A 56,559-nucleotide genomic window follows, 5' to 3' on the forward strand; every position below is an offset into this window, starting at 1 on the left:
CCGATCGGCCTGGACGAAGGCTATTCCCTCACGGAGGTACTCGGCGAGGCGCTGCCCGCGCTGCACCGGCTGCGCGATCAGGGGAAGTGCCGCTTCCTCGGCATCACCGCCCTCGGCTCCGAGCCCGCGCTTCGCCAGTTCATCGAGGCCGGGCTGATCGACACGGCGCAGATCCCCTTCAACGCCCTCAATCCCTCCTGGCTCGCCCCGCTTCCGGCCGGCCTGCCGGGGCAGGATTTCCGCCAGCTCGGCCGGCTCGCCGCGTCCCAGGGCGTCGGGCTGATCGGCATCCGCATCCTCGCCGCCGGCGCCCTCTCCGGCGAGGCCAACCGCCATCCCATTGCCATGCCCGAGGTCGCTCCCATCGCCTCGGCCGGCGAGTACGCGACCGACCTCGCCCATGCCCGCCGTTTCCGCCCGTTGGTGGAGGAGGGCCATGCCGCGTCGCTGGCCGAACTCGCCATCCGCTTCGCCATCACTCCGCCGGAGATGAGCCTCGCCCTGATCGGCACCGCCTCGCTCGACCAGCTCGACCAGGCCATCGCCGCCGCGGAGCAAGGCCCGCTGCCGCCCTTCGTCTTGGAGCGCGTCGCGGCCCTGATGGCGTGAATCCCCGCCTCGCCGGCTTCGGCTACCTCACCGTGACGGCCACGGCTTGGGGGATGAACTGGCCGGTCATGAAGCTGCTGATGCAGGACTGGCCACCCTTCACCTTCCGGGTGCTGGCCGCCGGCGGCTCCGTCCTGCTGCTCTCCGCCATCGCCATCCTGCAGCGCGACTCCCTGCTGCCCCGCCCCGACCAGTGGGGCAGGCTGGCGGTGGCGGCGCTGCTGAACGTCACCTCCTGGCTGTTCTTCGCTCCGCTGGCGATCCTATGGCTCGATGCCTCCGAGGCGGCGATCATCGCCTATACGATGCCGGTCTGGGCGACGATGCTCGCCTGGCCCTTCCTCGGCGAGCGCCCTGGCTGGCGCCGCCTCGCCGGCCTCGCCCTCGGCCTCTCGGGCGTGACGCTGCTGATGGCCGGCCGGCTCGACCTCGGCGCCGGGGCGATGACGGGCAAGCTGCCCGGCGTGCTGGCGATCCTCACGACGGCGCTGCTCTTCGCCTGCGGCACGATCTGGACAAAGCGCTTCCCGCTGGCGATGGCACCGGTGCCGCTCGTCGCCTGGCAGCTGGCGCTCGGCGTTCTGCCCGTCGCCGTGGTGGCGCTCGCGGTCGAGCAGGCGCATCCCGCCGCGGTGCGTCCGCTGGGCTGGGCCTGCCTCGCCTATGCCTCGGTGATCGGCCAGTGCCTCGCCTATCTCGCCTGGTTCCGCGCGCTGGAGCGGCTGCCCGCCGGCACCGCCGCCATCGGCTCGCTGCTGGTGCCGATCATCGGCGTGCTCGGCAGCGCGGCCCTGCTCAGCGAGCCGCTCGGCCTTCGCCAGATCGCGGCGCTGGCGTTCACGCTTGGCGGCGTCGCCCTCGCCTCCAGGGGATGAGATGTTGCCGTGACGCATGGCAACTTCACCCTCCGCCAGCCTTTCCCTCCGCAGTCACGCCACAGACGGAGAAAAAGCCATGAACAACGAAATCCGTGAGATGCTGGTCGCCTCGCTGAAGGACATCCACAGCGCCGAGAAGCAGGGCACCCGCAACATGCAGCGCGTCGTCCGCAAGGTCTCCGCGCCGGAGCTGCGCGAGGCGCTGACCCTGCATGTCGAGCAGACCCAGTCCCAGGTCGAGCGCGTCGAGCAGGCGCTCGAGGAGATGGGCGCCCGCCCCGGCCGCAAGGTCTGCGAGGCGATGCGCGGCCTGATCGAGGAGGCGCAGCACGAGGTGGAAGAGTACGAGAAGGGGCCGGTCCTCGACATCGTCATCGTCGCCGCGGTGCAGAAGATCGAGCATTACGAGATCGCCTCCTACGGCACCACGGCCTCCCTGGCGAAGGCGCTCGGCGAGGAGAAGGTCGGCCAGATCCTCGGCGAGATCCTCGAGGAGGAGAAGCAGACCGACCTGAAGCTGACGGAGCTCACCCAGTCCGTCCTCATGCCCCAGGTCATGGGCGGCGAGGCGGCGAACGACGCCAAGGGCGGCTCCAAGCGCAAGGCTTCCTGAGCCTGAAGGCCGGGGGGTAGCAACCCGCCAGGGGTGATGTTATCTCATAACATCATGCCCTGGCCCGACCCCCTCGACCTGTCTTCCGGCGCCGCCGCCCGCCTCGTGCTGGCGGCGGCCGTTGCGACCGGGCTCTGGCTCGGCGTCGCCTGGGCCATGGCCGCATGAGCCCAGCCGAGATCAGCATCGCCGACCTCACGGTCAGCCACCAGCGCCGCCCGGCGGTGCATCACCTCTCCGGCCGCTTCGCCCCCGGCAGCCTCACCGCCGTGGTCGGCCCGAACGGCGCCGGCAAGACGACCTTGCTGCGCGCCATCGCCGGCCTGCACCGCCCGGATGACGGCCGGATCGAGGGCGCCGCCGGCCAGGTCGCGCTGCTGCCGCAGCAATCGAGCCTCGACCGCGGCTTCCCGCTCACCTGCCTCGATGCCGTCCTCCTCGGCCTCTGGGGCGAGGTAGGCGCCTTCCGCGCGATCCCCCGCGCCGGCCGCGCCCGCGCCGGGGCCGCGCTTGCCGCAGTGGGCCTCGGGGGCTTCGAGAGCCGCCCCGTCGGCAGCCTCTCCGCCGGCCAGTTCCAGCGCGTGCTTTTCGCCCGGCTGCTGCTGCAGGACGCACCGGTGATCCTGCTCGACGAGCCCTTCAATGCCCTCGACGCCCGCACCTCGGCCGAGCTGCTGGCCATGGTGCATCGCTGGCATGGCGAGGGCCGCACGGTGATCGCCGTGCTGCATGACCTTGAGCTGGTCCGCCGTGAATTTCCCGAGACCCTGCTGCTCGCCCGCGATTGCCTCGGCTGGGGCCCGACCGGCGAGGTGCTGACGGCCGCCAACCGCCTCCGCGCCCGCATGATGGCCGAGGCCTGGGCCGAGCAGGCGGAGGCCTGCGCCGCCTGATCCTGCAGCCTTTCATCGAGTACGGCTTCCTCCGCCGCGCCCTGGTCGGCTGCCTCGCGCTCTCGGTCGCCGCCCCGCCGCTCGGCCTCTTCCTCATGCTGCGGCGGATGAGCCTCACCGCCGATGTGCTGGCGCATGGCATCCTGCCCGGCGTCGCTGCCGGCTTCCTGATCGCCGGCCTGTCCCTGCCGGCCATGGCGGCGGGCGGCCTCGTCGCCGGCCTGCTGGTGGCGATCGGCGCCGGTGCCCTCTCCCGCGCGACGGGCGGGCGCGAGGATGCCTCCCTCGCCGCGCTCTACCTGGTGGCGCTCGCCGCCGGCGTCGCCATGGTCTCGATGCGCGGCGGCGCCGTGGAGCTCACCACCCTGCTCTTCGGCAGCGTCCTCGGCGTCGATGACGGCGCGCTGCTGCTGATGGCCGGCGCCGCCACCCTCACCCTCGCCGCCCTGGCGCTGGCTTGGCGCCCGCTGGTTCTGGAATGCTTCGACCCTGGCTTCGCCCAGGCGGTCGGCGCCCGTGGCGCCCTCTGGCATCTCGGCTTCCTCGGCCTCGTCGTGCTGAACCTGCTGGCCGCCTTCCAGGCGCTGGGGACGCTGATGGCCGTCGGGCTGATGATGCTGCCCGCCATCGCCGCCCGGCACTGGTCACGCCGGCTGGGCGGCATGGCCTATGCCTCGGTCGGCATCGCCATGGCGGCGAGCCTCGCCGGGCTGCTGCTGTCCTTCCATGCCGATGTCCCGGCCGGCCCGGCGGTGGTGCTTTGCGCGGGTCTCGCCTGGGCGGTCTCGGTGCTGGCCGGGCCGGTCGATGGCCTCGCCGCCCGCCTCCTGCGCCGGCGGCATCTGGCGGGTTAGTCGGCGTTCAGGATTCGCGCGATCAGCCCGCGCTTGCGCAGCCGCCGCAGCCCCTGCTGCGCTGCCTGGGCCTCCTTCTCGGCCTTCTCCACACGCTTCACCGCCTCGGCCAGCCGCGCCTCAGCCGCGGCGAGCGCCGCCTCGCGCTCCGCCAGCCGCGTGCCCGCTTCCGTCAGCGAGGCTTCGGCCGCATCCGCCCGCTGCCGCTCGCGCAGCAGCTGCTCCTTCAGCAGGGTGAGGGCTTCGAGGAAGGCACCGATCGGGCTCGCCTCCGGTGCTGCCGCGGGCCGGATGGGAGCCGCCACCGCCCGCAATCCGCCGGCCTGCCGGACATGCGCCGTCAGCTTCGCCGCCCAACCGGTCTCGATGGCGGCCGGGGCCGGTGCCTCGGCCCGGAGCTGGAGTCGCCCAACCCAACCGCCGGGAGAAGAAACCAGCCGATTCGTTTCAGGCACCAGCGCCAGCAACTGCTTCCCGCCGTCCATCCCATCCCCCGGTCACAAGCGGTTGACAATTTCGTGACCGTCCTCGGAAAGCAAGCGGTTTATCGCGCAGCGAGCGTAATCGTCTCCGGCATTGCACGCTGGGAGGCGAGAAGCCGTGCGACCGCCGCCTGCACCTCGGCCAGGCTCAGCGCTCGCCCGGTCGCGCGTTCGAAGAAGACGCCCCGATTCGCTGCGATGCTGTCGGCGCCGACCGCCTCCGCCGCCGGCCGCGCCGGCGCCCGGTCCAGCTCGGCGAGGAAGCGCCGCGCCCCGGCCGGACCGAGCAGATGGGTGAGGTACAGCTCGGTCGCCCCCGCCTGCCGGCCGAGCAGCGTCTCCAGCGCCGCCCGCTTCGCCCCCAGCCGCTCCGCCGCCATCACGGCCGAGAGCCGCGGGTCGAAGCGCAGAGCCAGGATGTGGCGCAGGTCGCGCGGCCGCTTGGTGGTGATGGTCCCGGTCCGCGCATCGGTCGAGAGGGTTGCCGCCTCCCGTGCCAGCCCGTGCCGCGCGCCGAAATCCCGTACCACCTCGAGCCAGGTCGCCTCGGTGAACTGCATCAGCCCGCGCGCCGAGCTGAGCCGGTTGCCGGCGCGATGGCTGAACCGGCTCTCCTGCCAGGCGATGGCCCGCAGCAGCGCCGGGTCGGCGCCGGTGCTGCGTGTGGCCGCCGCCAGCGCCGCAGCAACCGCTGGGCTCGGCGCCCCGTCCTCGACCACGGTGACGGGCGGCACCATCGCCACGGTCCTGACCCGCGCCCGCACCTGGGTCGCGGCCTGCCGCCGCGGCGCCGGCCGCACCATGGCTCGCACTACTGGGACGGGCTTAGCCTGGGCGCGCGTCGCGCCAAGCCGTTGGCTGGGCCGCGCCTCGGCCGGCGCCGGCGCGGCGATGCTCGCGGCCAGAACACAGGCGAGGGCGGCAAGCGCCGGGCGCAGCCGGCGCGCAAGGAGAAGTTGCGTGCCGCGGGGGGCGGCACGAGGAGTGGTCTCGGTCACGGAGGAATCTCCCTCGGGGGTGGGAGCGATGGGTGTGTCAACTGCCCTTACGCTGCCGACGGCGTTTCGTTCCAAGCGTTTGCGGGCCGATGCTGCCTTTGGCTCGCAAGCCACTCCAGGAGGGAGTATCCATCGCACCGTCCTCGCCCTTATGGTTCATGCCTCGATGGCGGGAGGCAGGCATGGCGATCCGGCGCTTGGCGGAAGAAGGGCGGCTCTCCGGCGCCGTGGTGCATGGCGCGCTGGTCTACCTGGCCGGTCAGGTGGCCGATGACCCGACGCTCGACGCCGAGGGCCAGACCGCCGACATCCTCGCCCAGATCGACGCTCTGCTGGCTGGGGCAGGCACCGACAAGTCGAACCTGCTGACCGTCACCGTGGTGCTGGCCGATATCCAGGACGCCCCGGGGATGAACCGCGCCTGGGACCGCTGGCTGGACCCTGCGGCGAAGCCCGCCCGCATGACCATCGAGGCTCCGCTGGTCGACCGCCGCTGGCGCGTCGAGATCACCGGCATCGCCGCATTGCCGGATGCCTGACCGCGCCCGCCATCGCCGCCCCTTCCTCGGCGCCATCGGCCTGTCGCTCGGGCTGATGCTGCTGGTCGCAGGCGGGGTGGCGGACCGGGGTGGGACCTTCCCGCTGGTGCTGCTCGGAGCCTCGGCGCTGGCGATCGGGGCGCTCTACCGGCTCTTTCCGCATGGACCGCATTTCGCCCTCGGCACCACCAACGGCCTGGCGATGTATGCCTGCCTCTATGTGGTGATCGGCCGTGCCGGCTTTCCCGATGCGCCGGACTGGGCCCGCGCCGTCGGCTTCATCCTTCCCATCGCCGCCTTCGTGGCCGCCTGCTGGCTGCGCCGCCGCGACCTCAGCGCCTGGGCGGAGGAGGAGGCGGCGGCCGACCTCGCCCATCTGCCCCGCTTCGCCCGCTGGCTGGCGATGACCGGCCTGGTCGGGCTGGTCTCCCTCGGCTTCCCGGTGAACCGCCTGCCCGCCACCGGCCAGGGCATGGCGCTGATCCTCGCCATGGCCGCCATCGCCGCGGTCAGCACCGTCTCGGTCGGCGACGTGGTGCGGCTGCTGGTCGACATCGCCGTCATCTTCCGCGCGGTGACGCGGCGGCTCTCCCGCCTCGCCGTACCGATCGCCGCCTATTCCAGCCTCTGGGCGCTGCTGACGGTGGTGTTCGGCTGCCTCTACCGCATCGCCGACGGGCTCTCCGGCGGGCCGCTCTTCACCAGCACCCATGGCCCGATCCGGGTGGATTTCGCCGACGCGCTGCACTTCAGCGTGGTGACGCTCTCGACGGTGGGCTATGGCGACATCATCCCGGCCGATGACGGCATCCGGCTGCTGGCGAGCATCCAGATGCTGCTGGCCCAGCTGCTGCTGCTCTTCGGCTTCATCGAGATCATGCGCGGCAGCCGCGCCGGCCTGCCCGACGCGGCCCCTCGGGAAGAACCCACGCGCCGCGCCGTCGCCGGGGATTAGGCGCGGTTCCGCCGCAATCGGCGACGCAATTGGTGGTGTAGGACAAGGATCGAGGACCGATGACCGAGGCCGAACGGGCCGCTTTCTGGCGCGGCAAGCGTGTGCTGGTGACCGGCGGGGCCGGCTTCCTCGGCAGCGCCCTCTGCCATGCCCTCGCCGCGCTCGGCGCGCGGGTGACGGCGCTCGACGCCATGTTCCCCGATGGCGGCGCCAACATGGCCAACCTCGAGGGCGCCGGCGTGCTGCTGGTCCGCGGCGACATCCGCGACGTGGAATTGCACTCGCTCTGCCAGGACGTGGACGTGCTGTTCAACATGGCGGCGCAGACCAGCCATATGGGCGGCCAGAAGGACCCGGTGGCCGACATCGCCATCAACGCCGTCGCCCAGGTCCGGCTGATCCAGGTGATGCGCGAGGCGGCGCCCAAGGCGACCGTCGTCCACGCCTCGACCCGCCAGTTCTACGGCCGCCCGATGCAGCTCCCGGTCGACGAACTCCACCCCGTCAACCCGCCGGACGCCAACGGCGTCAGCAAGTGGGCCGGCGAGCAGTACTGGTTGCTGGAGCAGCGCGTGCTGCACCGCCCCGTCGTCTCCCTCCGCCTGACCAACTGCTACGGTCCCCGCCTGCGCATCCGCGACGCCCGCCAGACCTTCCTCGGCATCTGGATCAGGCAGGTGCTGAAGGGGGAGGGGTTCGAGGTCTGGGGCGGCGAGCAGCTCCGCGACCTCACCTATGTCGACGACGTGGTCCGCGCCTTCCTGCTCTCGGCCGAATACGCCCCGAAGCCGGATGTGGCCGGCCGGGTCTTCAACCTCGGCGGCTCGCCCCCCGCCAGCCTGATCGAGCTGGCCGACCGGCTGATCGCCGCGAATGGCGGGCGTGGTCACTACGCCGTGAAGTCCTTCCCCGCCGATCGCGCGCCCATCGACATCGGCAGCTACCACGCCGATGACCATGCCTTCCGCGCCGCCACCGGCTGGGCGCCCCTGGTCGGGCTGGATGAGGGGCTGGCGCGCTCGCTCGACTGGTATCGCAGCCGCATGGCCGACTATAGCTGAGGCTCCAAGGACGAACCGCCGATGAGCATGACCGTCATTCCCCAGGCCGATCCCGGTGCCGGCTACCGCGCCCAGCAGGCCGAGATCGATGCGGCCGTGGCGCGCGCCCTCGCCTCCGGCTGGTACATCCTCGGCCGCGAGGGCGAGGCCTTCGAGCAGGAATTCGCCGCTTGGCTCGGCAGCTCCCGCGCGGTCGGCTGCGCCAACGGCACGGATGCCCTGGCGCTAATCCTGCGCGGCATGGGCATCGGCGAGGGCTCGACCGTCGTCACCGTCTCGCACACCGCCGTCGCCACCGTGGCGGCGATCGAGATGGCCGGCGCGGTCCCGCTCCTCCTCGACATCGACCCCGACACCTACACCATGGACCCCGAGGAACTGACCGCCGTCCTTGAGGACCCGCCGCCAGGCCTGCCGCCGATCCGCGCCGTCATCGCCGTCCACCTCTACGGCCAAGCCTGCGACCTGGAGCCGATGCTCGCCGCCTGCCAAGCCGCCGGCGTCGCGCTGATCGAGGATTGCGCCCAGGCCCATGGCGCGACGCTCGGCGGCCGCAGGCTCGGCACGCTCGGCCAGGCCAGTGCCTTCTCGCTCTACCCCACGAAGAATCTCGGCGCCCTCGGCGATGGCGGCGTGCTGGCGACCGACGACTACGAGCTGGCCGAGCGCATCGCCGCCATCCGGCAATATGGCTGGAAGGAGCGCTACGTCTCCTCGATGGTGGGCGTGAACAGCCGCCTCGACGAGATCCAGGCCGCCATCCTCCGGGTGAAGCTGACCGCCCTCGACTGGGGCAACGAGCGCCGCCGCCAGATCGCCGCCGCCTATGACGCGGCGCTGGCCGGCGGCCCCTTCGCCCCGCCAGCCCGCCGGGCGGATGCCGAGCACGTCTTCCACCAGTACGTGCTCCGCGCCGGCGCCTGGGGCATGACCCGGGCCGATATCCAGGCCCGGCTGCGCCAGGACGGCGTCGGCACCGGCATCCATTACCCGGTGCCGGTCCACCTGCAATCGGCCTATTTCGGCCGCATCCCCCTCGGCCCCGCCGGCTGCGCCGAAACGGCACGCGCCGCGCTGGAGGTGTTCAGCCTGCCGATGTACCCGGAGCTGACCGACGAGCAGGTTGGCCACATCGGCTGGGCGCTGCGCAACCTCGCCGGCTGAAAACCCGGAGCCCCTGCCGCGTTGCCATCCCGCAACCGGCAGGGGGGAGGTTCATGCAGCAGCGCTGGCCAGAGCGGCTTTGGATCGTCCGCCACGGTGAAAGCCGCGGCAATGTCGCGCGCGATGCCGCCCAGGCCGCCCGCCTCCACCGCATCGAGACCCTTTCCCGCGACGTGGACGTTCCCCTCAGCGACCGCGGCGAGGAGCAGGCCCGTGCCCTCGGCCGCTGGTTTGCCGACCAGCCGCCCGGGGAGCGGCCCGATGTCGTCCTCGCCTCGCCCTATCTCCGTGCCCGCCAGACCGCCGAGCTGATGGGAACCCCGCCGGATGCCCTCACCTTCGACGAGCGGCTACGCGAGAAGGAGTTCGGCATCCTCGACCGCCTCACCCGCTACGGCATCGCCGCCGAGCACCCGGAGCAGGCCGAGCTGCGCCAGGCCTTGGGTAAATTCTACCACCGCCCGCCCGGCGGCGAGAGCTGGTGCGACGTCATCCTCCGCCTCCGCAGCGCGCTCGACACCATATGCCTGCACCATGCCGGCGAGCGGGTGATGATCGTCGCCCATCAGGTCGTGGTGCTCTGCCTCCGATACCTGATCGAGCGGATGACGGAGGAGCAGATCCTCGCCATCGACCGGGAGGGCGACGTGGCCAATTGCAGCATCACCGACTACGCCCATGAGCCCGGCTCCGGTCTCGTCCTGCGCCGCTACAATTTCCTCGCGCCATTGCTGGAGGAAGGCGCCCCCGTCACCGCCGAGCCGGACGCCCCGGCGACGGCCGCCCGATGAGCGCCCCCACCTCCCTCACGCCCGAACTGCTGCGCGGCATGCCCCTGCCGGACCACCAGCAAGGCGCCGACAAGAACAGCCGCGGCCGCGTCCTCATCATCGCCGGCAGCCGCGAAGTGCCGGGCGCGGCCCTGCTGACGGCATTGTCCGCGTTGCGGGCCGGCGCCGGCAAGGTGCAGATCGCCGCCCCGGCCGGCGCCGCGCCTCACCTCGCCATGGCAATGCCCGAGGCCCTCGTTGTCCCGCTCGCCGAGACCGAGGCCGGCGGCATCGACCCGGCCGAGGCCGGCCGGCTCGCGCGCCGCTGCGCCAGTGCCGATGCCGTGGTGCTCGGCCCCGGCATGATGGACCCGCCGGCGCTCGCCGCGCTCACCCATCGCCTGCTGGCGGAGGCCGAGGGCGAGGCCGCCTTCCTCCTCGATGCCGGTGCGCTGGCGGCGCTCGCCGACTGCCGTGAGGCCCTCCGCCGCCATGCCGGCCGCCTGATGCTGACGCCGCATATCGGCGAGATGTGCGGCCTGCTCGGCTGCCCCGCCGAGGAGGTCGCCGCCGACCCGCTCGCCGCCGCCCGCCGCGCCGCCGCCACCTATGGCGCGGTCGTCGACATGAAGGGCGGCCGCTCCTTCGTCGCCTCGCCCCAGGGCGAGGCCTGGTCCTGCGACCGCGGCAATGTCGGCCTCGCCACTTCCGGCTCGGGTGACACGCTGGCAGGCATCGTGGCCGCCCTCGCCGCCCGCGGCGCGCCGCCGCTGCATGCCACGCTCTGGGGCGTCTTCCTCCATGCCGAGGCGGGGGACCGGCTGGCCCGCCGCATCGGCCCGCTCGGCTACCTGGCGCGCGAGATTCCGGACGAGGTGCCCGGCATCATGGCCTCCCTCGCCGGCTGACCGAGCAGCGCCGGGACCAATTCCTGCACGACGAGGAAGTAAAGCGCCGCGCAGGCCCCGGCGATGCTCGCCCCCAGCAGCAGCGCGGCGCGAGGGAGCCGGTGGCCTGGGCGGGAAAACCCGTCACCGTCGGCGGCAGCGCCCCGCCGGCGTCAGCCGCCGCAATCCTGCATCGCGCCCAGCGAGGCCCTGCAGTTGGCCGCCGCCGAGGCCATGGCCCAGGCCATCGCGTTCGGCACATGGGAGAGGATCGTCGCTGCCGCGCCGGCCCGGTCAGCCCCTCCTGGTGGGGCCGGCATCGCCCTCGCTAAGGTGCTGCCGCTCCTCGCCCCCAACGCGGATGGAAAGGCTGGCCAGCATCGCCTTCGCAGGCGCAACATGACGCCATGCCGGACATCGCCCCCGACCCCCTCCAGGACCTCCTCGCCCGCCTGCGGGAGGCGAGGGCGGCGGCGGCGCATGACCCCTTCGGCGACCCGGTGCTGCTGATTGCGCTGGCCATCAGCCGGCGGCTGGACGATGGCGCCCTCGACCTCGACCTCGTCGCCGACATGGTGCAGCGCCTCGCCGATGCCGCGGCGGGCGAGCGGGCCCGGCGCATCGCCGCCTATGTCGGCCTGCCCGATGCGGTGCCGGACCTCGCCGCGCTCGCGGCGCGCCTGGTGAGGCCGGACCCGGATGACAGCCCGGTGCCCTTCGCCCAGTACCGCGCGCTCCTGGAGACGCCGCGCTTCGCCGCCGTCTTCACCGCGCACCCGACCTTCTCCCTGCCGCCCGAAACCGGCGCGGCGCTGGCCGAGGCGGCGAGCGGCGGCACCTTTCCCGTCGGCCTCCCCCACCGCCCCCCCGCGCCGACGCTCGCCGAGGAGTTCCGCCAGGCGGGCGCCGCCATCGCCCGCGGCCGCGACGCCATCGACGGGCTGACCGAGGCGCTGCTGGGCGCGGCGAAATCCATCTGGCCCGACCGCTGGGCGACGCTCGTCCCCCGCCCGATCCTGCTGGCGAGCTGGGTCGGCTACGACACCGACGGCCGTACCGATATCGGCTGGTGGGACACGCTTCGCCTCCGCCTGACGATGAAGTGCCTGCAGCTGGAGCGCCTCGCCGCCCAGTTCGCCGCGCTCGGGGACGCGGCCGCCCCGCTCGCCGCCCGCACTGCCGAGGCGCTGGAGGCGACCGAGGCGCAACTCGCCGCCGTGCCGGAGCGGCCGGAGCCGGAGGCGGTGCGCGCCATGGCGCATCGGCTGATCGAGCGGCGCGAGGCGGCGATGACCGAGATCGAGCCTCTGATGACGCTCTTTCCCGCCGCCATCGCCGCCGCGCCCGACGAGGCCTCGCGGCTCGGCCTTGCCGTGGCCCGCGCCGGCCTTGCCGCGCATGGGCTGGCGCTGGCCCATACCCATGTCCGGCTGAACGCCGCCCAGCTCCACAATGCCGTGCGCCAGCGCCTCGGCCTCGCTGCCGCGGCCGAGGACATGGCGCAGCGCCGCGGCCTGCTCGCCGCCATCAACGAGGCGCTGGCCGAGGTCGTGCCGCTGCCGGTCGATTTCGGCGCGCTGCTGGCGGAGCAGGCGAGCGCGGCACGGCTGATGCTGGTCTGTGCCCAGATCGCCAAGCATGTCGACGGCTCGGCCCCGATCCGCTTCCTCATCGCCGAGACGGAGACGGGCTACACGCTGCTCGCCGCGCTCTGGCTCGCCCGCCGCTTCGGCGCCGAGAGGGCCGTGGAGCTCTCGCCCCTGTTCGAGACGGCGGAGGCGCTGGACCGCGGCGAGCGGGTGCTGGAGGAGGCGCTGCGCAGCCCGCACTACCGCGACTACCTCCGCGCCCATGGCCGCATCTGCCTGCAATTCGGCTATTCCGACAGCGGCCGCTATGTCGGCCAGCTTGCCGGCAGCTACCTCGCCGAACGCCTCAAGCTCCGCCTCGTCGAGCTGCTGCGCCGCCACAAGCTCGACGGCATCGAGGTCGTGCTGTTCGACACCCATGGCGAGAGCGTCGGCCGCGGCGGCCATCCCGGCAGCCTTGCCGACCGCCTCGCCTATCTCTCCCCGCCCCAGGCGCGCATGGCGCTCGACCGCGCCGGGCTGCGGCTGCGTGAGGAGACGGCCTTCCAGGGCGGCGACGGCTACCTCTTCTTCGGCACGCCGGCGCTCGCCCGCGCCACCATCGCCGGCATCGCGCGCCACGCCTTCGCCCCGGCCTGGAAGGTGACGGACCCGGTCTATGCCGAGGCCGATTACGTCGCCGACTTCTTCGCGACCGTCCGGCGCGAGATGCAGGCGCTGGTCGCCGATCCCGGCTATGCCGCGCTCCTCGGCGCCTTCGGCCCGGGGCTGCTGGACCGCACCGGCTCCCGCCCCGCCGTGCGGCAGGCGGATGGCATGGGCGGGCCGATCCGCATCAGCCATCCCTCGCAACTCCGGGCCATCCCGAACAACGCCATCCTCCAGCAGCTCGGCTGGATGGCGAACACGCTGCACGGGCTCGGCGCCGCCGCCTCCGCCAATCCGGACGCCTTCACCGAGCTCCGTACCCACTCGCCCCGCTTCGCCCGGGCGCTGGCCATGGCCGCCCGCGCCGCCGCCTGCTCCGACATCGGCGTGCTGCGGGCCGTGGTCGACACGCTCGACCCCGGCCCCTGGCTCGACCGAGCCGGCTTCACCCGCCGCCCCGGCCGGCGCGAGGCGCTGCTCGGCGTCGCCGGCGCGGTCGAGGGGCTCGATCTCGACGCGCCGGTGCGCCGCCTCTTCCGCCGCCTCCAGGCCGACCACCTGGCGCTCCGCCATGCCTGGCCCGACCTGCCGGAAATGCCGGACCGGCTGGTGCTGCTGCACGCGCTGCGCCTGGCGCTGATCCACCGCATCTGGCTGCTGGCGGTCGATGTGCCCGACTTCTCGCCCCGCCACGGCGCGACGCGAGAGGCGCTCGTCGCCCGCATCCTCCAGCTCGATGTCGAGCCGGCCTTGAGGCTGCTGGAGGAGGTCTTCCCCGCCGCTCCCGGACCGGTCATCGGCCTCGAATTCGGCGAGCCCGCGCCGCCACGCGAGGGGCTGAGCTACGCTGCCGAGCATGCCAACCTGTTCCGGCCGATGGCGAAGCTCTTCGCCCTGGTCCGCGAATGCGGCGCCGCCATCACTCACGAGGTCGGGGCCTTCGGCTGACCCTGCCGGCGCCCCGAATGGCCGGGCCTGATCCGGCCATGCGGGCCCGATGCGTTTCTCAGCCCGGCCGCACCAGCGCCAGCACGCGCAGCAGCATGTCCGGATCGATCGGCTTCTGCAGGATGGCGAGCGGCCGCACCGCCTCGCAGCGGGCGCGGAAGGCAGGGTCGCCGGAGCCGGTGACGAAGAGGAAGGGCGGGCCGGAGCCGGCGCGCAGCCGCTCCGCCACATCGATGCCGGTCAGGGCGCCCGGCAGCTTCACGTCAAGGCTGACCACGTCGATCGCCCGGCCGCTGCTGAGGATCGCCAGCGCCTCCTCCGCCGTCGCCGCGGTGCCGGCGACGCTGTGGCCGGCATCCTCCAGCACCGCCACCAGGTAATCGGCGATGAGGAACTCGTCCTCCACGACCAGCACCTTCAGCCCGGCCTGGCCGGGTTCCGCACCGTGATCCGACATGACCTCCCGCCGCCTTCCCTGGGCCCGATATCAACCATGCCGCCGATCTGCTGGGCAAGCCGCTGCACCAGCCGGGCGCCGAGCCCCGTTCCGGCCTCCCGCGACTGCGGACCGGCACCGTTGTCGTCCACGTCCAGCATCTGCGCCCCGTCCGCCCCGGTACGGAAGCGGATGCTCACCGCCAGTGGCTCCGTCCCGGCCACCGCATGCTTCAGCGCATTGGTGAGCAATTCGTTGGCGATCAGCGCCAGCGGCACGGCGATGTCGACGGGCAGCATCACTGGCTGGAGGTCGAAGCGCGTGGCGATGCCGCGCCCGTCGAGCGCGGCGAGATCCTCCACGAGCTGGCGCAGGAAGGCGGCGAAATCGATCCGGCGGAAATCCCCGCCGCGATAGAGCCGCTCCTGCAACAGCGACAGCGACTGCACCCGCCGGCCGAGGTCGTCGAGCCGGCGCCGCGCCACCGGCTCCTCGATGCTGCGGGCGGTGAAGGCGATCAGCCCGACCACGAGCTGGAGGTTGTTGTGCAGCCGGTGATAGAGCTCCTGCGTCAGCAGGTCGCGGTTCTCCTCGAGGCCGCGGCGCGTCTCGGCGCGGGTGAGGGCAGCCCGCGCCGCCGCCGCCAGCCGGCGCAGCTGCTTCGGCGACTTCACCACATAGTCGTCGAAGCCGGCCTTGATGGCGCGCACCGCCACCTCCTCATCGCCGGTCCCGGTGAACATGATGGCGACGCAGCCCGGCCAGGCCGCGCGCACCTCCTCGAAGACGGCGAAGCCGTCGATCCAGTTGAGACTGAGATCGGAAATCAGCAGCTGCGGCCCCGGCGGCGTGGCGAGGGCGGCGTCGAGCCCGGCGCGGTCGCCGATCTCGGTGATGGTGCTCCCGTCGAACTCACGGCGCATGGCCCGGCTGGCCAGGCCGCGGAAGTCGGGGTCGTCATCGGCGATCAGGATGCGCATGGGTGTTCAACAGCAGCATGGCGTGGCGGATCGCTCCACCTCCATGACAAGGGGTGAATTCACCGGGAACCCGGCGCGGTGCCGGCCATTCCATGTCCTGTGCGGCAGGTGGATGGAATGCCTGAGGCAACAACGCAGCGGGGGCGGGGATGGCGCTCGCCGCGCGATCTCGGCGGCCTGGCCGGGGCCGCCGCAGCTGCCGCCTTCGTCCTTCTGGCGCTCGGCGGGCTGCTGCTGGTGCTCAACCTTGCCCGGCTGGCCGAGGCGCGCCGCTCGACCGAGGTCACGGTCGGGGTGCTCGACGCCACCCGCGCCGTGGTGGCCGACCTGCTCGACGCCGAGACGGGCCAGCGCGGCTTCCTCCTCATCGGCGAGGACAGCTATCTCGGCCCCTACCGCCAGGCGGTGGATCGCATCTGGGCCGATTTCGCCACCCTCGATGCATTGGTGATGCTGCCGGCGCAGCAGGCCCGGCTCGACGCCCTGCGTCCCCTGATCGAGGCCAAGCTCGCCGAGCTGTCAGAGACGGTCGCGCTTCGCCGGAACGCGGCCGAGGCGGCGCTCGCCGTGGTGCGGACCGACCGCGGGCGCGACCTGATGGACCGCATCCGCATCGGCTTCGGCACCTTCGAGGCCGAGGCGCGGCGCCTGCTGCGCGAGCGCACTGCGCTGCAGGACGAGCGCACGCGGATGACGACCTTCCTCGCCCTCGGCTGCGGCGCGCTGGCGCTGGCCTCGGCCGGGCTCAGCGCCCTTGGCATCCTCCGCCGGCGGGATGGGCGCCAGCTGGTCGAGCAGAACCAACGGCTGGAGCAGCAGGTGGAGGAGCGCACGGCGACGCTGGAGGAGGCGAATGACGAGCTGCGCTCCTTCGCGGCCACAATCTCGCACGACCTGCGCGCCCCGGCGCGGGCCATCGGCGGCTATGCCGCGGCGCTGGAGGAGGATGCCGGCCCCCGGCTCGACAAGGAGGAGCGCGACTACCTCGCCCGCATCGCCGGCGCCGCTGAGCGGATGGACGCGCTGATCGACGACATCCTCGGCTACAGCCGCCTGGCGCGGCAGGACATCACGCTGCGCCGGGTGCCGCTCGAGGAGGTGGTGGAGGCGGTGCTCGACCAATCCCGTGCCGAGCTGAAGGGCGCTCGCGTCGAAGTGCTGCGGCCGATGCCGGCGGTCAGCGGCCATGCCGGCGTGCTGGTTCAGGCGGTCGGCAACCTCCTCGGCAACGCGCTGAAATTCCGCCCCCCCGGCGAGCCGCCACAGGTGACGATCCGCTGCACGGAGGGGGAGGGCGGCCTCGTCCGCCTCTGGGTCGAGGACCGCGGCATCGGCATCGCGCCGGAGCACCAGGAGCGCATCTTCCGCCCCTTCGAGCGGCTGCACGGGCGGGAGGCCTTCGCCGGCACCGGCGTCGGCCTCGCCATCGTGCGGCGGGTGGCGGAGCGGCTGGGCGGACGCTGCGGCGTCGTCTCCGCCCCCGGCGAGGGCAGCCGCTTCTGGATCGACCTGCCGCGCTGGGCGGAGCCGGGCGAGGCCGCCGTCAGAGCAGCCCCTCCCGGCGGAAGCTGAGGTGCCGGCCGCGGCCGATGATGAGGTGGTCGTGCAGCGCGATGCCGAGCACGCCGACCGCCGCCTTCACCTCCGCCGTCATGGCGACATCCTCCCGCGAGGGCGTCGGGTCGCCCGAGGGGTGGTTGTGCACCAGGATCAGCGCCGTCGCATGCAGCTCCAGCGCGCGCTTCACCACCTCGCGCGGATAGACCGGCGTGTGGTTCACCGTGCCGCGCGCCTGCGCCTCGTCGGCGATCAGCCGGTTGCGGGTGTCGAGGAAGAGGATGCGGAACTGCTCGATCTTCTCCTCCGCCAGCACGGCGGTGAGGTAGCCGATCAGTCGTTCCCAGTTGTTCAGGATGGGCCGGTCCATCTCCTCGGCCCGCGCCAGGCGGAGGGAGGAGGCCTGCACCAGCTTCAGCGCCGCGACGCTGTGCGGGCCGAGGCCGCGCGTCGCCATCAGCTGGTCCTGCGGCGCGGCGAGCACGGCGCCGAAGCTGCCGAAGCGGTTGATGAGCGCCTTGGCCAGCGGCTTGGTGTCGCCCTTGGGCATGGCGAAGAAGAGCAGCATCTCCAGCAGCTCGTAATCGGCCAGCGCCTCCGCCCCGCGCTCCAGCAGCTTCTCCCGCATCCGCGCGCGGTGGCCATGCGGGCCGGTGCTGGGGAAGGCCAGCTCGGCCGGGATGCGGGTGGGGAAGGGCGCCTCCATCCGCTCGGGCGCCGGCGTCTCGGCGGCCGGCGCCCGGTCGAAGGCGACCGGCGCGACGCCCTCATGGAAACCGCGAGGCGACGGCGCCGCGTCATCGCCCCTGGTTTGCAGCCACTTCCTCAGCCACACCGCACCCCGCCTCCTGCCGGGTGGGGCGATCATGCCCATATCGATGCAAATGTAAAACGTTTATTCGGGACGATGAATGATGGTGCGGTAGCAAGTAGACGAGACATTCTAAAACGTGCATTCTAATTGGCATGGTCAGGACGGCGCGCTTCTCCGAGGACGACTTCATCGAGGCGACGATGGCGCAGGTCGCCGAGGGCGGCCCCCCCGCGGCCACGATGCAGGCCATCGCCCGACGGGTGGGAGCGCCCACGGGCTCGATCTACCATCGCTTCGAGTCGCGGGCAGCCATGCTTGGTGCCGCCTGGAACGCCGCCTACGCCTCCTTCACCGCGGCGCTGGCGCCGCTGCTGCGGGCGGGCCGTCCCCGCGACGCGGCGCTGGCCATCCTGCCCTGGGCCCGGGAGCACGAACGCCGCGCCCGCTTCCTGCTCCTGCACGAGCCCGTCGCCCTGTTCGAGGACACCCCGCCGCCGGCGCCGCTGCGGGCGGAGCTGGAGCGGCTGGAGGAGAGTTTCGACGACGCCTTCCGCGCCTGCGTCGCCACCCGCGGCGACGGCGCCCTCCGCGAGGAGGATCTGGCGCGGGCCAAATTCCTGATCTTCGACGCGCCGATCGCCATCCTCCGCCCCCATCTCATGCGCGGCGGCCCGTTGCCGCCCTTCGCGGAGCGGATGATCGCCGAGCTTCATGCCGGGATGCCCATCGGGTAAGGGCGCCCCCTTCCTTCCCCCAGGCCGACGGAGTGCCGATGGACGACCCCGCCCAGCGCCGCAGCATCAAGCTCCACGCCGCGGAGGATTTCGCCCCGATGCGGCGGGCGGGTCGGCTTGTCGCGGCCGCCCTCGACATGATCGCCGCCCACGTCCGGCCGGGCATCACCACGGCCGAGCTCGACCGCCTCTGCCATGAATTCGTGCTGGACCACGGGGCCAGGCCCGCCTCGCTGGGCTACAACGGCTATGCCCACGCGACCTGCATCTCGCTCAACCATGTCGTCTGCCACGGCATCCCCGGCGAGCGGCGGCTGGCGGAGGGCGACATCCTCAACATCGACCTGGCGGTGGTGCTCGACGGCTGGCATGGCGACAGCAGCCGCATGTACGGCGTCGGCAAGGTCGGCACCCGCGCCGCCCGCCTCATGGAGGTGGCGCGGGAGGCGATGATGTGCGGCATCGCGGCGATCCGCCCGGGTGCCACGGTCGGGGATATCGGCCATGCCATCCAGCGCCATGTGGAGGCGGAGCGCTTCAGCGTCGTCCGCGACTTTTGCGGCCACGGCCTGGGTCGCGTCTACCACGACGCGCCGAACATCCTGAACTACGGCCGCCGGGGCGAGGGGGCCCGGTTGCGCCCCGGCATGTTCCTGACCGTCGAGCCGATGGTGAATGCGGGACGGCCGGAGGTGAAGGTCCTGAGCGACGGCTGGACGGCCGTGACGCGGGACCGGAGCCTCTCCGCGCAATTCGAGCACAGCGTCGGCGTGACCGAGGCGGGATGCGAGATCTTCACCCTGTCGGAGGGCTGAAAGGCAATCTCCGCTCCGGCGCCTCCTCCGCCGCCAACACCCGCGCGGCCGGCAGCAGGATCTCGCAGCGCAGCCCCCCTGGCTCCCAGTGCTGCTCCACGCTGCCGCCGAGCTGCCGCGCCAGCGTCGCCTGGAGGACGCGCGTGCCGAAGCCGCTGTCCTGCGGCGGGGCCACGACCGGCGGCCCGCCGCTCTCCTGCCAGCTCATGTGCAGCCGCCCCGGCGGTCCGGCCAGGACCTCCCAGCGCAGCAGCAGCCGCCCTTCCGCCCGCGAGAGCGCGCCGTATTTGGTCGCATTGGTCGCCAGCTCGTGCACCGCCATGGCCAGCGCCTGCACTGCATTGGCGCCGATGGTGAGCGTTGCCCCCTCCAGCCGCACCTGCCCCCGGCTGCCGTCGAGGAAGGGGGCCAGCTCCCCGCGCAGCAGCGTGGCGAGATCGACGCCCTGCCACTGCGTCTGCGACAGCAGCGCCAGCGCCTGGGCGAGGGCGGTGATCCGCCCGTCGACCCGCTCGACATAGCTCGGCAGGTCGGGCGCCCGGGTCAGCCGCAGCGCCGCGCGGGCGGTGGCCAGCGCGTTCTTGGCGCGGTGATCGACCTCGCGCATCAGCAGGTCGCGCCGCATCTCGGCCTCCCGCTGCTCGGAGATGTCCTCCACCAGCACGACGACCCGGCCCGCCTCGCCCGGCAGGGGCGCGGAGGAGATGCGCACCGGCAGGCGCGAGCCGTCGGGCCGTTCGTATTCCTTCTCGTAGGGGCTCCACCAGCCGCGGGCGCGGGCCTCGGCGACGGCCTGCTCGTCGCGGACCAGGTGCTCCGGCGGGGTGACGCGCCGCCAGTCCCAGCTTCCGGCCTCAAATTCGGCCCGGCTGCCGCCGGTCATCTCCAGCAGCCGGTCGTTGCAGAGCAGCGTCTCGCCGGTGGCGAGGTCGAAGACCGACATGCCGACCGCCCGGCTTTCGAAGACGCCGCGGAACCGCGCCTCGGCCGCCTGCCTTGCCTCGGCCGCGGCGCGGGCGGCTGCCTCGCGGGCCAGCGCCGCCTCCGCCGCCTTCGCCGCCCGGGCCTGGCGCAGCGCCAGCCAGGCGCTGCCGAGCAGCGTCAGCGCCGCCGCCAGCGCCACCAGCCCATAGGCCCGCAGATTGGCCCGCCACCGCCCGAGCAGCGCGTCGGCGTCGGCGCCGAAGCTGACGTAGACCGGCCACCGCCCGATTCGGCGATAGGCGAAGATGCGGTCCTTCCCATCGAGGCTCGAGACATCACGGTCGAGCCCCCGCTCCGGCCGGCGCTCGATGGCGCGCAGCAGCGGGCTGCCCGGGGCAAGCCGGGTCGAGGCGTCGCGCCCCGGGTCGCGCGCGAGCAGGGCGCCATCCATGCGCGCCAGCAGCGCCGCGTGGGGAAAGGGCGGCGCCGCCTCGCGGAAGAAATGCGAGAAGTAGTCCGGGCTCAGCGAGACGTGGATGGTGCCGGGGAAGCGGCCGTCCGGCCCCCGCCGCCGGCGGCTGACCGCGAAGGAGGCGATGGTGGTCGCCCGGCCGCTGAAGGCGGCGCTGACATAGGTGCCGGCCTCCGCATTGTCGCGCTGGGCGGCGAAGAAATCGCGGTCCCGGATGCTGGTGCTGCGGTCCCAGCCCTGGCTGCCCGCCAGCACATAGCCCCGCGCATCCGCCACCCAGACCGAGACGATCTGGTCGAGCGGCTGCTTCACCGCGGCAAGGAAGGCGCTGACCTCCGGTCCGGCGATCCGCTCGTCGTCCATCCCCTCGATCCGGTCCTGCACCCGGTCGAGCAGCAGGTCGGCGGTGTCGAACACCTTGGCGACATGCTCATGCATGACTGCCGTGGTGCGCTCCACCGTCTCGGTGCCCTCGCGCAGCACCTCGCCGCGGTTCCACCAGGCGGCCACGCCGAAGACGGCGGCCGGCACCAGCACCGCGGCGATGAGGACGACCTGCTGGAAGCGCGTGGCGGACAGCATCGGGGCCGGTCGGGATCCTGCTGGCGGTGGGGTGTGGTCAGGCCAGCCGATTCTCCAACCGGCTCACGGTTTCGCGCGGGTTCGATGTGCCTGAGCGGCGGCGGCAAAGGCAATGGGCATTTTGCTGCCCGCGCTCACGCCACCGCTTCCTCCTCCGGGTGTCCCGGTGCCGTCTCCCAGCCGGGCCCGGCGATGGTGACGATGCGCCGGCCCGTCAGGTCCGGCCTGGTGACGATCGCCCCCCGCTCCTCGACGAAGGCCAGTGCCCGCCGCGCCCGGCTGGCCGAGCGGGTGCCATAGGCGCGCGCGATGGCGGCATCCGACGGGCAAGGGGCCCCCGCCAGCGCCGCCCGCGCCAGCAGCAGGAAGACGCCCTGGAGATCCTCCGGCAGCGGCGCCGCCCGCGCCATCGCTTCTGCCCAGTCCTCGCCCTCGGCCATCTCGGCGGGCACCCCGGCCTTGCCGACAGCCAGCAGCCGGCGGAAGGCCCCCATGTCGGGCAGCTTGCTGCCGATCTGCTCGATCCGGCACCGCACCAGGAAGTCCTGGTAGAGCACCGCGGCCGGGCGATAGCCGCTGTCCGGGTCGGCCAGCACCTGGCGCATCACCGCCTCCAGCCGCCTCTGCCGCTCGGCCTGCTGCTCGACGGAGGGCGGCGGCAGGGCAGGGGGCGGCGCCGGCCGCGCGGCGGCGAGCTGGGCGAGAATGTCCGGCGGCGGGGGAGGGGGCGCGCGGCGCGGCCGGGGCGCCTCGGCCGCCGGCGGCTGGAGGATCAGCGCCCGCGCATCCTCCAGCGGCTGGCTCGGCAGCGGCGTCAGCTTCGGCGCCGCGCCGCGTGATTCCGTCTCCACCGCGCCGATCCTGACCGGCAGCGGCCGCCGGGCCAGCGCCGGCCCGAGCGCCACGAAATGCCCCTGCCTGAGGTCGCGGAACATCTCCGCCTGCCGCTTCTCCATCCCGAGCAGGTCGGCGGCGCGCGTCATGTCGATGTCGAGGAAGGTGCGCCCCATCAGGAAATTGCTGGCCTCGGCGGCCACGTTCTTGGCGAGCTTCGCCAGCCGCTGCGTGGCGATGATCCCGGCCAGCCCCCGCTTCCGCCCGCGGCACATCAGGTTGGTCATGGCACCGAGCGAGACCTTCCGCGCCTCGTCCGCCACCTCGCCGGCCGCCATCGGGGCGAAGAGCTGCGCCTCGTCCACCACCACCAGCATCGGCGTCCAATGCGCCCGCTCGGCATCGAACAGCCCGCCGAGGAAGGCCGCGGCCCGGCGCATCTGCCCCTCGGTATCGAGCCCCTCGAGGTTGAGGATGACGGAGACCCGGTGCTGGCGGATGCGCTCCGCCGCCAGCTGCAACCCGGCCTCGGAATGCCCCGCCGCATCGATCACGAGATGGCCGAAGCGGTCGGCGAGCGTGACGAAATCCCCCTCCGGGTCGATCACCGCCTGCTGCACCCAAGGCGCGCTGCCCTCCAGCAGCCGGCGCAGCAGGTGGGACTTGCCCGAGCCGGAATTGCCCTGGACCAGCAGGCGGGTGGCCAGCAGCTCCTCGAGGTCCATCAGGGCGGGGGCGCCGGCTTCCGTCTGGCCGAGATCGATGCGGACCGTCATGGGGCGGTGGTAGCGCAGCGGCGCGCTTCCATAAACAGGGTCTTCATTCTTCCGCTGGCATGATCCGCCCGGGTTCAGGGCCGGGAGAGGTGGGCGATGCAGGTTGGAACCGCCGGGGAGGTGCTGGCGCTCCGCGCCGAGATGGGCGGCATGTTCTCCGAGCTGCGCGCCTTCGTCGACCGCCGCATCGCCGAGCTGAGCGCCGAGGTCCATGCCACGGTCCAGCTCGTCGACTTTTCGGAGGAGAACCTCTCGGGCCAGCTCGGCCGCATCCACGAGCAGATCGCGACGCTGATCGCTATCCCCGCCGCCACCACCCGCAACAGCGGCGTGGAGCTGGAGGCGGTGGTCCAGGCGACGGAGGCTGCCGCCAACACCATCATGGAGGCCGCCGAGGCCATCCAGGACTGGCTCACCAGCGACCGCAAGGACGAGGCCTCGCTCCGCCTGGTCTCGGAGAAGGTCAGCTCCATCTTCGAGGCCTGCTCCTTCCAGGACGTCACCGGCCAGCGCATCCGCCGCGCCATCCAGCACCTCCAGCAGGTCGAGCAGATGCTGGAGGGGATGATCCCAGGCACCGCCGCCCCGGTCGAGACGGTCGAGGTGAAGGCAGTGAGGCACACGGTCGCCGAGCCGGAATCCGCCGGCCCCGACCTCGCCCAGACCGAGATCGACCGCCTGCTAAACGATTTCTGACGGCGGGGCCCGCTCCATGAATGGCAGGGTTGCGCAGGATCAATTGGCATTTGCCGCCGATGCGGACATATGGCGGAACACACCGCCGATGCCGGACCCGATGCACACGCGCCAAGCTTTCCTCGCCCATTGCCAGGCCCATCTCGGCGAGCTGCGCCGCGAGGGGCGGTACCGCGAATTCGCCCATCTGGAGAAATTGTCCGGGCGATTCCCGCTCTACCGCTGGCACGCGCCGCAAGGGGTCCGGGAGGTCACCGTCTGGTCCTCCAACGACTATCTCGGCATGGGGGCGCATCCGCAGGTGCTCGCCGCCGCCACCCGGGCGGTCGAGGAGCATGGCGCAGGCGCCGGGGGCACCCGCAACATCTCCGGCACCTCGCCCCTGCATGTGGCGCTGGAGGCGGAGCTCGCCTCGCTGCACGGCAAGGGGGCCGCGCTGCTCTTCGGCAGCGGCTACATCGCCAACCAGGCCGGCATCGCCGCGGTGCTGGAGGCGCTGCCCGGCTTCATCGTCTTCTCCGACGCCAAGAACCACGCCTCGATGATCGCCGGGATGCGCGGCGCCAAGGGCGCCGGGCGCGTCATCTGGCGCCACAACGACCTCGCCGACCTGGAGGCCAAGCTGGCCGCCGCGCCCCCTGGCGCGCCGAAGCTGATCGCCTTCGAGAGCGTCTATTCCATGGATGGCGACATCGCCCCGATCGGCGCCATCTGCGACCTGGCCGAACGCTACGGCGCCATGACCTATCTCGACGAGGTCCATGCCGTCGGCCTCTATGGCGCGACCGGCGGCGGCATCTCGGAGCGGGACGGCGTGGCCCATCGCGTCGACCTGATCGAGGGCACGCTGGCCAAGGGCTTCGGCGTCTTCGGCGGCTATCTCGCCGGCGATGCCGCCATGGTGGACTACATCCGCAGCACGGCGGGCGGGCTGATCTTCACGACGGCCCTGCCACCCGCCGTCGCCGCCGCCGCGCTGGCGAGCGTCCGCCTGCTGAAGCGCGACGAGGCCCGGCGCGCGGCGCTGGCCGAGCGCGCCACGGCGCTCAAATCCGCCCTCGATGCCGCTGGCCTGCCGCGCATCCCGGGGCCGAGCCACATCGTCCCCGTCTGGGTCGGCGAGGCGGAGCTCTGCCGCCAGGTCGCGCGCCGCCTGCTCGAGGAGCACGCCATCTACGCCACGCCGATCAACTACCCCACCGTCCCGCGCGGCACCGAGCGCCTCCGCCTCTGCGCCACGCCCTTCCACACCGATGCGATGATGGCGGCGCTGGTCACCGCGCTCCGCGCCGTGCTGCCGACCGGGCTCAGGCAGGCGGCGGAATAACCGCCGCAGGCGCGGCCGCCCGGCCGAGGAACGCCGGCCCCTCCACCTCCGCCGCGGTGATGCCGCGGTCGAGGTCGAGCCCGGTCAGCCGCCAGTCATGCACGGCGAGCGGGAGCGGCCGCAGCAGCCGCTCATGGAACCGCGTCGGCCAGCGCACGCCCTGCCGCTCCACATGCCCCCAGGCATCCACCTCGGCCACGGCGCCGCGCGTGCCCTCCATCCCTTCCAGCCCGAAGCGCACCCGCCGCATCAGCCGCTCCTCCCGGTCGAGGAAGAGGGCGATGCGCTCCGCCCCGGAGAAGCCGAGGCCGGGGATCATCCGTCCGCGCAGCACCGCGCAGGACCAGCGCCGCCCGCCGACCGTCACCGCCTCGTCCTCGTCGCGCCCGAGGATGGCCATGCGCGGCGCGCCCCAACCACCCGCCAGCAGCATCGGCCCGAGCAGAAAGAGCGCGTAGCCATCCGCCACCAGCGCGGCGGCGGCGCGGCGCTCCGCATCCTCCGCCGGCTCGCCGTTGAACCAGACGCGCACTTCGCCCGTCGCCCCGTCGCTGGAGCGCCGCACGACCTGCTTCCGCCCCGCCGGCCCCGCATGGGCCTGGGCGACGATACCCTCCCGCGGCAGCAGCCGCTCCTCGGAGGTGCCGCGGAAGCCCGGGTCGACCAGGGCCGGCTGCAACCGGCCGATGATGGGTGCCCAGTCCCCGGCATAGCTGACGCTCACGTCGCGGATGCGCCGGAAGGCCTCCAGCCCATGCGCCGCGGCGCTCTCCTCCAGCAGGGCAAGCGCCTCCGGCGTGCTGGCCGCGATCGGAGCCTCGGGCAGGGGCGAGGCGCAGGCGGCCAGCGCGAGGGGGGCGAGCAGCGTGGTGCGGCGGGTCTGCATGCCGTGAAGCATAACTTCAGGCGAGCAGCCGCCGCGCCCCCTCCCAGACCGACCGGGCGATCTCTCCCGCCGGCTCGGCCCGCGCCAGCCCAGCCGCCTGCCCGGCCCAGGCCTGGATGCGCCCGATCTCCCCCGCCTTGGTCCCCCGCTCCCGCATCGCCCCGGTGAGCCCGCGCTGCACCGGGTAGGGGGCAGGCGGCGGCGCATCCGGCGCCGTCGCCGCCTCGACATAGGCGGTGGCCAGGCTCCGCCCCGCCCGCCCGCTGAAGACGCGGCTGACCCGCGTGCCCTCCGGCGCCGCCCCACCGAGCGCCTCCGCCCAGGCCGGGGCGATCCCCGCCTCCGGCGTGCGGAGGAAGCCGGTGCCGATCTGTGCCGCCGAGGCGCCGAGGGCGAGCGCTGCCGCCACCCCGCGCGCATCGGCGATGCCGCCAGTCGCCACGACGGGAAGGCGCACCGCATCCACCACGGCCGGGACGAGCGCCATCAGCCCCACCATCTCCGCCTCCGCTCGTGCCGCATCGAACCGGCCGCGATGCCCTCCGGCCTCCGCCCCCTGCGCCACCAGGATATCGGCCCCCGCCGCCTCCGCCGCGCGGGCTTCGGCCACGGTCGAGACGGTGGCCATCCAGGTGATGCCGCGTGCCTTCAGGCGCTCGACGAAAGCGGCGGGGAAGAGCCCCATGATGGAGGAAACGGCTGCGGGCGCCGCCTGCAGCAACGCCTCGCATTGCTCGTCGAAGTCGGGCGTGGTGGCGTCGCCTGCCTCGGGCGGCACCTCCGGCCCCCAGGTGCCGAGGACACGCCGCACCGCCGCCTCGCGCGCCGCGTCGCGGACGGGCGGCGGATCGGGAATCCAGAGGTTCAGGCTGAATGGCCCGTTGGCCGCGCCGCGCACCTCGGCGGCCCAGGCGAGGATCGCCGGCGGCGGCATCAGCAGCGCCCCGCAGGCCCCCATGCCGCCGGCATTGGCGACGGCGATGGAGAGGGCGGGCGGGCAGGCCCCGGCCATCGGGGCGAGCAGGATCGGCAGGCGCAGGCCGAAGCGGTCGCAGAAGGCAGCACTGCGGGCGAGGGCCGAGGTCATGGTGGTTTCCTCCGGGACATGTGCCCCAAGGGTTCCGTCGCCGATGCTTCGGCGCAAGCGATGATAGCCGATCGCCGCCATCGCTCCGGCAGATGGCTGCTTGCCTGTCCCGCGTGGGGGCGGCTTACTGGCAGGGCAAGGGGAGCGCACCGCCATGGATGCGGCCGATCTGCGGATCTTCGAGGCGGTGGCGCGGCTCGGCAGCATGAGCCGGGCGGCGCTGGCGCTGAACACGGTGCAGTCCAACGTCACCGCCCATATCCGCCAGATGGAGGCGCGGCTCGGCCTGGCGCTGTTCGAGCGTGGCGGGCGCGGCGTGCGGCTCACGGCGGCCGGGGCGCGGCTGCTGCCCCAGGCCGGGCGGGTGCTGCGCGCGCTGGAGGATGCCCGCCGCGCCGTGCTGGATGACGGGACGCCGCGCGGGCCGCTCTGCCTCGGCGCGCTGGAGACGACGACCGCGATCCGCCTCGGCCCTGCGCTGCATGACTTCGTCACCGCCCATCCGGCGGTGGACCTCACCCTCCGCACCGGCACGACGGCGGAGCTGCTGGAGCGGGTGCTGGCGCAGGAGGTGGAAGGCGCCTTCCTGTGCGGCCCGGTGGCGCATCCGGCGCTGGAGGTGGAGCCGGTCTGGAAGGAGGAGCTGGTGCTGCTCGCCGCGCCGGGGACGCGGCCGCTGGCACGGCTGCTGGCGGGGGAGGGGGATGTCCGCATCATCGTGCTGCGCGCCGGCTGCTCCTACCGGCAGAGGCTTGAGGATGTGCTGGCGCGGCGCGGCATCCCGGCGCCGCGGCTGCTGGAGTTCGGCACGCTGGAGGCGATCTTCGCAAGCGTCGCGGCCGGGCTCGGCATCACCCTGCTGCCGCGGGCGCTGGTCGGGCCGGCGGTGAAGCCCGGGCGGCTCTCGGTGGAGGCGCTGCCGCGTGGCGAGGGGGAGGTGGAGACGGTCTTCGCCCGCCGCCGCGACTGCTACGCCTCGGGTGCGCTGCGCGCGTTTTTGGAGATCATGCGCCGGACGGAGGCACAGGCCGTGGAAGCGGCTTAACTCAAGGTTCCAAGGGCCTTGCGGCCCCTGGTGGGAGGAGCTTGAGGAGGGCGACGCCCTCCTCAACCAACCCCATGCGCCTTGAACCACGCCAACATCCGCGCCCACCCGTCCTTCGCCACATCCTCGCGGTAGCTTGGCCGGTAGTCGGCGTTGAAGCCGTGCGGCGCCTCCGGATAGACGCGGAGCTCGACGGTCTTCCCCGCCGCCCGCGCCTTCGCCGCCGCCGCCTCGACATCGGCGACCGGGATGCCGGTATCCGCGCCGCCATAGAGGCCGAGCAGCGGCGCCTTCAACTCCGCCGCCACATCGGCCGCGGTGCGCGGCTGGATCGGCGTCGTCGCCCCGCCCACCGGCCCGTACCAGGCGACGGCCGCCTTCACCGCCGGGTTATGCGCCGCGTAGAGCCAGGTGTTCCGCCCGCCGCGGCAGAAGCCGGTGACGCCGAGCGGCGCCGGGTCGCCAAGGCTGCCCTCGATGCCCGTGGTGCTGGCCCAGGCCGCCGCGCTGTCGAGATCGGCGAGCATCTGAGCGTCCGGCGCCTTGCTGATGACGTCGCGGATGATCGCCCCGACATCGGTCATGGTGGAGAGGTCGCCGATCCGCGCATAGAGCTCCGGCGCCACGGCGAGGTACCCGGCCTTGGCCAGCCGCCGGCAGAGATCCTTGATGTGCTCGTGGACGCCGAAGATCTCCTCGATCACCAGCACCACCGGGTAGCGCCCGGGCGCCGCCGGCGCCGCGGCATAGCCGGGCAGCGTGCCGCCTGTCGCCGGGATGCGCACCTCGCCCGCATGCAGCCCGGCGCTGTCGGTGTGGATGGCCGCCGCCTCCGCCGCCCCCGGCACGGCCAGGGTGAACCCCGCCATCAGCGAGGTCATGACGAAGGCGCGTCGTGGCGGCTGGAGGACGAGCCCGTCGAGGCCGAGCAGCGCGGACATGCTCAATGCTCCGCCACGGTGTTGGTAAGCGAGCCGATTCCGTCGATCTCGCAGCGGATGACATCGCCCGGCTTCAGCGTGCGCGGCGGCTGCATGGCATAGCCGACGCCCTCCGGCGTGCCGGTGATGATCACGTCGCCCGGCCGCAGGGTGAAGCCGAGCGAGAGCTGATGGATGATCTCCTTCACGTCGAAGATCATCTTCGAGGTATGGCTGTCCTGCCGCTTCTCACCGTTGACGAAGCAGCGGATGCCGGTGTTGAGCGCATCCAGCTCCTCCGCCGGGACGATCCAGGGGCCGAGCGGGCAGGAGCGGTCGAGCGACTTGCCCTTGAACCACTGGCCGTAGCGGCGCTGCAATTCGCGCCCCGTCACATCGTTGCCAATGCTCCAGCCGAAGACGTGGGAGAGCGCGTCCTCGCGGCTGATGTTCGCCCCCTCGCGGCCGATGATGCAGGCCAGCTCCACCTCGTAGTCCAGCCATTCGGTGATGCCGGTATGGGCCGGCACCTGCTCGTCCGGCCCGATCACCGTATCCGGCGCCTTGGTGAAGAATTGCGGGAATTTCGGTAGCTCGGACTGGGTGATGCCGCGGGTGCGGTCGCCCTCGGCCACATGGTCCATGTAGTTGCGGCCGACGCAGAAGACGTTGCGCCGCGGCCGGGGGATGGGGGCGAGCAGCCTGTAGCTGCCAGCCGGCAGCACCGCGGCCGGGGTAGGGGTGGCGGCCAGGGCGCGCACGGCCGTCAGCGCCTCCGGCCCGGCCTCGATCAGCGCCAGCATGTCAGCAGGCACGGTGCCGGCCGCGGCCAGGTCGAGGATGCGGCCATCCTCCAGCACGGCGCCGAGGCGCGGTCCCTTCGAGTCGGAGAAGGTGGCAAGCTTGGTCATGGACGGCGTCCCTGAAGGTCGGGGCGGAAGGGGAGCCCGCGGGCGCGGCCGTGGCAAGCCCCCTGGGGATAAAGCGCGTCCCGTTGCATTCACGGAGAGTTCAGCAACCCCTGGTAGCCTTACACGAGGGCTGCCGGTAATATCCGGAGCGCCATAACCCCTGTCCGAGAGCTGGCCGGTGCCGATTCCATCCCAGCCCTCCGCCTCCGTCATAGGCCCCGGGCCGAGCCGGCGCGGCATCCTGACCGGCCTTGCCGCCCTCGCCGTTGCCGGGCCTGCCCGCGCGATGGAGGCTCCGGCCGCCTTCCGCACCGAATGGTTCCGCTTCCAGTCTCGTTTCCTGGTACCCGAAGGGCGGGTGATCGACACCGGCAATGGCGGCGTCTCGCATTCCGAAGGTCAGGGCTGGGGGCTGCTCTTCGCCCTCGCCGCGGATGACCAGCCGGGCTTCGAGCGTATCTTCGACTGGACGCGCCGGGTGCTCCGGCGGCCGGGCGACAACCTGCATGCCTGGCGCTTCCGGCCCGATGCGGCGCTGCCGGTCGATGATCCGAACAATGCAACGGATGGCGACCTCTGCATCGCCTGGGCGCTGCTCGAGGCCGGCGCGCGCTGGAGCAGGCCGGACTACACCCTGGTCGGCACCGCGATCGCGCGGGACATCCTGCGGCTGCTGGTCCGCCGGGTCGGCGCCTACAGCGTGCTGTTGCCGGGCGCGCAGGGCTTCGAACTGGCCAACGGCGCCGTCATCAACCCATCCTACTATGTCTTTCCGGCTTTCGGGGCCCTGGCGCGGGCGGTGCCCGACCCGGCCTGGGTGCGGGTGGCGGCCGACGGGCTGGTGCTGCTGCGCGCCTGCCGCTTCGGCCGCTGGGGGCTGCCGCCGGACTGGGCAGTGCTCGGCCGGACGGATGGCGGGCTGACCCTGCCGGCAAACTGGCCACCGCGCTTCTCCTTCGATGCGGTGCGGGTGCCGCTCTACCTGTCCTGGGCGGGGCTCGGGGGCGAGCCGGCCCTGGAGCGCGTTCGTAATTTCTGGACCGATCCCGCGCATCTGGCCATGCCGGCCTGGGCGGACCTGACCACCGATGCCGTCGCACCCTATGCGGCTTCGCCGGGCGTCATGGCCGTCGCCCGCCTCGCCGGGGCGCAGCGGCCGGCCGGACCGGTGGCGCAGCGGGCCGCATCCTCGGTTGGCGATGCGCCGGATTATTATTCCGCAGCCCTCAGCATGCTGGCGCGCATGGCAAGCCGGTAACCCTGCGTCAATCTTGATACTCCGGCTAAAATCCTATTCCGTTTTGGCTCGCATCACGGCATGTTGTACCCTTCATGAGGGAACAATTGCGAGATGTCACGGGACTCCGATGTTGCGCGGGTAGCGGCAGCCTTGAAGTCTCCCGGACTTCGCTACCGGAGCTTCGGGAATGAGCCGGTGCGTGGCGTGGCGTCTCAATCCGTGAACAATGCTTCGGATTCGTTCCCGCTGATCGACGCCGCCATGGAGGCCGCGGCGGCGGAGGCCCAGCCCCCGCCAGCGGCCGAGCTGCACGCCTCGGTGCCGCCGCCGAGCTTCATCCCGTTGCCGGCCGATTTCGCCAGCCGGCCCCCACCCGGTCCGGTTGATCTCAGCTACCCGCTGGCCGCGCCCGCCCGGCCGGCCGCGCCGCCGCCCGCCTCGCCGCCCACCGCCGAACTCCCATACCGGCCGCTGCCGGCCCCGGCAGAGTCGCCGCCGGCGCCCTGCGGCACCCTCGCTGCCCTGCTGAACGGCGTGGCGCAGAGCGCCTCCCGGCCGAGCTGGCCCGCGCCGATGCCGCAGGCCGGCCTGCTGCCCGCCGGCATGGTCACCCTCCCGCTCGCCGAGGTGATGCGCCTCGTCGGCGGCACGATGCCCGACCCGGCCTCGCCCTTCGCCGCCTTCCGCATCGCCGGCGGGCCGTCCGGCGCACGGTAGCCAGGACCCAAGGGGAACGGCACGATGCCGCTGATCTGCATCGCCGCGCCCAAGGGAGGCGTCGGCAAGACCACGCTCGCCGCCAACCTCGCCGGCGCGCTGCATTGCGCCGGCCAGCCGGTGCTGGCGATGGATTGCGACCCGCAGAACGCGCTCCGCCTGCATTTCGGCCTCCCGGTGTGGGACGGCGCCGGCTTCCTGATGCAGCTTCCCCTCCGCCCCGACTGGCGCAGCCTGGTGCGCGACACCGCATCGGGCGTCGCCCTGCTGCCGCACGGGGCGAACGACATCCGCACCGCCCTCCGCCTCGCCGCCGCGCTGGAGCGCGAGCCGGAACTGCTGCTCGCCCCGGTGCGCGCCATGCTGGCCGAGCCCGGCCTCATCCTCGTCGCCGACCTGCCGCCCGGCCCCTCGCAGATGCTGAACCTGCTGGCGCCGCTCGCCGACCTCGTCGTCACCGTGCTGCTGGCGGATGCGAACAGCGCCGCCCTGGTGCCCGAGATCGACAGCGGCCGCTTCCTCGGCAGCGGTGCGCTGTCCGCGCCGCAGGCCGCGCGCGTGCGCATCGTGCTGAACCAGGTGGAGGCCACCTCCCGCCTCTCCCGCGCCGTGGCCGAGGCGATGGTGCGCCATCTCGGCCCGCGCCTGCTCGGCGCCGTCTGCCGCGACGAGGCGGTGGCCGAGGCGCTCGCCGCCCAGCGCCTGCTGCACGCCGAGGCGCCCGGCAGCGCCGCCGCCCTCGACATCGAGGACATCGCCCGCGGCATCGCCGCCCTGCTGCCGCCATTGCCCCTGTCGACGGAGCCGGTCGCGCCATGAGCAACAGCACGCGCGACCCTCTCGCCCGCCTGCCCTTCATGCGCAGCCGCATCGGCGGCGCCGTCGCCAGCATCATCGGGCTCCTCGCGGCGCTGATGGTGATCGTCGCGCCGCTCGAGCCGCAGGACCAGGCCTACCTCGCAATCGGCGGGGTGATGCTCTTCCTCGTCGCCAACGTCTTCCGCGGCCGCGTGGTGACGCTCGCCCTCGCGGCGCTCTCCTCCATCGTCTCGCTGCGCTACCTCTATTGGCGTCTCAACGACACGCTCGACTACACGAGCTTCTGGCAGACCTTCTTCGGAACCGGCCTGGTGCTGGCCGAGGTCTATGCCGGCGTCGCCCTCATCCTCTCCTATTTCCAGACGCTCTGGCCGCTCGAGCGCAAGCCGGTGCCGCTGCCGGAGGATGTCGCCGCCTGGCCGGTCGTCGATATCTTCATCCCGACCTACAACGAGCCGCTGGAGGTGGTGAAGCCCACCATCTTCGCCGCGCTGGCGATCGACTGGCCGCCCGAGAAGCTGCGCGTGCACGTGCTCGACGACGGCAGGCGCGAGGAGTTCCGCCGCTTCGCCGCCGAGGTCGGCGCCAATTACATCACCCGCACCGACAACAAGGGCGCCAAGGCGGGCAACATCAACCACGCCATGGGCGTGACGAGCGGCGAGTACATCGCCATCTTCGACTGCGACCACGTGCCGACGCGCGCCTTCCTCCAACTCACGCTCGGCTGGCTGCTGCGCGACCGCGACCTCTGCATGGTACAGACGCCGCACCACTTCTATTCGCCCGATCCCTTCGAGCGGAACCTCGTCTCCGGCTCGCGCGTGCCGAACGAGAACCTGCTCTTCTACGGCCTCATCCAGCAGGGCAACGACTTCTGGGGCGGCACCTTCTTCTGCGGCTCCTGCGCCGTCATCCGGCGCGAGGCGCTGGAGGAGATCGGCGGCGTCCCGACCGAGACCGTGACGGAGGACTGCCACGCCTCGCTGCGCATGCAGCGGCTGGGCTGGCGCACGGCCTATCTCCGCATGCCGCTCGCGGCCGGCCTCGCGACGGAGCGGCTGATGCTGCACATCGGCCAGCGGATGCGCTGGGGGCGGGGGATGATCCAGATCCTCCGCATCGAGAACCCGCTGACGGCGAGCGGCCTCGGGTGGTCGGAACGGCTTTGCTACTTCATGGCGATGTTCCACTTCCTCTTCCCGCTGCCGCGCTTCGTCTTCCTTACCGCGCCGCTCGCCTACCTGCTCGGCGGGCATACCCTCATCGCCGCCTCGCCGTTGGCGATCGTCGCCTATGCCGGGCCGCACATCATCCATTCCATCGTGACGGCGAGCCGCATCCAGGGCCGCGTCCGCCATTCCTTCTGGTCGGAGATCTACGAGGCCGTGCTCGCCGTCTATCTGCTGCCGGTGACGCTGGCGACGCTGCTCGACCCGCGCCGCGGCAAGTTCAACGTCACCGACAAGGGCGGCACGCTGGCCGATGGCTACTTCGACATGCGCGCGGTCGGGCCCAATGTGGTGCTCGCCCTCTTCCTCGCCGCCGGCCTCGGCTTCGGCCTCTGGGGGCTGGCGACCAACCCGAGGCAGAGCCTCGAATTCCAGGCCTACATGCTGAACCTCGTATGGGCCTCGCTCTGCTTCATCACGGTGATGACCGGCCTCGCGGTCGGGCGCGAGCGGCGCCAGCTGCGCGAGCGGGCGCGCATCAGCGCCGACGTGCCGGCCACCATCCTGCTGCCCGACGGCCGGACGGTCGATGGCGACACGCGCGACCTCTCGCTCGGCGGCGCCGCCGTCTTTGCCGACCGGCCCGAGGGCATGCTCGACGACGCGGTGGTGACGCTCGAGCTGCATTGCGGCCATGAGGTGATCCCGCTGCCGGCCGAGGTGCTGCGCTGGACGGAGGGGCGGCTCCAGGTGCGCTTCGCGCCGCAGGACCTGCATGACGAGGGGCGCATCGTCCGGGCCGTGCTCGGCCGGGCCGATGCCTGGGTGGCCTGGGACGAGACCCGGACCGACCGGCCGCTGCGCTCGCTGCGGGAGGTCATGGTGAGCATCACGGGCCTGGTGCGGGGCGGCTCGCAATTCTCGCTCCGCCGCCGCGGCCCGGCGCGGGGCCACCAGGCCCCCGTCATCGCCGAGCCGCAGCGGCCGCCGGCACCGCCCGCCCGGGCCGTGACGCGCCGCGCCGCCCTGTGGCTGCTCGTCTCCCTCGGCCTCGCCGCCGCCGGCCAGGCAGCGGCGCAGCCGCGCGCCTTCGGCCAGGCCCCGGCCTTCGCCCCGGCGCCGGCGCTCGCTGCGCCCGGTGCGCAGGACCCGACGCTCGGCACGCGGCGCATCAGCACCACGCTGCGCCAGCTCGGCCTCCGCGCGCCGATGCAGCTGCGCGGCACCTCGGACCTCCAGGGCGTGCTCTTCGGCATCCGCGGCGACGAGGTGGTGACGGAGGCCCGCCTCGTGCTCCAAGGCTCCACCTCGCCCCAGCTGATCCCCGAGCTGAGCCAGATCTCCGTCGCGCTCAACGAGCAGTTCGTCGGCGCCATCCAGCCGGACCGCAACCGGCCGAGTTTCGGCCCGCTCGAATTCCCGGTGAACCCGGTCTTCTTCGCCGACAACAACCGGCTGAATTTCCGCTTCTCCGGCCGCTACGCGGTGGAGTGCAACGACCCGCTCTCCGGCCTGCTCTGGGCCGTCGTCTCCGACACATCGACGCTCAACCTCACCCTGGAGAAGCTGCCGCTGACGCGCGACCTGGCGCGGCTGCCGGAACCCTTCTTCGACCCGCGCCTGCTGCGCGAGCCGCTCGTGCTGCCGGTCGTCCTGGCGGAGGCAGCGGGCAACGACGTGCTGCGCGCGGCCGCCATCGCCTCCTCCTGGTTCGCGGTGCAGGCCGACTACCGCACCGCCCGCTTCCCGGTCTCCGCCGCGCCGCCGGCGCGCGGCCATGCGGTGATGATCGTCACCAGCGGCGACGTCATCCAGGGCGTTCCCCTGCCGCGCTTCGACGGCCCGACCGTCGCCCTGCTGCCCAACCCGAACGACCCCTTCGGCCTGCTTCTGCTGATCGGCGGCCGGACCGGGGCGGAGGCGGTGGCCGCCGCCTCCGTGCTTGCGGTCGGGCGCGAGGCGCTCTCGGGCGAGGCCGCCATCGTCCAGCTGCCGGACATGCCCGCGCGCCAGCCCTATGACGCGCCGCGCTGGATCCGCAGCAACCGCCCGGTGAAGCTCGGTGAGCTGGTGGACCCGACGGAGCTCCAGGTTTCCGGCTATTCGCCGGGCGCCATCTCGATCCCCTTCCGCACCGCGCCCGACCTCTTCACCTGGCGCAACCAGCCGCTCCAGGCCGATATCCGTTTCCGCGCGCCCCCGGGCCCGATCGTCGACGTCGCCGTCTCGCGCGTCGATGCGACGATCAACGACCTCTACCTGAAGAGCTTCCCGCTGCGTGGGCCGGAGCCGGCCTGGCCGCTCTCTGCCATTGCCGGGTGGTTCGATCCCGGCAGCGACCGCTCGGAGGCGCGGCTCGGCATCCCGCCCTGGATCGTCTTCGGCCAGAACGAGCTGCAATTGCGCTTCGACATGCGCCCGCTTTCGCGTGGCGACTGCGTGGCCATCCCGGGCGACATCCGCGCCGGCATCGACCCGGACAGCACCATCGACCTCTCCTCGGCCCACCGCTTCACCCGGCTGCCGAACCTCGCCTATTTCGCCAGCTCCGGCTTCCCCTTCACCCGGATGGCCGACCTCTCGACGACGGCCGTGGTGCTGCCGGACCGGCCGAGCGCGCAGGAGCTCTCCGCCTTCCTCGGCCTGATCGGCCGCGTCTCGGCCCTGGTCGGCTACCCGGCGACCGGCGTGCAGGTGGTGCGCCCGCAGGCGCTGGCCCAGGCGACGGAGAAGGACCTCATCGTCATCGGCGCATTAGGCCGCCAGCCCGCGCTGCCGCAGCTGATGCAGGACGCGCCGGTGCAGATCGACGGCAACCGCCTCACGGTCGCGCTGCCGGACATGCTGGGCGGCTTCCGCCACATCTTCGGCGGCGGCGGGCGAGGGGCAGCGGCGGAACGCGCCTCGGCCCAGCTCGCGGCGCCGGGCGACGGGCTCGGCGCGGTCTTCGGCTTCGAATCGCCGCTGAAGCCCGGCCGCTCGGTCCTGGCGCTCACCGGCACCACCCCCGGCGCGCTCGAGGACATGGTCGCCGCCTTGCAGGACCCGGAGCAGCTGCCCCGCGTCCAGGGTGACCTCGCCCTGCTCACCGCCGGCAAGATCCAGGGCTACAGCCTCGGCCGGACCTACAACACCGGCGTGCTGCCGCCCTGGCTCTGGCCGCAGGTCTATCTCTCGTCGAGCCCGGCGGCGCTGCTCGGCCTGCTCGCCCTCGCCATGCTGCTGGTCGCCGCGCCCTTCTACTGGGTGCTCCGGCGCCGCGCGATCCGCCGCCTGCGCACGAGGACAAGCTGATGCTCCGCCGCGCGCCCCTCATCGCCGCCGCGCTCGCCCTGCCCGGGGCGGCGCTTGCCCAGGCACAGGTCCCCACCCCGGCCCAGCCCACCGCCGCCACCTCCGCCCAGGGCGGGCAGGAAGGCGCCATCGCCGCCCTGCTCGACCAGGCGAATTACTGGCGCCTGCAGAACCGGCCGGAACTCGTCATCCGCACGCTGGAGCGGCTGCTGGTCGTCGATCCGCGCAACGTGGAGGCGCTGGCCGGCGCCGCCCAGGCACATGCCCAGCTCGGCCACCGCCAACCGGCGGAGAGCTACCTCGCCCGGTTGCGCCAGGTGGCGCCCGGCGACCCGCGGCTCGGCGAGACCGACATCACCGTCCGCGCCGCGACCGTCGATACCGGCGCGCTGGCCGAGGCCCGGCGCCTTGCCCAGGCCGGCCGCGCCGCCGAGGCGGTGCAGCGCTACCGCGAGCTGTTCCGCGGTGCCGCGCCGCCCGACGGCTACGCCCAGGAATACTACGCGACCCTCGCCGGCACCGAGCAGGGCTATGGCGAGGCCCGCGACGGCCTCGCCCGCCTCGCCGCCCGCTCGCCGAGCGACATGCGCCTCCAGCTCGCCTATGCGCAGGTGCTGACCTACCGCGACGCCACCCGCAACGACGGCATCGGCCGCCTCCGCCAGCTCGCCGCCAACCCGGAGGTGACGAACACCGCGACCGCAGCCTGGCGCCAGGCGCTGCTCTGGCAGGGGCCGAGCCGGGACATGGTCCCGGCGCTGCAATCCTTCCTCGAGCGCTTCCCGAACGATGCCGACATCGCCCGCAAGCTGGCGGAGGCGCAAAATCCGCCCACCGGCACGCCGGACGAGGCGAGCCTCACCCGCATCCGCGGCTTCGAGCAACTGAATGCCGGCCGCCTGCGCGACGCCCAGCGCGACTTCGAGGCCGCCGTCGCCCGCAACCCGGAGGATGCCGACGCAACCGGCGGCCTCGGCCTGGTGCGGCTGCGCGAGGGCCGCTACGGCGAGGCGCGCAGCCTGCTCGAACGCGCCATCCGCCTCGCCCCCGAGAGGCGCGACCAGTGGCAGCGCGCCCTCGACGGCGCCGGCTATGCCGCCGACCTCGCCACCGCCCGCAGCCAGCTCCAGGCCGGCAACCTCGACGCCGCCGAGCAGACGCTGCGCCGCGCCACCGGCCGCGGCGCCGGCGACAAGGCCGATGCCGACGCGCTGCTCGGCGACCTCGCGCTGCGCCGCGGCGACCTGGCCGGCGCCGAGGCCCGCTACCGCGCCGCGCTGTCCCGCCGCCCCAATCTCGGCCCCGCCGCGAGCGGCCTCTATGAGGTGCTCCAGCAGGGGGGCCGCTTCGCCGAGGCCGAGGAGTTGCAGCGCCGCGCCGGCGGCCCGCTCGCCGGCGGCGACGCCATGGCCGGCCGGGCGAACGCCATCCGCACCGAGGCCCAGCGCAACCCGAACCCGGCGGCGGCCGTCGCCATGCTGCGCCAAGCCCTCCAGGCCGACCCGTCGAGCCCCTGGATCCGCCTCGACCTCGCCCGCCTGCTCTCGCGCCAGGGCAACGGCGCCGAGGCCCGCCAGCTGATGGAGGCCGCCATCGCGGGCGGCAACCCGGACGCGCTGCACGCCGCCTCGCTCTTCGCCGAGGAGGAAGCGCGCCCGGCCGATGCGGTGGACTACCTCAACCGCATCCCCGTCCGCCTCCGCAACGCGGACATGAACGGCCTGCTCGCCCGCACGCGCATCGCCGGCGAGGTGCAGGTCGCCGCCAGTCTCTGGCGCAGCGGCCAGCAGGCGCAGGGCCGCCTGCAGCTGATCGGCATCGCCCGCCGCAACGACCCGACGGGCAACAGCGCCCAGCTCGCCATCCGCAAGCTCGGCCAGCTGAACGACCCGATGGGTGCCGCCGAGGCCGGCCGCGCCGCACTTGCCGCCAACCCCCGCGCCAGCGCCTCCGCCCGGCTCGCCATCGCCGCCGCCCTGCTCGGCGCCGGGGCGGAGGCCGATGCCATCGCCCTCGCCCGCGTCGTGGAGGCCCTGCCGAACCTCACCGGCGAGGAGCGCCGCCAGGCTGCCGCCCTGCAATCCGGCCTCGCCATCCGCGCCGCGGACCGGCTGAACGACCAGGGCGACCCAGCCGGCGCCTATGACCTGCTCGCCCCCGTCCTGGCGCGCGACCCGACCAACGCTCCGGCCAACTTGGCGCTCGCCCGGCTCTACCAGGGCGCCAACCAGCCCGGCGCCGCCGGCCGCATCGCCGAGGGCGTGCTCCAGGCCGACCCATCCAGCCTCGAGGCCCGCTTCGCCGCCATGGACGCCGCCATCGCCGCGCGCGACTGGGGCCGGGCCGAGGCGCTGCTGGTCGAGTCCCGCGCCATCAGCCCCGGCGACATCCGCATGTCGCTGGCGGAAGCTCGCCTCGCCCGCGCCGCCGGCCAGAACGGCCGCGCCCTCCGCGCGCTGGAGATGGCCGCCGCCCAGCGCCGCTCCCAGGCCGTCCAGGGAGGCGACCCCACCGCCGGCAACGGCCCGCTGCTGGCCCAGGCCGGGCGCGACAACCCCTTCCGCCGCGGTGGCCTGCCGGGGACGGCCGCGTCCCTCACCCCCGCCCTCGACCCGGTCGATGCCGAGATCCAGCGCGAGCTCGGCCTGGTGCGCGAGGAGACCGCCGCCCGGCTGCAAGGCGCCGTCGCCTACCGCACCCGCTCCGGCACCAGCGGCCGCGACCGGCTGGAAGAGGTCTCCGCCCCGCTCGAAGCCTCGATCGCCCCCGGCGGCCGCATCACCGCGACGGTCACGCCGGTCAGCATCGCCACCGGCAAGCTGAACGCCGACAACATCGAGGGCCTGCGCGCCTATGGCAGCAACGCCCTCGCCCCCGGCCTGCAGGGCACCACGCCCTCGGCCAGCCCCGCCGACCGCCAGCGCCTGACCGCGCGGGACACGACGGCCACCGGCGTCGGCCTCGGCCTCGGCTATGCGCGGGAAAGCTTCCGCGCCGATGTCGGCACCTCGCCCATCGGCTTCCGCGAGCAGAACTTCCTCGGCGGCGTGGAATTCGCCCCCGAGCTCAGCCCGACCCTCAAGCTGCGGCTGACCGCCGAGCGCCGTTCGGTGACGGACAGCCTGCTCTCCTGGTCCGGCCTGCGCGACCCGGCGAGCGGGCAGGTCTGGGGCGCCGTGGTCCGCACCGGCGGCCGGGCGCAGCTCGAATACGGCGCCGGGCCGGCCGGCCTCTATGCCGGCGCCGGCTACTCCACCTTCACCGGCCGCAACGTCGCCAGCAACAGCCGCTTCGAGGCCGGGGCCGGCGTTTCCTACCAGGTCTGGCGGCGGCCGGGCGACGAGCTCACCACCGGGCTCGACCTCGTCTACTTCGCCTATGACAACAACCAGCGCCTCTTCACCTACGGCAATGGCGGCTATTTCAGCCCGCAGAGCTACTTCGCCGCCAATGTCCCGGTCGACTGGCGCGGCCGCGACGGCGACCTCTCCTGGCGCCTCGGCGGCACCATCGGCTACCAGAGCTACCGCGAGGACGCCGCCCGCTACTTCCCGACCGATGCCGGCGCCCAGGCCCAACTCGAATCCTCGCTCCCGGGCGACCCGACCGCCAGGGCCAGCCAGGCCGCGCGCAGCGCCTCCGGCATCATCGGCGGCGTGCGCGGCGACGTCGACTACGCGGTCACGCCCAACCTTCGCATCGGCGCGCTGCTGCGCTACGACCGCACGGCGAATTGGAATGAGGCGCGGGGGATGTTCTACGCCCGCTACCGGTTCGACAAGTAATGGACACGCTGCTCCCCACCCCGGAAGGCCCCCGCATGACGGCAGCCGAGCCGAACGCCCTCAGCTACCTCGCCCGCCGCGGTGTCGCGGCGCAGTGGCGCGGCTTCCTCCGCGCCCTGGTCGAGACGCTCGACGCCAATCTCGACGCCGCCTCGCGCGACGCCCTGCTGCGCGCCGTCGGCGCCCGCTTCGCCGCCCTGACCCCGCTTCCCGCCTGCGCGGGCCTCGCCGAGCTGGAGGCCCGGGTGAACGAGGCCCTGGCGGCGGCCGACTGGGGCTGGGCCGAGATCGCCCTCGACCCGAACGACCGCGCCCTCGTCGTCACCCATTGCGCGGCCCCCCTGGTGGCGACCGGGGCGGACCCCTCCGGCGGCTGGGTCGGCGCGGTGCTGGAGGGCCTCTACGGCACCTGGTTCGGCGCCCAGCCCGGCTCCGAGCCGAGCCTCGTTCCCCGCCGCACCGGCGGCAGGCCGGGCGTCATCCTCCTCCGCTACGGCCGGGGCTGACGGGGGAGGGGTTCCCCACCCCCCGGTCCATGATATGCGAAGCGCCCGATGAGCCTCTCTCCGCGCCTGCGGGCCCCCTTCGCCGCCATCGACCGCGTCTTCGGCATCCTCGTCGTCCCGCTGGCGATGCTGCTGGCCTCGCTGCTGCTGCGCGCCCTCGGTTTCACCGTCGCGGTGATCGACACGGATGAGGGGCTCTACCTCGTCCAGGCCCAGCAATGGCTTCGCGGGCATTGGCCGCTGGTCGCGGTCTGGGACATGCACCCGGTCGGCGCGCCCGCCGTCTTCGCCGCGGCGATGGCCATCTTCGGCGAGAGCATCGCCACCATCCGCCTGCTCGGCTGCCTCTGCGTGGCGCTGGCCGCCTGGGCGCTCTACGGCGCGGTGCGGACGGCGGGCGGGCCGCGCGGCATCGGCCTGGCGGCGGGCTTCATCTACATCGCCCACAGCCTGCGGATGGGCGGGCTCGCCACCAATACCGAGATCCTCTTCGCTCCGCTCACCGTCGCCGCCATGGCGCTCGGCATCCGCGGCTTGGCCGGGGCGCTCCGCTTGCGGGAGGCGCCCGGCTGGCCCGGGCTGGCCGCCATGGGCCTGCTGATCGGCTCGGCGCTCGCCATCAAGCCGGTGATGGTGGTCGAGGGCTGCCTCTGCTTCGCGCTGATGGTCTTCCCCGCCCTCTGGCACCGCCTGCTGCCCTGGCGCCGGGCGCTGGCGATGGCCGCCGCCTATGCCGGGCTCTGCGCCCTGCCGACGCTGGTCTTCGGCCTGCTCTACTGGTGGCAAGGGGCGCTCGCCGACTTCCTCGACGGCACCTTTCTCGGCCCGCTCCGCTATGCCGAGGGGCGGCTCGGCGCCGTGGAGTCCTTCCACCGCATCTTGGTCGAGATCCTGACGCTGCTCTGGCCCATCGCGCTCGCCGCCATCGCCCTGCTGCGCTGGCTGCCGCGGGGCGGCATCGCCGGGATGCTGGTGCGGGTCGGGCTGATCTGGTTCGTCGCCGCCAGCGTCGGCGTCGCCTCGCCGGGCTATTTCTACCCGCACTACTTCCTGCTCTGGCTGCCCTCCCTCGCGCTGATGGCGACCTTCGGCTGCTGGCGCCTCGCCCGCCGGCTGCCGGCGCACCGCCGCGCCCCCGGCTTCGCCCTGCTGGTCGCGGTGGTGATGATCGGTTCCTGGCGTGCCGACGCCACCGCCCGCGTCGACCGCGGCATCGGCCTGTTCGAGGCAGACCCGGTGGTCGAGATCACTCGCCTGATCCGCGCCGAACTGAAGCCGGGCGAGACCATCTTCGTCGCCAACTACCACCCCGTGATCTACGCGCTGACCGATGCGGCGCTGCCGACGCGCTTCGTCTTTCCCGCCCAGCTCACCGGCGAGTTCACCGACATCGCCGGCATCAACACCGATGCCGAGGTGGCGCGCATCATGGCCAGCCGCCCGCGCTTCGTCGTCATCGACCGCGGCTGGTGGCCGCGGCTCCGCGAGAGTGCGGCGGCCATCATCACCGAGGCGCTGGAGAGCGATTACACCCAGGTCGGCGAGGTGCCGGAGGAGCGCGGCCCGATCGAGCTCTGGGCACCGAAATAGGACGGAGCGTGATCGCCGGAGGCTGGTACGGCCGGGGGCGTGAATCACGCGACAAGATGGCAGGCCGGGGCATGAACCGCGGTTCATGCCCCGGGTGGGGTTGCAAGCCCCGCCTTCTGGCGCATGATCCCCGGCAAATCGATGGGGGAGAGAGGCATGGCCGAGTTGCGCATCCTGGCCGAGGGGCTGCGGTTTCCGGAGGGTCCGGTCGCCATGCCGGATGGCAGCATCATCCTGGTCGAGATCGCCGCCGGCACCCTCACCCGCGTCGCCCCGGACGGGACGAAGACCACCGTCGCCCACCCCGGCGGCGGCCCGAACGGCATCGCCCTCGGCCCGGACGGCAAGATCTTCTGCTGCAACAACGGCGGCTTCCTCTGGCATGAGGAGCCGGGCTTCATCCGCCCCATCGGCCAGTCGCCCGACTACAGCGGCGGCCGCATCGAGGTGATCGACCCGCAATCGGGCGAAGTCCGCACCCTCTACGACCGCTGCGGCGAGCACCGGCTGAAGGGGCCGAACGACATCGTCTTCGCGCCTGCCGGCAGCCCCGGCGAGGGCGGCTTCTGGTTCACCGACCTCGGCAAGGTCCGCGCCCGCGACCGCGACCATGGCGGCGTCTACTGGGCCGCCTCGGACGGCTCGAGGATCGTCGAGGCCGCCTACCCGGTCTTCGGCGGCGCCAACGGCATCGCCCTTTCGCCCGACGGCCGCACCCTCTACGCCGCCGAGACCGAGACCGGCCGCCTCTGGGCCTGGGACATCGAGGGGCCGGGCGTGGTGCGCAAGGATCCCTGGCCCTCCTCGAATGGCGGCCGCGTGCTCTGCCAGTTCCCCGGCTACCGCCGCCTCGACAGCGTCGCCGCGACCGCCGCCGGCAATATCTGCGTCGCTACCCTGGTGAGCGGCGAGATCACCACCGTCTCCCCCAGCGGCGAGATCCTCCGCGTGGTGAAGATGCCGGAGCCGATGCCCACCAATCTCTGCTTCGGCGGGCCGGACCGGCGCACCGCCTTCATCACCCTCTCCACCACCGGCAAGCTGGCGGCGATGGAGTGGGACGAGCCCGGCCTCCACCTGCCCTACAACTGAGGAGCAAGGGGATGACGCTCTGGGTCCGCTACGACCGCGACGGCGCGGAAGGCTTCGGTACGCTGGAAGGCGAGGAGATCGCCGTCCATGCCGGCGAGTTCTTCGGCACGCCCGCCCCGACCGGCAAGCGCCTGCCGCTCTCGGCGGTGCGCCTGCTGCCGCCCGTGCAGCCCGGTGCCTTCATCGGCCTCTGGAACAACTTCCATGCCGCCGCGGCGAAGCAGGGCAACGCCATCCCCGAATTCCCCCTGTATTTCCTGAAGAACCCGCGCTGCGTCATCGGCCCCGGCGCCGCCATCCACCCGCCCGCCGGCTATGACGGCAAGGTGCTCTACGAAGGCGAGCTCGGCATCGTCATCGGCCGCCAGGTCTCCGCGGCCGACGAGGCGGAGGCCGAGGCCGCCATCTTCGGCTACACCGCGGTGAACGACGTCACCGCGCTCGACCTGCTGACGGCCGACGCCTCCTTCCCGCAATGGGCCCGCGCCAAGGGCTGCGACACATTCGGCCCCATCGGCCCCGCCATCGCCACCGGCTTCGACTGGCGATCGGCCCGCGTCACCGTCGCGCTGAACGGCCGCGTCCGCCAGGACTACCCGCTCGCCGACATGATCCTGCCGCCGGCGCGCATCGTCTCGCTCATCTCGCGGGAGATGACGCTGCACCCCGGCGACGTCATCGCCTGCGGCACCTCGCTCGGCGCCCTGCCGATTCGCCCCGGCATGCAGGTCGCCGTCACCATCGAAGGCATCGGGGTCCTGGAGAACCCCTACGCCCCCTCAATGTAGAATGGAGGCCGCCGCCTTGCGGTACCCCGCCCGCCGCGCCGGCGGCACCGGGTGCCGCCCGGCGACGCGCTCCAGCAGCAGCCGCGCATCCTCCTCCAGCCCCGCCTGCATCGCGGCATCGAGGAAGAACTGCTCCAGCACGTCCTGCTGCGCGTGGCTGCCGCCCAGCGCATGCATGCCCCCGAGCGCCGGCCGCATCGCCGCGACGGCCCCGGCGAAGTCGCCGCGCCCATGCCGCAGCACCGCCTCGCAGATCGGCAGGGCATACTGGCCGATGATCGCGGCGTTCCCGCCATTGTGGCTGCGCGCGTAGTCGCGCACCGCCTCCAGCATCCGCTCCGCCGCGCCGAAGCGCCCCGTCACCACCAGCGCCATCATGAAATGCGGCAGGTTGAAGCCCTGCTGGCAGTCGCCGATCCGCGCCTCCGCCTTGTCGGCCAGCTCCGCCCAGCGCGCCCCGCCATCCACCCCCTGCAGCCGCAGCCGGTAGAGCATGGAGATGGCGTTCTGCATGTCGATGGCGAGGTCCGGCATCGCCATCGTCACCTGGCTTTCCAGGTTGCGGAAGTTCCGGTCGTAGAGCGCCAGCACCTGGTCGTGCTCGCCCCGCTCGTAGTGGAACAGCGCCCGGTGCCACCAGAGATGATGGGTGAGGTTGTTCCCCCCCTCCCAATGCTGCTCCAGCCCCGAGGTCCAGGCGATGCCCTCGCCGCGCCGCCCCTGCATCTCCATCACATGCGCGACCGCATGCGTCGCCCAGAGATCCGCCGGATTGATGCCGACCGCCGCGCGGCCCGCGGATTCGCCGACCAGGTAGTTGCCGCATTCCTCGTTGGCGAAGGCCTGGCAGGCCAGCACATTGTGGTAGCCGGGCTGGTCCGGCCCCCAATGCGGCAGCACGCCATTGACGGCCGCCAGCATCATGTCCGCCCGCCCCCGCCAGAAGGCGTTGTAGTGATGCAGCCGGAGCGCCAGCAGGTCATGCGGATGCTCGGCCATGATGCCCGTCCAGGCCGCGAGCGCGCGGGCCATGTCGCCCTCCGCCCAGGCCGCCAGCGCCGCCGCATGCGCCCTCTCGCGCGCCGTGCCGCGCTCGGCGAGCTGCCCAGCCCTGGCCGCCGCCTCCACCGCCGCCGGGGCGAAGGCCGAGTTCGCCGCCAGCATGGCGAAGGTGCCCTTCAGCATGACCAGCATCGGGCTCTCCGGGTCGAGCTTCAGCGCCGCCTTGAGCCGCTGCGAGGCATCCGCCCGGTAGAGCAGGAAGCCCTCCAGCGTCCGGTCATAGCCCGCCGCCGCCTCGGCCGAAGCCACCGTCATCGGCAGGCCCTGCGCGTCCTTCTGCATGCGTTCCCTCATCCTTCGGAAGTCTTGTCGAAGCTGGTCCATAGCTGGTGTCCTTCCGCCGATTTGCTGCGGAAGGCTTGCGAGGAGTTGAGAGTCGCCCGGCCTAATGCCCGGCGCGGCCCGCCAGCCATAGCGTGAGCAGGCCGACCGCCGCCATCAGGTCATCGGTCTCCATCGCCTCGTCCGGGTTGTGGCTGCCGTTGCGGTTGCGGATGAGCAGCATTCCGGTCGGCACCCCGGCCGCGGCGAAGTTGTTGGCGTCATGACTCCCCGGGCTGTTCAGCCGCGGCGGCGCCAGCGCGCGCTGCCGCGCCGCCGCTGCCAGCTCGCCGAGAATCGTTGCATCCATCACGCCCGGCGCCGCGGCACTCCGGGGGCCGAGATCGATGGCAACCCCCCGCCGCGCCGCCACTGCGCCCACCAGCCCGTGCAGCTTCGCCTCCAGCGCCGCCAGATGCGCCGCTTCATAGGCGCGCAGGTCGAGGCTCATCTCGAAGGCGCCCGGCACCACCGTCATCGCATGCCGCTCGGCCAGGGTATGGAACCGCCCGATGGTGACCGCCATCGGCCGCCGCGCCGCCTCCTCATCGAGCCAGAGCCGCTCCAGCGCCAGCGCCAGCTCCGCCCCCGCCAGCGCCGCATCGTGGCGGAAGCGGTGCGGCAGCCCGGTATGCGCATCCTCGCCCGTGATGCGGATATGCGGATGCCGCACATTCCCCGGATTGGCGAGGCAGAGCGCGACGGGCTGCCCCGCCTCGACGAGCTGCGGCGCCTGCTCGATATGGAGCTCGACATAGGCCCCGATTCGCCTGGGGTCGCGCAGCGGCCGCCCCAGCGCGCGTGGATCGCCCCCGCAGGCCGCGATGCACTCCCCGAGGCGCTGGCCTCCCCGCGCATGCGGCAGGTCGAGCGCCCCCTCCGGCAGCCGTCCGAGCAGGCTGCGGCTGCCGATCAGCCCGAGCCCGAACCACACCGCCTCCTCGCAGCGCAGCGCCAGCACCTCGATGGAGGCACGCGGCCGAAACCCCTCCGCCTGGAGCGCGGCGATGGCGGCAAGCCCCGCCACCACCCCCGCCGCCCCATCGAAATTCCCCCCATGCACCACGCTGTCGAGATGCGATCCGATGAGGATCGGCGCCGCCGAAGGATCGGTCCCCGCCCAGCGCATCGAGAGACTGGCCCCCGCATCCACCGTGCAGTCGAGCCCAAGCCCCCGCGCCGTCTCCGCCATCAGCGCCATGGCGGCATTCTCGCCCGCCCCGAAGGCCTCGCGCGTGATCCCCGGCGGGTCGGCGCCGATCGCCGCCAGCCGGTCCAGCAACGTCTGGACAGGGATCAAAGCCCAAGCTCCGCCAGCACCGCCGCCGTATGCTCGCCCAAGGCCGGCGCCGGCACGCTCCACGCCCCGATCCCCGGCAGCTTCGGGAAGGGCAGGGTGCCCAGCCCCGGCTGCGCCAGCGGCACGGCGGCGCCGACCGCCTGCACATGCGGGTCCGCCAGCCAGTCGAGCGGCGTGTTGACGAGGTCGCAGAGCATCCGCGCCGCCTGGTAGCGCGTCACCCACTCCGCAGCCGGCTGCGTGCGGAAGGCCTCGCGCAGCATCGGCAGCAGCGCCTCCCGGTGCTCCGCCCGTGCGGCGAAGCTGGCGAAGCGCGCATCCCCCACCAGTTCCGGCAACCCGGCGATGCCGACGAGCGTGGCGAATTCCGGCTCCCGCAGCATCGCCACCATGAACCAGCGCCCGTCGCTGCCCTGGTAGGTCCCGGAGGGAACGTTGGCGAGCGGCGGCACCCGCCCGAGCAGCCCCTGTTCGGCGACGTTGAAGGCCATCAGCGCCGCCGCCGCCTGCATCAGCGAGACGTCGAGCACCCGCCGCTGCGGCGCCGCGCCCGCCACCCGGTCCCGCGCCTGCTCGGCCAGCGCCGCCTGCACGGCGGCGAAGGCCGAGATGCCGGTGACCATGTCGACCGTCATCAGGTTGCCGGTGCGGTGCGGCACGCCATCCATGCCGATATTGAGCGAGACCATCCCCGAATAGGCCTGGGCCACGCTGTCCGTGCAGGGCCGCTCCGAATGCGGCCCCTGCTGCCCGAAGCCCGAGATCGAGAGGAAGACCACATCCGCCTTTCCCGCCTCCGGCACCACGCCGATCCGCCGCGCGACCCCGGGCCGGAACGCTTCCAGCATCACGTCGGCCCGCGCCGCCAGAGCCTTGAAGGCCGCCCGCCCGCGCTCCTCCTGCAGGTCGATCACCACGCTTCGCTTGCCGCGGTTGAAGGTGACATGCATGGCGCTCTGCGTGCCTTCCCGCGTCGAGAGCCCCCGCGACCAGTCGCCCGCCGGCGGCTCGACCTTCAGCACCTCCGCCCCGCAGGCCGCGAGCAGCGTCGCGCAGTAGGGGCCTGCGATGCCCTGGCTCGCATCCAGCACGAAGAGCCCTTGGTAAGGCTGCATGGCGTTTCCTCCCGCGTCTTGACGCCCTATCCTGCCTGGAACGACGGATGAGGGAAGGGGAGGGGATGCGGATCACCCGGAGGGCGGCGCTCGGCCTTCTCGCGGCACCAATGGTGTTCCCCCCGGGGGCGCGGGCCGATGACTGGCCCTCCCGCCCGATCCGCTTCGTCGTGCCCTACCCGCCCGGCGGCCCGACCGACATCCTCGGCCGCGTCGCGGCGCAACGGGCCGGGACGCGGCTGCCGCAGCCCGTGGTGGTGGAGAACCGCGCCGGCGCCGGCGGCTCGATCGGCGCCGAGGCGGTGGCGCGGGCGGCACCCGATGGCGCCACCTTCCTCGTCAACGCTTCGGCCCATGTGATCGTCCCGCACATGATCCGCGTGCCTTACGACGCCATGGCCGATTTCGCGCCGGTGACGCAGATCGCCTCCGTCCCGCTGATCCTGGTCGTCACCCCCTCGCTCCCGGTGCGGTCGGTCGGCGAATTGCTGGCCTATGCGCGAGCCAATCCGGGCAAGCTCGCCTATGCCTCCTCCTCCAATGGCGGGGCGCCGCACCTGGCCGGGGAGATGTTCAAGCTGCTCGCCGGCGTCGATCTCCAGCACATCCCCTATCGCGGCAGCGGCCAGGCGCTGCCCGACCTCGTCGCCGGCAACGTGCAGCTGATGTTCGACAGCGCCGCCAGCAGCGCCGACCTGCTGCGGGAGGGGCGCCTGCGGCCGCTCGCCGTCACCACCGATGCGCGCATCCCGGCCTTCCCCGACCTGCCGACCATCGCCGAGGCGGGGGTGCCGGGCTATGCCATCTCCACCTGGTACGGCATCTGGGCTCCGGCCCAGACGCCGGACGCCATCGTCAACCGCATGCAGCAGGCGGTGGCAGAGGGGCTGGCCGCCCCCGAGGCTGCCGAGCGGCTGGCAGCGCTCGGCGCCATTCCGGTGGCCGAGACGCCAGACCGCTTCGGCGCCTTTTTGCGCTCGGAATGGACCCGCTACGCCGCGCTGGTGCGCGACGCACGGATCAAGGCGGATTGAGGGAGAAAGCCATGCGCGCCGTCGTCTGCGAATCCTGGCGCGAATTCGACGCGCTGGAGCTGAAGGACATCCCCCCGCCGCCGATGCGGCCGGGCGGCGTCCGCATCCGCGTCGAGGCGGCCGGCGTCTCCTTCGCGACGCAGCTCGTCGTCGCCGGCAAGTATCAGCGGAAGCCCCCGCTGCCCTTCACCCCTGGCACCGAGATCGCCGGCACGGTGGTCGAGAGCGCGCCGGACGTGGCGGACCCGCTGCCCCCCGGCACCCGCGTCTTCGCCGTGCTCGACTGGGGCGGCATGGCCGAGGAAGCGGTGGCGGATGCCATCCATGTCGTTGCCATCCCCGACGGCCTGCCGCTCGAGCCGGCCGTCGCCATGCCGATCAGCTACCCCACCGCCGCCGGCGCCCTGATGTGGCGCACCCGCCTCTCCCCCGGCCAGTGGGTGCTGGTCCATGGCGCCGCCGCCGGCGTCGGCCTCGCCGGGGTCGAGATCGCCCGGGCGCTGGGCGCCCGCGTCATCGCCCGCTGCGGCGCGGGCAAGCGCGGCATCCCGCTCGCCCGCGGCGCCGACCTCGTCCTCGACAGCGCCGAGCCCTTCCGCGACGCCGTGCGCGAGGCGACCGGCGGCACCGGCGTCGCCGCCGTGCTCGACACCCTCGGCGGCCCCGTCTTCGACGAAAGCCTCCGCTGCCTCGGCGACGGCGGCACGCTGGTCACCATCGGCTTCGCCGCCGGCGGCATCCCGCAGCTGCCGGTGAACCTGCTGCTGCTCAAGAACATCGCCGTCGCCGGTCTCAATTGGGGCACCTATGTCGGCTGGTCGCCCGGCGACAATCGCCAGCTCCACGCCCCCCGCGCCCGCGCCCTCTGGACGCAACTCGTCCAGTGGTGGAGCGAGGGCGCGCTCCGCCCCGAGGTCCATGCCGGCTTCCCCCTTGCCCAGTTCCGCGAGGCGATGGCCGAGGTCAGCAGCCGCCGCGCCAGCGGCCGGGTGGTGCTGCGCCCGCACGAGGCGTAGCCTGCCCGGATGAGCGAGACCAGCGCGCCGCCCGCCAAGCCCGACCCGCGCCTCACCGCCGCCATCGTCGCCAGCGCGCTCTTCATGCAGAATCTCGACAGCGCCGCGGTGACAACGGCGCTGCCCGCCATGGCCGCCGAGATGGGGGTGGAGCCCGCCCGCCTCGGCACCGCCATCACCGCCTACCTCGTCTCGCTCACCGTCTTCATCCCCGTCTCCGGCTGGGTCGCCGACCGGTTCGGGGCGAAGCGCGTCTTCATGGCCGCCATTGCCGTCTTCACCATCGCCTCCGTCCTCTGCGGCCGCGCGACGAGCGTGCCGGAGATGATCGCCGCCCGCGTCTTCCAGGGTTTCGGCGGCGCGATGATGGTGCCCGTCGCCCGCCTCCTCCTGCTTCGCCAGGTCCGCAAGGAGGAGATGCTGAGCGCCATGACCTGGCTCACCATGCCGGCCATGATCGGCCCGATCAGCGGCCCGCCGCTCGGCGGCTTCCTGACGGACGCCTTCGGCTGGCAATCCGTCTTCCTCATCAACGTCCCGATCGGCCTGCTCGGCCTCGCCCTCGTCGCCTGGAAGATCGAGGATGTCCCGCCCGGCGACCCCGGCCCGCCTGACGTCATCGGCCTGGTCCTGATCGGCCTCGGCCTCGCCCTCTTCATGTTCGGCCTCGAGACCATCGGCCGCGGCGTCGTGACGGTCGGCATCCCCGAGGCGGCGCTGGTCCTCGGCCTGATGTTCGGCTGGGCCGCCATCCGCCACTGCCTGCGGGCGAAGCGCCCGGCCATCGACCTCTCCCTCCTGCGGATCCGCAGCTTCAGCCAGGGGGTGATCGTCGGCAGCCTGTTCCGCATCGGCGCCGGGGCGACGCCCTTCCTGGTGCCGATGCTGCTCCAGGTCGGCTTCGGCAAGACCGCCTCGGCGGCCGGCCTCGTCTCCTTCGCCACGGCGCTCGGCGCTCTGGCGATGAAACCGCTGGCCCGGCCCATCCTCCGCCGCTTCGGCTTCCGCAGCGTGCTGATCGCCACCTCGGTGCTGTCCGCCGCCGGCATCGCGGTTGCCGCGCTCTTCACTCCGGCCTGGCCGCTCTCGGCGATCTTCCTGCTGCTGGCGGCAGGCGGGCTGTTCCGCAGCCTGCAATTCACCGCGCTGAACACCATCTCCTTCGCAGACATCCCGGCCACCCGGCTCTCGGCGGCGACGAGCTTCTCCGGCACGGTGCAGCAGCTCGCCCCCGCCCTCGGCGTCGTCCTGGCGACGACGAGCCTCGAGGTCAGCAAGTCGCTCAGCGGCCATCATCTGGCGGAAGTGCCGGATTTCGCCGCGGCCTTCATCATCGCCGCCCTGGTGGTGCTCGCCTCCTGCCCCTTCTTCCTCCGCCTCGCCCCGGATGCCGGCGCCGAGGTCAGCGGCCACCGCCCGCTCGCCACCCGGCGCGCGCCCGCCGAATAGCTCAGTCGACGATGAAGAGCTTCGCCCCGGTGCGGGTGGAGGAGCGATGCGCCGCATCGCCGAAATCGGAGACTTCGTAGCCCATGCCCGGGCGGAGGGTGAAGCGCCGCCCGTCCTTCAGCTCCGTCTCCAGCTCGCCTTCCAGCACGTAGAGCACATGCCCCCGGTCGCACCAGTGATCGGCGAGGTAGCCCGGCGTGTACTCCACTTGCCGCACCCGCAGGTCGCCGATCTGGAAGGTCCGCCAGATCGCCTCGCCCGTCTCGCCCTTGTGGCGGGTTTCCGCCACGGCCGACCAGTCGGTGACGGTGAAGGGAAGGGCAGGGATCCTCATTCCGCGGGGGCCGCCGAGATGGGTGCCTGCCGCCGCTTGAAGGTCAGGCGGCGCGCCAGCCCATCGAAGCCGAGATACAGCACCGGTGTGACGAACAGGGTGAGCACCTGCGATACCGCAAGGCCGCCGACGACGGCAAGGCCGAGCGGCTGCCGCAGCTCCGCCGCCGCGCCCCAGCCGGCCGCGATAGGCACCGCGCCCGCGCCGGCGGCCAGCGTCGTCATCAGGATCGGCCGGAACCGCAACAGGCAGGCCTCACGCACCGCGGCGAAGGCCGGCGCCCCCGCTCGCTGCCGTTGCAGCGCGACATCGACGATCATGATGGCGTTCTTCTTGACCAGGCCTATCAGCAGCAGCACGCCGATCACTGCGATGACGGAGAGGTCGAGCCCGAAGGCATAGAGCGTCAGGAACGCCCCGAGCGCCGCCGCCGGCAGGCCGGAGAGGATGGTCAGCGGGTGGATCAGGCTCTCATACAGCACACCCAGCACCAGGTAGACGATGGCGATGGCCGCCAGCACCAGCGCTCCCTGTCCGGCCAGCGCCTCCTGGAAGACCTGCGCCGCGCCACTGAATCCGGTGACGATGGTGGGCGGCATCCCCACCTCCCGCTCCGCCGCACGGATGGCATTCACGGCGTCGCCGAGCGCCACGCCGGGCGGCGTGTTGAAGCCGATGACCACCGCCGGCAGCTGCCCCTGGTGGGAGACGTTGAGCGGCCCCGACTTCCGCTCGATGCTGGCCACGGCCGAAAGCGGCACCAGACGCCCGGTATTGGAGCGGATGTAGAGCTTGGCGAGCCCCGTCTCGTCCCGCTGGTCCTCCGGCAGCGCCTCCAGGATCACCTGATAGGCATTCGCCTGCCCGTAGAGCGTCGAGATCTGCCGCGTGCCGAAGGCCGAGAACAGCGCCTGCCGCACCGCATCCACCGAGACCCCGAGCGAGGTCGCCCGATCCCGGTTGACGTTGACCTGCACCACCGGGCTGTCGATCTGCAGGTCGGTGTTCACGTCCTGCAGCTGCGGGATCTTGAGCAGCTGCTGCTCCATCCGCTGCGCCCAGTCGTAGAGCTCCTCGAGCCTGAGCCCCTGCAAGGAATAGAGATACAGCGTCCGCGTCTGCCGCGAGCCGAAATTGAGGTTCTGGATCGGCTGGACGAAGACGCGGAGGCCGGGGATCTGGCTCGTCTCCCGCCGCAGCTGCTGGATGACCTGGACGATGCCGGGCCGCTCCGCTGCCGGCTTCAGCTCGACGAACATCCGCCCCTGGTTGATCGAGATCGAGCCGCCGGCCGCGCCGATGTTGGAGACGACATTAGCGACCGCGGGATTCTGCCGCAGCTGCTGCGAGAGCTGGCCCTGCATCTCCACCATCGCGGCATAGGAGGCCCCGCGCGGCCCCTCGGTGTTGATGCTGAGCAGCCCGGTATCCTCGATCGGGAAGAAGCCCTTCGGGATGACCACGGCCATGTACCCCGCCGCCCCGAGCGAGGCGAAGAAGGCCACCCAGACCAGGAAGCGGAAGCGCAGCGCGAAGTCGAGCATCGCCGCATAGGCGCGCTCGATCGCGCTCAGGAAGCGTTCCAGCACCCGCTCGACCAGGCCGGGATGGCTGTGCGCCGGCAGCCGCGAGGCCATCAGCGGGGTCAGGGTAAGGGAGACGATGCAGGAGGCGATGACGGAGAGGCAGACGGTCGCCGCGAAGGCATTGAACACCCGCCCCACCACGCCCCCCATCAACAGGATCGGCAGGAAGACCGCCACCAGGGAGAGGGTGATCGAGAGCACGGTGAAGCCGATCTCCCGCGAGCCCTTAATGGCCGCCGGGATGGGCGCCATCCCCTCCTCGATATGCCGCATGATCGCCTCGAGCACGACGATCGCATCGTCCACCACGAGGCCGACCGCGATGGTCAGCCCCAGCAGCGTCACGTTGTCGATGCCGTAGCCCATCAGGTACATCAGCCCGAAGGCGACGCAGAGGCTGATCGGCACCGCGATGGTCGGGATCAGCGTCGCGCTCAGCTTGCGGAGGAAGACGAAGCAGACCAGCACCACCAGCCCGATGGCGATGGCGAGGCTCTCCTGCACGTCGTGCACCGCCGCGCGAATGGAGAGCGAGCGGTCGAGCATGACGTTGATCTTCGCCCCGGGCGGCAGCGCCGCTTCCAGCGCCGGCAGGCTGGCCTTGACGCCGTCCACCACGTCGACGGTGTTGGCATCCGGCTGCCGCAGCACGGCCAGCACCAGCGCCCGCTCGTCGTTCCGCCAGGCGGCGATGCGGCTGTTGGCGACGCCATCGGCGACGGAGGCGATCTCATTCAGCCGCACCGGCGAGTTGGGCCGCCCGGCGACGACCAGGTTGCCGAAGGCCGCCGCATCCTGCGGCTGGTCGTTGGCGCGCAGCGTCAGCTGCTGCCGGTCGCCATTCATCAGCCCGACCGGCGTCGCCGAATTGGCCTGGGCAATCGCCTGCTGCATCGTGTCGAAGGCGAGCCCCATGGCCGCCATCCGGTCCGGGTCGAGCCGCACCCGCACCGCATAGAGCTGCTCACCATAGGTCTGCACCTGCGCCACGCCCTGCACGCGTGAGAGCGCCGGGCTGACGATCGTGCTGACCAGGTCGTTCAGGTAGTAGAGCGGCTTGTCCCCGCCCGAGACCGTCAGCAGCACCACCGGCGCATCGGCCGGGTTCACCTTGCGGTAGTTCGGCGGCACCAGCATGTCGACCGGCAGCCGCCGCTGCGCGCGCGTCAGCGCCGCCTGCACATCCTGCGCCGCCGCGTCGATGTTCTTGGTCAGCACGAACTGCACGGTGATCTGCGAGGTGTCCTGCCCGTTGATCGAGCTCATCGAATCGACGCCCGCGATGGTCGACAGCTCGCGCTCGATCGGCAGCGCCACGCTGGTCGCCATCGTCTCCGGGCTGGCGCCCGGGAAATTGGCGAAGATGGTGATGACCGGGAAATCGACCCGCGGCACGGCCGCCACCGGCAGCCGCGTATAGGCGATGATGCCGGCGATGATCGCGGCGAGCGACAGCAGCCCGGTCATCACCGGGCGGCGGATGCAGAGTTCGGAGATGTTCATCCTGCCGGGTGCCCCTGCCGCCTACCGGACGCTCGAGACGCGCTGCGGTCCCGCATTGCGCTCCATCGCCCGTGTGCCCTCTGTGACGCGCTGCGCCCCGTCCACGATCACCTTCTCGCCCGGCTGCAGCTCGCCGGTGACGACGGCACGCTCGCCCGCGACCCGCACCAGCACCACCTCCCGCCGCCGCGCCGTATTGTCGGGCGCAAGGACGAAGACGAAGCGCCCGTTCTGCCCGGTCTGCACCGCCGGCCCTGCCACGGTGATGGCGTCCGGCTCGACCCGCGGCGCGATCTTGACCTGCACGTACTGCCCCGGCCAGAGCCGGAATCCGGCATTGTCGAAGCGCGCCTTCAGCAGGATCGTCCCCGTCGTCGTATCCACGGCGCTGTCGACGAAGACCAGCCGCCCTTCGGCCGGCGGCGCTGTATCACCCTCCGGCCGGACGGCGACGCGCGGCGGGTCGCGCAGCATCGCCGCCTGCACCTCCGGCAGCCAGCGCTCGGGGATGGCGAATTGCACGAGGACCGGGTCCACCTGGGTCAGCGTGGTGATGGCGGTGTTCTCCGCCTGGCGGACGAAATTGCCGGCGCGCAACGGGATGGCGCCGAGCCTGCCATCCATCTCCGCGAAGATCGTCGCATATTCGATACTCAGCCGCGTCTGCTGGATCAGCGCCTCGGTCGCCCTGGCCGTGGCGGCAGCGGCCAGCGCATCGGCCTGGGCCTGCTCGAAGCGCTGCTGCGAGGCGAAGCTCTCGCCCCGCAGCGACTGGTAGCGCCTGGCATCGGCCTGGGTACGGGCCTCCTGCGCCCGGTTGCTGGCGAGCTGCGCCTCCTGCTGCGCCAGGATCGCCTGGTTGAGCCGCGAGTCGAGGGTGAAGAGCGGCTGGCCGCGCCGCACCATCTGCCCCTCGGTCACATGCACCCGCTCGATCTGCCCATCCACCCGGGTGCGGATGGTGACGACCGATTCCGAGGCGACGATACCGTTCGCCAGGATCTCCACCGGCACCGGCCCGACCTGCACCGGGTCCGTGGTGACGGGAACGCCGCCCTGCTGGGCCCGGGCAACCCCCGCCGGCAGCAGGGCCAGCAGGGCCACGAAGGCGAAGCGCCGCAGGCGCGGCAGGAGGCGTCGCGTCATCCGTCT

47 protein-coding genes (1 of these 47 cut by a window edge) are annotated in these 56,559 nt (G+C 72.8%); 30 read left to right on the top strand and 17 right to left on the bottom strand.

Annotated features, from left to right (window positions below):
* The 5 genes from JMJ56_RS18000 to JMJ56_RS18020 all read left to right on the top strand — a co-directional run.
* On the top strand, positions 1–609 hold the 3' portion of the coding sequence (locus JMJ56_RS18000) for an aldo/keto reductase (RefSeq protein ID WP_202833152.1). It extends 354 nt beyond the left edge of the window; the window shows 609 of its 963 coding nt (coding positions 355–963); the start codon falls outside the window, past its left edge; the stop codon is at positions 607–609.
* A complete protein-coding gene (locus JMJ56_RS35315) occupies positions 606–1,484 on the top strand; it encodes a DMT family transporter (RefSeq protein ID WP_202833153.1) in 879 nt (292 codons plus the stop codon). Before JMJ56_RS18000 ends, JMJ56_RS35315 begins: the two co-directional genes overlap by 4 nt.
* 79 nt (positions 1,485–1,563) lie before the next feature.
* Entirely contained in the window at positions 1,564–2,100 is a 537-nt protein-coding gene (locus JMJ56_RS18010; protein WP_202833154.1) for a YciE/YciF ferroxidase family protein, read from the top strand.
* 164 nt (positions 2,101–2,264) lie between these two features.
* Positions 2,265–2,993, top strand: coding sequence for a metal ABC transporter ATP-binding protein (locus JMJ56_RS18015; protein WP_202833155.1), 729 nt, complete (start codon positions 2,265–2,267; stop codon positions 2,991–2,993).
* Positions 2,993–3,847 carry a metal ABC transporter permease gene (locus JMJ56_RS18020; RefSeq protein WP_202833229.1) on the top strand — a complete coding sequence of 285 codons (855 nt, stop codon included), beginning with the start codon at positions 2,993–2,995 and terminating at the stop codon, positions 3,845–3,847. Before JMJ56_RS18015 ends, JMJ56_RS18020 begins: the two co-directional genes overlap by 1 nt.
* Here the strand turns inward: JMJ56_RS18020 and JMJ56_RS18025 are convergent.
* Both JMJ56_RS18025 and JMJ56_RS18030 read right to left on the bottom strand, forming a co-directional pair.
* The gene (locus JMJ56_RS18025) at positions 3,844–4,332 is read right to left on the bottom strand and encodes a hypothetical protein (protein WP_202833156.1); all 489 of its coding nucleotides are present in this window, start codon (positions 4,330–4,332) and stop codon (positions 3,844–3,846) included. The two genes, JMJ56_RS18020 and JMJ56_RS18025, sit on opposite strands and share 4 nt — an antisense overlap.
* A 59-nt stretch (positions 4,333–4,391) precedes the next feature.
* Positions 4,392–5,327, bottom strand: coding sequence for a transglycosylase SLT domain-containing protein (locus JMJ56_RS18030; RefSeq protein WP_202833157.1), 936 nt, complete (start codon positions 5,325–5,327; stop codon positions 4,392–4,394).
* 182 nt (positions 5,328–5,509) lie between these two features.
* Here JMJ56_RS18030 and JMJ56_RS18035 point away from each other — a divergent pair, with 182 nt between their 5' ends.
* The 7 genes from JMJ56_RS18035 (at position 5,510) to JMJ56_RS18065 (ending at position 13,888) form a co-directional block, all read left to right on the top strand.
* Positions 5,510–5,866, top strand: coding sequence for a RidA family protein (locus JMJ56_RS18035; RefSeq protein WP_202833158.1), 357 nt, complete (start codon positions 5,510–5,512; stop codon positions 5,864–5,866).
* Positions 5,859–6,821: a potassium channel family protein gene (locus JMJ56_RS18040; RefSeq protein WP_202833159.1), complete on the top strand. Its 963-nt coding sequence runs from the start codon at positions 5,859–5,861 to the stop codon at positions 6,819–6,821. The genes JMJ56_RS18035 and JMJ56_RS18040 overlap by 8 nt, the downstream gene beginning before the upstream one ends.
* Positions 6,822–6,880: 59 nt before the next feature.
* Positions 6,881–7,882, top strand: a complete 1,002-nt coding sequence (locus tag JMJ56_RS18045) for an NAD-dependent epimerase/dehydratase family protein (RefSeq protein WP_202833160.1) — start codon at positions 6,881–6,883, stop codon at positions 7,880–7,882.
* 21 nt (positions 7,883–7,903) lie between these two features.
* Positions 7,904–9,046, top strand: coding sequence for a DegT/DnrJ/EryC1/StrS family aminotransferase (locus JMJ56_RS18050; protein WP_202833161.1), 1,143 nt, complete (start codon positions 7,904–7,906; stop codon positions 9,044–9,046).
* A gap of 53 nt (positions 9,047–9,099) precedes the next feature.
* Complete coding sequence (locus JMJ56_RS18055; protein ID WP_202833162.1) at positions 9,100–9,837, top strand: histidine phosphatase family protein; 738 nt, start codon at positions 9,100–9,102, stop codon at positions 9,835–9,837.
* Positions 9,834–10,724, top strand: coding sequence for an NAD(P)H-hydrate dehydratase (locus tag JMJ56_RS18060; protein WP_202833163.1), 891 nt, complete (start codon positions 9,834–9,836; stop codon positions 10,722–10,724). Before JMJ56_RS18055 ends, JMJ56_RS18060 begins: the two co-directional genes overlap by 4 nt.
* A 386-nt stretch (positions 10,725–11,110) precedes the next feature.
* On the top strand, positions 11,111–13,888 hold the full coding sequence (locus JMJ56_RS18065; protein ID WP_202833164.1) for a phosphoenolpyruvate carboxylase: 2,778 nt from the start codon (positions 11,111–11,113) through the stop codon (positions 13,886–13,888).
* Positions 13,889–13,946: 58 nt separating this feature from the next.
* On the opposite strand, the gene JMJ56_RS18070 is transcribed toward JMJ56_RS18065, so the two are convergent.
* Together JMJ56_RS18070 and JMJ56_RS18075 are read right to left on the bottom strand one after the other, a co-directional pair.
* The gene (locus tag JMJ56_RS18070) at positions 13,947–14,345 is read right to left on the bottom strand and encodes a response regulator (protein ID WP_202833165.1); all 399 of its coding nucleotides are present in this window, start codon (positions 14,343–14,345) and stop codon (positions 13,947–13,949) included.
* On the bottom strand, positions 14,306–15,304 hold the full coding sequence (locus JMJ56_RS18075) for a sensor histidine kinase (RefSeq protein ID WP_202833166.1): 999 nt from the start codon (positions 15,302–15,304) through the stop codon (positions 14,306–14,308). Before JMJ56_RS18075 ends, JMJ56_RS18070 begins: the two co-directional genes overlap by 40 nt.
* 117 nt (positions 15,305–15,421) lie before the next feature.
* Here JMJ56_RS18075 and JMJ56_RS18080 point away from each other — a divergent pair, with 117 nt between their 5' ends.
* A complete protein-coding gene (locus JMJ56_RS18080) occupies positions 15,422–16,876 on the top strand; it encodes a sensor histidine kinase (RefSeq protein WP_202833167.1) in 1,455 nt (484 codons plus the stop codon).
* Here the strand turns inward: JMJ56_RS18080 and radC are convergent.
* Positions 16,848–17,696: a RadC family protein gene (gene radC, locus JMJ56_RS18085; RefSeq protein WP_407927928.1), complete on the bottom strand. Its 849-nt coding sequence runs from the start codon at positions 17,694–17,696 to the stop codon at positions 16,848–16,850. The two genes, JMJ56_RS18080 and radC, sit on opposite strands and share 29 nt — an antisense overlap.
* A gap of 131 nt (positions 17,697–17,827) precedes the next feature.
* Between radC and JMJ56_RS18090 the strand changes: the two genes are divergently transcribed.
* Together JMJ56_RS18090 and map are read left to right on the top strand one after the other, a co-directional pair.
* Positions 17,828–18,409 (top strand): TetR/AcrR family transcriptional regulator, encoded by a 582-nt coding sequence (locus JMJ56_RS18090; protein WP_202833168.1) that lies wholly within the window; start codon positions 17,828–17,830, stop codon positions 18,407–18,409.
* A gap of 38 nt (positions 18,410–18,447) precedes the next feature.
* Entirely contained in the window at positions 18,448–19,224 is a 777-nt protein-coding gene (gene map, locus JMJ56_RS18095; protein WP_202833169.1) for a type I methionyl aminopeptidase, read from the top strand.
* Here map and JMJ56_RS18100 read toward each other — a convergent pair.
* Together JMJ56_RS18100 and JMJ56_RS18105 are read right to left on the bottom strand one after the other, a co-directional pair.
* A complete protein-coding gene (locus tag JMJ56_RS18100; RefSeq protein ID WP_202833170.1) occupies positions 19,205–21,202 on the bottom strand; it encodes an HWE histidine kinase domain-containing protein in 1,998 nt (665 codons plus the stop codon). The two genes, map and JMJ56_RS18100, sit on opposite strands and share 20 nt — an antisense overlap.
* 134 nt (positions 21,203–21,336) lie before the next feature.
* The gene (locus JMJ56_RS18105; protein ID WP_202833171.1) at positions 21,337–22,812 is read right to left on the bottom strand and encodes an ATP-binding protein; all 1,476 of its coding nucleotides are present in this window, start codon (positions 22,810–22,812) and stop codon (positions 21,337–21,339) included.
* A gap of 96 nt (positions 22,813–22,908) precedes the next feature.
* Between JMJ56_RS18105 and JMJ56_RS18110 the strand changes: the two genes are divergently transcribed.
* Together JMJ56_RS18110 and hemA are read left to right on the top strand one after the other, a co-directional pair.
* Positions 22,909–23,508 carry a hypothetical protein gene (locus JMJ56_RS18110; RefSeq protein ID WP_202833172.1) on the top strand — a complete coding sequence of 200 codons (600 nt, stop codon included), beginning with the start codon at positions 22,909–22,911 and terminating at the stop codon, positions 23,506–23,508.
* A gap of 88 nt (positions 23,509–23,596) precedes the next feature.
* The gene (hemA, locus tag JMJ56_RS18115; protein ID WP_407927929.1) at positions 23,597–24,835 is read left to right on the top strand and encodes a 5-aminolevulinate synthase; all 1,239 of its coding nucleotides are present in this window, start codon (positions 23,597–23,599) and stop codon (positions 24,833–24,835) included.
* On the opposite strand, the gene JMJ56_RS18120 is transcribed toward hemA, so the two are convergent.
* Together JMJ56_RS18120 and JMJ56_RS18125 are read right to left on the bottom strand one after the other, a co-directional pair.
* On the bottom strand, positions 24,816–25,721 hold the full coding sequence (locus JMJ56_RS18120; RefSeq protein ID WP_202833173.1) for a hypothetical protein: 906 nt from the start codon (positions 25,719–25,721) through the stop codon (positions 24,816–24,818). The two genes, hemA and JMJ56_RS18120, sit on opposite strands and share 20 nt — an antisense overlap.
* 16 nt (positions 25,722–25,737) lie before the next feature.
* Complete coding sequence (locus JMJ56_RS18125) at positions 25,738–26,808, bottom strand: NAD(P)H-dependent flavin oxidoreductase (RefSeq protein ID WP_202833174.1); 1,071 nt, start codon at positions 26,806–26,808, stop codon at positions 25,738–25,740.
* 154 nt (positions 26,809–26,962) lie between these two features.
* Here JMJ56_RS18125 and JMJ56_RS18130 point away from each other — a divergent pair, with 154 nt between their 5' ends.
* On the top strand, positions 26,963–27,853 hold the full coding sequence (locus tag JMJ56_RS18130) for a LysR family transcriptional regulator (protein ID WP_202833175.1): 891 nt from the start codon (positions 26,963–26,965) through the stop codon (positions 27,851–27,853).
* A 62-nt stretch (positions 27,854–27,915) separates the two neighbouring features.
* Here the strand turns inward: JMJ56_RS18130 and JMJ56_RS18135 are convergent, their stop codons facing one another.
* Together JMJ56_RS18135 and JMJ56_RS18140 are read right to left on the bottom strand one after the other, a co-directional pair.
* Entirely contained in the window at positions 27,916–28,794 is an 879-nt protein-coding gene (locus tag JMJ56_RS18135; RefSeq protein ID WP_202833176.1) for a dienelactone hydrolase family protein, read from the bottom strand.
* 2 nt (positions 28,795–28,796) lie between these two features.
* The gene (locus JMJ56_RS18140) at positions 28,797–29,684 is read right to left on the bottom strand and encodes a fumarylacetoacetate hydrolase family protein (protein ID WP_202833177.1); all 888 of its coding nucleotides are present in this window, start codon (positions 29,682–29,684) and stop codon (positions 28,797–28,799) included.
* A gap of 178 nt (positions 29,685–29,862) precedes the next feature.
* Between JMJ56_RS18140 and JMJ56_RS18145 the strand changes: the two genes are divergently transcribed.
* The 9 genes from JMJ56_RS18145 to JMJ56_RS18185 all read left to right on the top strand — a co-directional run bounded on the left by JMJ56_RS18145 (position 29,863) and on the right by JMJ56_RS18185 (position 44,687).
* Complete coding sequence (locus JMJ56_RS18145; protein WP_202833178.1) at positions 29,863–30,942, top strand: glycosyl hydrolase family 8; 1,080 nt, start codon at positions 29,863–29,865, stop codon at positions 30,940–30,942.
* A 201-nt stretch (positions 30,943–31,143) separates the two neighbouring features.
* Entirely contained in the window at positions 31,144–31,641 is a 498-nt protein-coding gene (locus JMJ56_RS18150; RefSeq protein WP_202833179.1) for a hypothetical protein, read from the top strand.
* Positions 31,642–31,665: 24 nt separating this feature from the next.
* Positions 31,666–32,460 carry a cellulose synthase operon protein YhjQ/BcsQ gene (locus JMJ56_RS18155; protein WP_202833180.1) on the top strand — a complete coding sequence of 265 codons (795 nt, stop codon included), beginning with the start codon at positions 31,666–31,668 and terminating at the stop codon, positions 32,458–32,460.
* The gene (gene bcsA / locus JMJ56_RS18160) at positions 32,457–36,926 is read left to right on the top strand and encodes a UDP-forming cellulose synthase catalytic subunit (protein ID WP_202833181.1); all 4,470 of its coding nucleotides are present in this window, start codon (positions 32,457–32,459) and stop codon (positions 36,924–36,926) included. The genes JMJ56_RS18155 and bcsA overlap by 4 nt, the downstream gene beginning before the upstream one ends.
* Complete coding sequence (locus JMJ56_RS34900; RefSeq protein WP_202833182.1) at positions 36,926–40,711, top strand: cellulose biosynthesis protein BcsC; 3,786 nt, start codon at positions 36,926–36,928, stop codon at positions 40,709–40,711. The genes bcsA and JMJ56_RS34900 overlap by 1 nt, the downstream gene beginning before the upstream one ends.
* A gap of 35 nt (positions 40,712–40,746) precedes the next feature.
* Positions 40,747–41,217, top strand: coding sequence for a cellulose biosynthesis protein BcsD (gene bcsD / locus JMJ56_RS18170; RefSeq protein WP_202833183.1), 471 nt, complete (start codon positions 40,747–40,749; stop codon positions 41,215–41,217).
* Positions 41,218–41,265: 48 nt separating this feature from the next.
* Complete coding sequence (locus JMJ56_RS18175; protein ID WP_202833184.1) at positions 41,266–42,807, top strand: glycosyltransferase family 39 protein; 1,542 nt, start codon at positions 41,266–41,268, stop codon at positions 42,805–42,807.
* A gap of 156 nt (positions 42,808–42,963) precedes the next feature.
* The gene (locus JMJ56_RS18180) at positions 42,964–43,899 is read left to right on the top strand and encodes an SMP-30/gluconolactonase/LRE family protein (RefSeq protein WP_202833185.1); all 936 of its coding nucleotides are present in this window, start codon (positions 42,964–42,966) and stop codon (positions 43,897–43,899) included.
* Positions 43,900–43,910: 11 nt separating this feature from the next.
* Entirely contained in the window at positions 43,911–44,687 is a 777-nt protein-coding gene (locus JMJ56_RS18185) for a fumarylacetoacetate hydrolase family protein (protein WP_202833186.1), read from the top strand.
* On the opposite strand, the gene JMJ56_RS18190 is transcribed toward JMJ56_RS18185, so the two are convergent.
* The 3 genes from JMJ56_RS18190 to JMJ56_RS18200 all read right to left on the bottom strand — a co-directional run bounded on the left by JMJ56_RS18190 (position 44,679) and on the right by JMJ56_RS18200 (position 48,485).
* The gene (locus JMJ56_RS18190) at positions 44,679–46,031 is read right to left on the bottom strand and encodes a tetratricopeptide repeat protein (protein ID WP_202833187.1); all 1,353 of its coding nucleotides are present in this window, start codon (positions 46,029–46,031) and stop codon (positions 44,679–44,681) included. The genes JMJ56_RS18185 and JMJ56_RS18190 overlap by 9 nt on opposite strands.
* A gap of 103 nt (positions 46,032–46,134) precedes the next feature.
* The gene (locus JMJ56_RS18195; RefSeq protein WP_202833188.1) at positions 46,135–47,370 is read right to left on the bottom strand and encodes a hydantoinase/carbamoylase family amidase; all 1,236 of its coding nucleotides are present in this window, start codon (positions 47,368–47,370) and stop codon (positions 46,135–46,137) included.
* Positions 47,367–48,485, bottom strand: coding sequence for a CaiB/BaiF CoA transferase family protein (locus tag JMJ56_RS18200; protein ID WP_202833189.1), 1,119 nt, complete (start codon positions 48,483–48,485; stop codon positions 47,367–47,369). The genes JMJ56_RS18195 and JMJ56_RS18200 overlap by 4 nt, the downstream gene beginning before the upstream one ends.
* A 65-nt stretch (positions 48,486–48,550) precedes the next feature.
* Between JMJ56_RS18200 and JMJ56_RS18205 the strand changes: the two genes are divergently transcribed.
* From JMJ56_RS18205 to JMJ56_RS18215, 3 genes are read left to right on the top strand one after another with little or no spacing between them, the layout of a single operon-like run.
* Complete coding sequence (locus JMJ56_RS18205; RefSeq protein WP_236037906.1) at positions 48,551–49,519, top strand: Bug family tripartite tricarboxylate transporter substrate binding protein; 969 nt, start codon at positions 48,551–48,553, stop codon at positions 49,517–49,519.
* A gap of 11 nt (positions 49,520–49,530) precedes the next feature.
* Complete coding sequence (locus tag JMJ56_RS18210) at positions 49,531–50,535, top strand: NADPH:quinone oxidoreductase family protein (RefSeq protein ID WP_202833190.1); 1,005 nt, start codon at positions 49,531–49,533, stop codon at positions 50,533–50,535.
* A 9-nt stretch (positions 50,536–50,544) separates the two neighbouring features.
* Positions 50,545–51,984 carry an MDR family MFS transporter gene (locus JMJ56_RS18215; protein WP_202833191.1) on the top strand — a complete coding sequence of 480 codons (1,440 nt, stop codon included), beginning with the start codon at positions 50,545–50,547 and terminating at the stop codon, positions 51,982–51,984.
* A gap of 1 nt (position 51,985) precedes the next feature.
* On the opposite strand, the gene JMJ56_RS18220 is transcribed toward JMJ56_RS18215, so the two are convergent.
* From JMJ56_RS18220 to JMJ56_RS18230, 3 genes are read right to left on the bottom strand one after another with little or no spacing between them, the layout of a single operon-like run.
* Positions 51,986–52,318 (bottom strand): DHCW motif cupin fold protein, encoded by a 333-nt coding sequence (locus tag JMJ56_RS18220; RefSeq protein WP_202833192.1) that lies wholly within the window; start codon positions 52,316–52,318, stop codon positions 51,986–51,988.
* Positions 52,315–55,407: an efflux RND transporter permease subunit gene (locus JMJ56_RS18225; protein ID WP_202833193.1), complete on the bottom strand. Its 3,093-nt coding sequence runs from the start codon at positions 55,405–55,407 to the stop codon at positions 52,315–52,317. Before JMJ56_RS18225 ends, JMJ56_RS18220 begins: the two co-directional genes overlap by 4 nt.
* Positions 55,408–55,428: 21 nt before the next feature.
* On the bottom strand, positions 55,429–56,553 hold the full coding sequence (locus tag JMJ56_RS18230) for an efflux RND transporter periplasmic adaptor subunit (protein WP_202833194.1): 1,125 nt from the start codon (positions 56,551–56,553) through the stop codon (positions 55,429–55,431).
* Positions 56,554–56,559 lie beyond the last annotated feature (6 nt).

It is taken from the genome of Belnapia arida, from assembly GCF_016773205.1.
In the GTDB taxonomy this organism is placed as follows: domain Bacteria; phylum Pseudomonadota; class Alphaproteobacteria; order Acetobacterales; family Acetobacteraceae; genus Belnapia; species Belnapia arida.

Bases quoted from the DNA above. Each gene is read 5' to 3' on its own strand.
- JMJ56_RS18010 (WP_202833154.1), top strand. From the start codon at position 1,564: ATGAACAACGAAATCCGTGAGATGCTGGTCGCCTCGCTGAAGGACATC.
- JMJ56_RS18015 (WP_202833155.1), top strand. From the start codon at position 2,265: ATGAGCCCAGCCGAGATCAGCATCGCCGACCTCACGGTCAGCCACCAG.
- JMJ56_RS18025 (WP_202833156.1), bottom strand. From the start codon at position 4,332: ATGGACGGCGGGAAGCAGTTGCTGGCGCTGGTGCCTGAAACGAATCGG.
- JMJ56_RS18035 (WP_202833158.1), top strand. From the start codon at position 5,510: ATGGCGATCCGGCGCTTGGCGGAAGAAGGGCGGCTCTCCGGCGCCGTG.
- JMJ56_RS18040 (WP_202833159.1), top strand. From the start codon at position 5,859: ATGCCTGACCGCGCCCGCCATCGCCGCCCCTTCCTCGGCGCCATCGGC.
- JMJ56_RS18045 (WP_202833160.1), top strand. From the start codon at position 6,881: ATGACCGAGGCCGAACGGGCCGCTTTCTGGCGCGGCAAGCGTGTGCTG.
- JMJ56_RS18050 (WP_202833161.1), top strand. From the start codon at position 7,904: ATGAGCATGACCGTCATTCCCCAGGCCGATCCCGGTGCCGGCTACCGC.
- JMJ56_RS18055 (WP_202833162.1), top strand. From the start codon at position 9,100: ATGCAGCAGCGCTGGCCAGAGCGGCTTTGGATCGTCCGCCACGGTGAA.
- JMJ56_RS18060 (WP_202833163.1), top strand. From the start codon at position 9,834: ATGAGCGCCCCCACCTCCCTCACGCCCGAACTGCTGCGCGGCATGCCC.
- JMJ56_RS18065 (WP_202833164.1), top strand. From the start codon at position 11,111: ATGCCGGACATCGCCCCCGACCCCCTCCAGGACCTCCTCGCCCGCCTG.
- JMJ56_RS18070 (WP_202833165.1), bottom strand. From the start codon at position 14,345: ATGTCGGATCACGGTGCGGAACCCGGCCAGGCCGGGCTGAAGGTGCTG.
- JMJ56_RS18075 (WP_202833166.1), bottom strand. From the start codon at position 15,304: ATGCGCATCCTGATCGCCGATGACGACCCCGACTTCCGCGGCCTGGCC.
- JMJ56_RS18080 (WP_202833167.1), top strand. From the start codon at position 15,422: ATGCCTGAGGCAACAACGCAGCGGGGGCGGGGATGGCGCTCGCCGCGC.
- JMJ56_RS18090 (WP_202833168.1), top strand. From the start codon at position 17,828: ATGGTCAGGACGGCGCGCTTCTCCGAGGACGACTTCATCGAGGCGACG.
- map (WP_202833169.1), top strand. From the start codon at position 18,448: ATGGACGACCCCGCCCAGCGCCGCAGCATCAAGCTCCACGCCGCGGAG.
- JMJ56_RS18100 (WP_202833170.1), bottom strand. From the start codon at position 21,202: ATGCTGTCCGCCACGCGCTTCCAGCAGGTCGTCCTCATCGCCGCGGTG.
- JMJ56_RS18105 (WP_202833171.1), bottom strand. From the start codon at position 22,812: ATGACGGTCCGCATCGATCTCGGCCAGACGGAAGCCGGCGCCCCCGCC.
- JMJ56_RS18110 (WP_202833172.1), top strand. From the start codon at position 22,909: ATGCAGGTTGGAACCGCCGGGGAGGTGCTGGCGCTCCGCGCCGAGATG.
- hemA (WP_407927929.1), top strand. From the start codon at position 23,597: ATGCCGGACCCGATGCACACGCGCCAAGCTTTCCTCGCCCATTGCCAG.
- JMJ56_RS18120 (WP_202833173.1), bottom strand. From the start codon at position 25,721: ATGCAGACCCGCCGCACCACGCTGCTCGCCCCCCTCGCGCTGGCCGCC.
- JMJ56_RS18125 (WP_202833174.1), bottom strand. From the start codon at position 26,808: ATGACCTCGGCCCTCGCCCGCAGTGCTGCCTTCTGCGACCGCTTCGGC.
- JMJ56_RS18130 (WP_202833175.1), top strand. From the start codon at position 26,963: ATGGATGCGGCCGATCTGCGGATCTTCGAGGCGGTGGCGCGGCTCGGC.
- JMJ56_RS18135 (WP_202833176.1), bottom strand. From the start codon at position 28,794: ATGTCCGCGCTGCTCGGCCTCGACGGGCTCGTCCTCCAGCCGCCACGA.
- JMJ56_RS18140 (WP_202833177.1), bottom strand. From the start codon at position 29,684: ATGACCAAGCTTGCCACCTTCTCCGACTCGAAGGGACCGCGCCTCGGC.
- JMJ56_RS18155 (WP_202833180.1), top strand. From the start codon at position 31,666: ATGCCGCTGATCTGCATCGCCGCGCCCAAGGGAGGCGTCGGCAAGACC.
- bcsA (WP_202833181.1), top strand. From the start codon at position 32,457: ATGAGCAACAGCACGCGCGACCCTCTCGCCCGCCTGCCCTTCATGCGC.
- JMJ56_RS34900 (WP_202833182.1), top strand. From the start codon at position 36,926: ATGCTCCGCCGCGCGCCCCTCATCGCCGCCGCGCTCGCCCTGCCCGGG.
- bcsD (WP_202833183.1), top strand. From the start codon at position 40,747: ATGACGGCAGCCGAGCCGAACGCCCTCAGCTACCTCGCCCGCCGCGGT.
- JMJ56_RS18175 (WP_202833184.1), top strand. From the start codon at position 41,266: ATGAGCCTCTCTCCGCGCCTGCGGGCCCCCTTCGCCGCCATCGACCGC.
- JMJ56_RS18180 (WP_202833185.1), top strand. From the start codon at position 42,964: ATGGCCGAGTTGCGCATCCTGGCCGAGGGGCTGCGGTTTCCGGAGGGT.
- JMJ56_RS18185 (WP_202833186.1), top strand. From the start codon at position 43,911: ATGACGCTCTGGGTCCGCTACGACCGCGACGGCGCGGAAGGCTTCGGT.
- JMJ56_RS18190 (WP_202833187.1), bottom strand. From the start codon at position 46,031: ATGCAGAAGGACGCGCAGGGCCTGCCGATGACGGTGGCTTCGGCCGAG.
- JMJ56_RS18200 (WP_202833189.1), bottom strand. From the start codon at position 48,485: ATGCAGCCTTACCAAGGGCTCTTCGTGCTGGATGCGAGCCAGGGCATC.
- JMJ56_RS18205 (WP_236037906.1), top strand. From the start codon at position 48,551: ATGCGGATCACCCGGAGGGCGGCGCTCGGCCTTCTCGCGGCACCAATG.
- JMJ56_RS18210 (WP_202833190.1), top strand. From the start codon at position 49,531: ATGCGCGCCGTCGTCTGCGAATCCTGGCGCGAATTCGACGCGCTGGAG.
- JMJ56_RS18215 (WP_202833191.1), top strand. From the start codon at position 50,545: ATGAGCGAGACCAGCGCGCCGCCCGCCAAGCCCGACCCGCGCCTCACC.
- JMJ56_RS18220 (WP_202833192.1), bottom strand. From the start codon at position 52,318: ATGAGGATCCCTGCCCTTCCCTTCACCGTCACCGACTGGTCGGCCGTG.
- JMJ56_RS18225 (WP_202833193.1), bottom strand. From the start codon at position 55,407: ATGAACATCTCCGAACTCTGCATCCGCCGCCCGGTGATGACCGGGCTG.
- JMJ56_RS18230 (WP_202833194.1), bottom strand. From the start codon at position 56,553: ATGACGCGACGCCTCCTGCCGCGCCTGCGGCGCTTCGCCTTCGTGGCC.